Annotated in this window: 52 protein-coding genes and 2 pseudogenes (1 of these 54 only partly in view); 29 read left to right on the top strand and 25 right to left on the bottom strand. The window is 73.0% G+C overall.

Features of this window, described 5'->3' with window-relative positions:
- Both C3486_RS01315 and C3486_RS01310 read left to right on the top strand, forming a co-directional pair.
- Window positions 1-674: the 3' portion of a lactonase family protein gene (locus C3486_RS01315; protein WP_103830636.1), read on the top strand. 385 nt of this gene lie to the left of the window's left edge; only the last 674 of its 1059 coding nucleotides appear in the window; its start codon lies beyond the left edge, outside the window; it ends in the stop codon at window positions 672-674.
- A gap of 364 nt (window positions 675-1038) precedes the next feature.
- Complete coding sequence (locus C3486_RS01310) at window positions 1039-1839, top strand: class I SAM-dependent methyltransferase (RefSeq protein WP_103830635.1); 801 nt, start codon at window positions 1039-1041, stop codon at window positions 1837-1839.
- A gap of 167 nt (window positions 1840-2006) precedes the next feature.
- Here C3486_RS01310 and C3486_RS01305 read toward each other — a convergent pair whose 3' ends face one another.
- The 10 genes and pseudogenes from C3486_RS01305 to C3486_RS01265 all read right to left on the bottom strand — a co-directional run bounded on the left by C3486_RS01305 (window position 2007) and on the right by C3486_RS01265 (window position 12029).
- Window positions 2007-2915 (bottom strand): sirohydrochlorin chelatase, encoded by a 909-nt coding sequence (locus C3486_RS01305; protein WP_103830634.1) that lies wholly within the window; start codon window positions 2913-2915, stop codon window positions 2007-2009.
- Window positions 2916-3353: 438 nt separating this feature from the next.
- The gene (locus C3486_RS01300) at window positions 3354-4541 is read right to left on the bottom strand and encodes an N-acetylglucosamine kinase (protein WP_103830633.1); all 1188 of its coding nucleotides are present in this window, start codon (window positions 4539-4541) and stop codon (window positions 3354-3356) included.
- Window positions 4534-5358, bottom strand: a complete 825-nt coding sequence (locus tag C3486_RS01295; protein WP_258052531.1) for an LURP-one-related/scramblase family protein — start codon at window positions 5356-5358, stop codon at window positions 4534-4536. The genes C3486_RS01300 and C3486_RS01295 overlap by 8 nt, the downstream gene beginning before the upstream one ends.
- A gap of 240 nt (window positions 5359-5598) precedes the next feature.
- A pseudogene (locus C3486_RS37795) lies at window positions 5599-5709 on the bottom strand (DUF2510 domain-containing protein); the annotation flags it as partial.
- 71 nt (window positions 5710-5780) lie between these two features.
- Window positions 5781-6458 carry a uracil-DNA glycosylase gene (locus tag C3486_RS01290; protein WP_103830631.1) on the bottom strand — a complete coding sequence of 226 codons (678 nt, stop codon included), beginning with the start codon at window positions 6456-6458 and terminating at the stop codon, window positions 5781-5783.
- A gap of 171 nt (window positions 6459-6629) precedes the next feature.
- Window positions 6630-7727, bottom strand: a complete 1098-nt coding sequence (locus C3486_RS01285; RefSeq protein ID WP_181138400.1) for an exo-alpha-sialidase — start codon at window positions 7725-7727, stop codon at window positions 6630-6632.
- 104 nt (window positions 7728-7831) lie between these two features.
- On the bottom strand, window positions 7832-9031 hold the full coding sequence (gene argJ, locus C3486_RS01280) for a bifunctional glutamate N-acetyltransferase/amino-acid acetyltransferase ArgJ (protein WP_103830629.1): 1200 nt from the start codon (window positions 9029-9031) through the stop codon (window positions 7832-7834).
- A 78-nt stretch (window positions 9032-9109) separates the two neighbouring features.
- Window positions 9110-10372 carry an ornithine--oxo-acid transaminase gene (gene rocD / locus C3486_RS01275; RefSeq protein ID WP_103830628.1) on the bottom strand — a complete coding sequence of 421 codons (1263 nt, stop codon included), beginning with the start codon at window positions 10370-10372 and terminating at the stop codon, window positions 9110-9112.
- Window positions 10369-11217, bottom strand: coding sequence for a dimethylargininase (gene ddaH / locus C3486_RS01270; RefSeq protein WP_103830736.1), 849 nt, complete (start codon window positions 11215-11217; stop codon window positions 10369-10371). The genes rocD and ddaH overlap by 4 nt, the downstream gene beginning before the upstream one ends.
- A gap of 311 nt (window positions 11218-11528) precedes the next feature.
- Window positions 11529-12029, bottom strand: a complete 501-nt coding sequence (locus C3486_RS01265) for an Lrp/AsnC family transcriptional regulator (RefSeq protein WP_103830627.1) — start codon at window positions 12027-12029, stop codon at window positions 11529-11531.
- Window positions 12030-12276: 247 nt separating this feature from the next.
- On the opposite strand from C3486_RS01265, the gene C3486_RS01260 reads away from it, so the two are divergent.
- Genes C3486_RS01260 through C3486_RS01250 form a run of 3 tightly spaced genes read left to right on the top strand, consistent with a single transcriptional unit; the run spans window position 12277 to window position 14336 of the window.
- A complete protein-coding gene (locus tag C3486_RS01260) occupies window positions 12277-12714 on the top strand; it encodes a hypothetical protein (protein WP_103830626.1) in 438 nt (145 codons plus the stop codon).
- Window positions 12711-13937, top strand: coding sequence for a glycosyltransferase family 4 protein (locus C3486_RS01255; RefSeq protein WP_103830625.1), 1227 nt, complete (start codon window positions 12711-12713; stop codon window positions 13935-13937). Before C3486_RS01260 ends, C3486_RS01255 begins: the two co-directional genes overlap by 4 nt.
- Before the next feature lie 9 nt (window positions 13938-13946).
- On the top strand, window positions 13947-14336 hold the full coding sequence (locus C3486_RS01250) for a BlaI/MecI/CopY family transcriptional regulator (RefSeq protein WP_103830624.1): 390 nt from the start codon (window positions 13947-13949) through the stop codon (window positions 14334-14336).
- Between the two features lie 29 nt (window positions 14337-14365).
- On the opposite strand, the gene C3486_RS01245 is transcribed toward C3486_RS01250, so the two are convergent.
- The gene (locus tag C3486_RS01245; RefSeq protein ID WP_258052521.1) at window positions 14366-15469 is read right to left on the bottom strand and encodes a DUF418 domain-containing protein; all 1104 of its coding nucleotides are present in this window, start codon (window positions 15467-15469) and stop codon (window positions 14366-14368) included.
- A gap of 497 nt (window positions 15470-15966) precedes the next feature.
- On the opposite strand from C3486_RS01245, the gene C3486_RS01240 reads away from it, so the two are divergent.
- The gene (locus tag C3486_RS01240; protein WP_103830622.1) at window positions 15967-17166 is read left to right on the top strand and encodes a glycosyltransferase; all 1200 of its coding nucleotides are present in this window, start codon (window positions 15967-15969) and stop codon (window positions 17164-17166) included.
- 35 nt (window positions 17167-17201) lie between these two features.
- On the top strand, window positions 17202-18404 hold the full coding sequence (locus C3486_RS01235) for an MFS transporter (protein ID WP_103830621.1): 1203 nt from the start codon (window positions 17202-17204) through the stop codon (window positions 18402-18404).
- A gap of 80 nt (window positions 18405-18484) precedes the next feature.
- Here C3486_RS01235 and C3486_RS01230 read toward each other — a convergent pair whose 3' ends face one another.
- Together C3486_RS01230 and C3486_RS01225 are read right to left on the bottom strand one after the other, a co-directional pair.
- Window positions 18485-19045, bottom strand: a complete 561-nt coding sequence (locus tag C3486_RS01230) for a TetR/AcrR family transcriptional regulator (RefSeq protein ID WP_103830620.1) — start codon at window positions 19043-19045, stop codon at window positions 18485-18487.
- A complete protein-coding gene (locus tag C3486_RS01225) occupies window positions 19042-20550 on the bottom strand; it encodes an MFS transporter (RefSeq protein WP_258052520.1) in 1509 nt (502 codons plus the stop codon). The genes C3486_RS01230 and C3486_RS01225 overlap by 4 nt, the downstream gene beginning before the upstream one ends.
- A gap of 153 nt (window positions 20551-20703) precedes the next feature.
- Here C3486_RS01225 and C3486_RS01220 point away from each other — a divergent pair, with 153 nt between their 5' ends.
- Window positions 20704-21603, top strand: a complete 900-nt coding sequence (locus tag C3486_RS01220) for a helix-turn-helix domain-containing GNAT family N-acetyltransferase (RefSeq protein WP_103830618.1) — start codon at window positions 20704-20706, stop codon at window positions 21601-21603.
- A gap of 220 nt (window positions 21604-21823) precedes the next feature.
- On the opposite strand, the gene C3486_RS01210 is transcribed toward C3486_RS01220, so the two are convergent.
- On the bottom strand, window positions 21824-22534 hold the full coding sequence (locus tag C3486_RS01210; RefSeq protein ID WP_103830617.1) for a MerR family transcriptional regulator: 711 nt from the start codon (window positions 22532-22534) through the stop codon (window positions 21824-21826).
- A 99-nt stretch (window positions 22535-22633) separates the two neighbouring features.
- On the opposite strand from C3486_RS01210, the gene C3486_RS01205 reads away from it, so the two are divergent.
- Complete coding sequence (locus C3486_RS01205) at window positions 22634-23248, top strand: putative immunity protein (RefSeq protein ID WP_181138399.1); 615 nt, start codon at window positions 22634-22636, stop codon at window positions 23246-23248.
- Window positions 23245-23793, top strand: coding sequence for a putative immunity protein (locus tag C3486_RS01200; RefSeq protein WP_103830616.1), 549 nt, complete (start codon window positions 23245-23247; stop codon window positions 23791-23793). The genes C3486_RS01205 and C3486_RS01200 overlap by 4 nt, the downstream gene beginning before the upstream one ends.
- 7 nt (window positions 23794-23800) lie before the next feature.
- On the opposite strand, the gene C3486_RS01195 is transcribed toward C3486_RS01200, so the two are convergent.
- Window positions 23801-25225, bottom strand: coding sequence for a glutamate decarboxylase (locus tag C3486_RS01195; RefSeq protein ID WP_103830615.1), 1425 nt, complete (start codon window positions 25223-25225; stop codon window positions 23801-23803).
- A 368-nt stretch (window positions 25226-25593) separates the two neighbouring features.
- Between C3486_RS01195 and C3486_RS01185 the strand changes: the two genes are divergently transcribed.
- Complete coding sequence (locus C3486_RS01185) at window positions 25594-26322, top strand: dienelactone hydrolase family protein (RefSeq protein WP_103830614.1); 729 nt, start codon at window positions 25594-25596, stop codon at window positions 26320-26322.
- 83 nt (window positions 26323-26405) lie between these two features.
- On the opposite strand, the gene C3486_RS01180 is transcribed toward C3486_RS01185, so the two are convergent.
- Entirely contained in the window at window positions 26406-26795 is a 390-nt protein-coding gene (locus C3486_RS01180) for a hypothetical protein (RefSeq protein WP_103830613.1), read from the bottom strand.
- A 221-nt stretch (window positions 26796-27016) separates the two neighbouring features.
- On the opposite strand from C3486_RS01180, the gene C3486_RS37785 reads away from it, so the two are divergent.
- Window positions 27017-27145: a hypothetical protein gene (locus tag C3486_RS37785; protein WP_258052519.1), complete on the top strand. Its 129-nt coding sequence runs from the start codon at window positions 27017-27019 to the stop codon at window positions 27143-27145.
- A gap of 615 nt (window positions 27146-27760) precedes the next feature.
- Here the strand turns inward: C3486_RS37785 and C3486_RS01175 are convergent.
- Entirely contained in the window at window positions 27761-28498 is a 738-nt protein-coding gene (locus tag C3486_RS01175) for an acetoacetate decarboxylase (protein ID WP_103830612.1), read from the bottom strand.
- 222 nt (window positions 28499-28720) lie between these two features.
- On the opposite strand from C3486_RS01175, the gene C3486_RS01170 reads away from it, so the two are divergent.
- The 9 genes from C3486_RS01170 to C3486_RS01130 all read left to right on the top strand — a co-directional run bounded on the left by C3486_RS01170 (window position 28721) and on the right by C3486_RS01130 (window position 38750).
- Window positions 28721-29590 (top strand): 3-hydroxyacyl-CoA dehydrogenase family protein, encoded by an 870-nt coding sequence (locus C3486_RS01170; RefSeq protein WP_103830611.1) that lies wholly within the window; start codon window positions 28721-28723, stop codon window positions 29588-29590.
- A 95-nt stretch (window positions 29591-29685) separates the two neighbouring features.
- Window positions 29686-30291: a TetR/AcrR family transcriptional regulator gene (locus tag C3486_RS01165; RefSeq protein ID WP_103830610.1), complete on the top strand. Its 606-nt coding sequence runs from the start codon at window positions 29686-29688 to the stop codon at window positions 30289-30291.
- Window positions 30292-30540: 249 nt separating this feature from the next.
- Window positions 30541-31644, top strand: coding sequence for an NADH:flavin oxidoreductase/NADH oxidase (locus C3486_RS01160; protein ID WP_103830609.1), 1104 nt, complete (start codon window positions 30541-30543; stop codon window positions 31642-31644).
- Between the two features lie 235 nt (window positions 31645-31879).
- Complete coding sequence (locus C3486_RS01155; RefSeq protein WP_103830608.1) at window positions 31880-32755, top strand: MEDS domain-containing protein; 876 nt, start codon at window positions 31880-31882, stop codon at window positions 32753-32755.
- A complete protein-coding gene (locus C3486_RS01150) occupies window positions 32752-33240 on the top strand; it encodes an ATP-binding protein (protein WP_146074930.1) in 489 nt (162 codons plus the stop codon). The genes C3486_RS01155 and C3486_RS01150 overlap by 4 nt, the downstream gene beginning before the upstream one ends.
- A gap of 602 nt (window positions 33241-33842) precedes the next feature.
- Complete coding sequence (locus C3486_RS01145) at window positions 33843-35240, top strand: MFS transporter (protein ID WP_103830606.1); 1398 nt, start codon at window positions 33843-33845, stop codon at window positions 35238-35240.
- Between the two features lie 504 nt (window positions 35241-35744).
- A complete protein-coding gene (locus C3486_RS01140) occupies window positions 35745-36068 on the top strand; it encodes a bifunctional 3-phenylpropionate/cinnamic acid dioxygenase ferredoxin subunit (protein WP_103830605.1) in 324 nt (107 codons plus the stop codon).
- Window positions 36065-37246, top strand: coding sequence for an NAD(P)/FAD-dependent oxidoreductase (locus C3486_RS01135; protein WP_103830604.1), 1182 nt, complete (start codon window positions 36065-36067; stop codon window positions 37244-37246). The genes C3486_RS01140 and C3486_RS01135 overlap by 4 nt, the downstream gene beginning before the upstream one ends.
- A gap of 106 nt (window positions 37247-37352) precedes the next feature.
- The gene (locus C3486_RS01130; RefSeq protein WP_103830603.1) at window positions 37353-38750 is read left to right on the top strand and encodes an L-serine ammonia-lyase; all 1398 of its coding nucleotides are present in this window, start codon (window positions 37353-37355) and stop codon (window positions 38748-38750) included.
- On the opposite strand, the gene C3486_RS01125 is transcribed toward C3486_RS01130, so the two are convergent.
- Both C3486_RS01125 and C3486_RS01120 read right to left on the bottom strand, forming a co-directional pair.
- Window positions 38737-40593 (bottom strand): MFS transporter, encoded by a 1857-nt coding sequence (locus C3486_RS01125; protein ID WP_103830602.1) that lies wholly within the window; start codon window positions 40591-40593, stop codon window positions 38737-38739. The genes C3486_RS01130 and C3486_RS01125 overlap by 14 nt on opposite strands.
- Before the next feature lie 210 nt (window positions 40594-40803).
- A complete protein-coding gene (locus C3486_RS01120; protein ID WP_103830601.1) occupies window positions 40804-42231 on the bottom strand; it encodes a carboxypeptidase regulatory-like domain-containing protein in 1428 nt (475 codons plus the stop codon).
- Window positions 42232-42389: 158 nt separating this feature from the next.
- On the opposite strand from C3486_RS01120, the gene C3486_RS01115 reads away from it, so the two are divergent.
- A complete protein-coding gene (locus C3486_RS01115) occupies window positions 42390-43706 on the top strand; it encodes a sensor histidine kinase (RefSeq protein ID WP_103830600.1) in 1317 nt (438 codons plus the stop codon).
- A 74-nt stretch (window positions 43707-43780) separates the two neighbouring features.
- On the opposite strand, the gene yicI is transcribed toward C3486_RS01115, so the two are convergent.
- From yicI to C3486_RS01090, 5 genes are all read right to left on the bottom strand, one after another.
- Complete coding sequence (gene yicI / locus C3486_RS01110) at window positions 43781-46135, bottom strand: alpha-xylosidase (RefSeq protein WP_103830599.1); 2355 nt, start codon at window positions 46133-46135, stop codon at window positions 43781-43783.
- A 30-nt stretch (window positions 46136-46165) separates the two neighbouring features.
- Window positions 46166-46987, bottom strand: a complete 822-nt coding sequence (locus C3486_RS01105) for a carbohydrate ABC transporter permease (RefSeq protein WP_374936829.1) — start codon at window positions 46985-46987, stop codon at window positions 46166-46168.
- A 4-nt stretch (window positions 46988-46991) separates the two neighbouring features.
- Window positions 46992-47891 (bottom strand): carbohydrate ABC transporter permease, encoded by a 900-nt coding sequence (locus tag C3486_RS01100; RefSeq protein WP_103830598.1) that lies wholly within the window; start codon window positions 47889-47891, stop codon window positions 46992-46994.
- Between the two features lie 10 nt (window positions 47892-47901).
- Window positions 47902-49140, bottom strand: coding sequence for an ABC transporter substrate-binding protein (locus tag C3486_RS01095; protein WP_374936828.1), 1239 nt, complete (start codon window positions 49138-49140; stop codon window positions 47902-47904).
- Between the two features lie 96 nt (window positions 49141-49236).
- Window positions 49237-50250, bottom strand: a complete 1014-nt coding sequence (locus C3486_RS01090) for a LacI family DNA-binding transcriptional regulator (protein WP_103830597.1) — start codon at window positions 50248-50250, stop codon at window positions 49237-49239.
- A 525-nt stretch (window positions 50251-50775) separates the two neighbouring features.
- Here C3486_RS01090 and C3486_RS01085 point away from each other — a divergent pair.
- From C3486_RS01085 to C3486_RS01055, 7 genes are all read left to right on the top strand, one after another.
- Entirely contained in the window at window positions 50776-51108 is a 333-nt protein-coding gene (locus C3486_RS01085) for an SRPBCC domain-containing protein (protein WP_374936827.1), read from the top strand.
- A 134-nt stretch (window positions 51109-51242) separates the two neighbouring features.
- Window positions 51243-51713: a cation:proton antiporter regulatory subunit gene (locus C3486_RS01080; protein WP_103830596.1), complete on the top strand. Its 471-nt coding sequence runs from the start codon at window positions 51243-51245 to the stop codon at window positions 51711-51713.
- 2 nt (window positions 51714-51715) lie between these two features.
- Window positions 51716-53041, top strand: coding sequence for a cation:proton antiporter (locus tag C3486_RS01075; protein WP_103830595.1), 1326 nt, complete (start codon window positions 51716-51718; stop codon window positions 53039-53041).
- Between the two features lie 45 nt (window positions 53042-53086).
- Window positions 53087-53668 carry a VanZ family protein gene (locus C3486_RS01070; protein WP_181138398.1) on the top strand — a complete coding sequence of 194 codons (582 nt, stop codon included), beginning with the start codon at window positions 53087-53089 and terminating at the stop codon, window positions 53666-53668.
- A gap of 96 nt (window positions 53669-53764) precedes the next feature.
- Window positions 53765-54175, top strand: coding sequence for a helix-turn-helix transcriptional regulator (locus C3486_RS01065; protein ID WP_103830594.1), 411 nt, complete (start codon window positions 53765-53767; stop codon window positions 54173-54175).
- Between the two features lie 375 nt (window positions 54176-54550).
- A complete protein-coding gene (locus C3486_RS01060; protein ID WP_103830593.1) occupies window positions 54551-55213 on the top strand; it encodes a response regulator transcription factor in 663 nt (220 codons plus the stop codon).
- A gap of 172 nt (window positions 55214-55385) precedes the next feature.
- Window positions 55386-55955 (top strand): DinB family protein, encoded by a 570-nt coding sequence (locus C3486_RS01055; protein ID WP_103830592.1) that lies wholly within the window; start codon window positions 55386-55388, stop codon window positions 55953-55955.
- 184 nt (window positions 55956-56139) lie between these two features.
- Here C3486_RS01055 and C3486_RS01050 read toward each other — a convergent pair.
- A pseudogene (locus tag C3486_RS01050) lies at window positions 56140-56412 on the bottom strand (NADP oxidoreductase); the annotation flags it as partial.

Raw genomic sequence — 56412 nt, 5'->3', positions numbered from 1 at the left:
CGCGCGCCGGCGGCGTCCTCCAGCACCACGGCAGCGGACCGCACCCCGAGCGGCAGACCGGCCCGCACGCGCACGCCGTGGTGGCCGACCCCTCGGGGCGCTGGGTCCTGAGCGTGGACCTCGGCACCGACTCCGTCCGCGTCTGCGACATCGATCCGGGCAGCGGGGAGCTGGTCATGCGGCGCGAGGTCGCCATGCGCGCCGGCACCGGCCCGCGCCACCTGCGCTTCCACCCGGACGGCCGGCTCGCTTACGTCATCAACGAGCTGGAGCCCACGGTGACCACCTGCCGCTGGGACGCCGTGCGCGGACTGCTGACGCCGGTGGGGGAGACGCCCGCACTGCCCGAGGGCGGCGCGACGCCGACCCTGCCCTCCGAGTTCGTGGTCTCCGCCGACGGCCGGTTCGGCTGGGCCGCCAACCGCGGGGACGACAGCATCGCCGTACTGGAGCTGGCGGACGGCGGCCTGGCGCCGCGGCTGGTGACGACCGTGCCGTGCGGCGGCAACTGGCCGCGCGACCTGGCGCTGCACCCCGACGGCCGGCACCTCTACGCCGCCAACGAGCGCTCCGGTGACGTCACGTGGTTCACGGTCGACCCCGCCACCGGCATCCCCGAGCGCGGCGGCTCGCTCCCCGTCCCGTCGGCTTCGTGCGTGGTGTTCGCGCGCTGAGCACGGGCCGCGAAGGGCGGGCTGTGAAGCACGGTCCGTGACGCGCGGGCCGTGAGGCACGGATCGTGATGCGTGGTCCGGAATGGCTCGTTCTCGGCGCGGTGGCGCGTTGCGGGTCGGCCGCCCGGCCCGAGCCTGCCGCCCGGTCCGGCCCCGGGCCCGCAGGCAGCCAGAACTCGCCCTTCCGGGCGGCTCGTTCAGGGCCACGGGCGGCGCGTGCGCCGCGGTCGGGAACGAGCCATCCGGCCGAGACGGGTCCCCTTGCGTTCAGCCCGCTGAGCGGGTGCGGCCGATAGCGGACGTTCGGCGGTGAGATCGTCCGAATGCCGGGCGCCGCGGCCCGGATCCGGGCAGTCTGAACCGTATGACCGTCGGATTCAGTGGTGAAGTCGCCGAGTACTACGCCCGCTTCCGGCGCGGTTACCGGCCGGAGCTCCTGGACGCGCTGCAGGAGGCCTTCGGCCTGACCGCCGGCGACACCGCACTCGACCTCGGCTGCGGCACGGGCGCGCTGGCCGTGCCGCTCGCCGCGCGGGTCGGCTCGGTCCTCGGCATGGACCCCGAGCCGGACATGCTGCGACTGGCCCGCCGCGCCGCCGACGAGGCGGGCGTGCACAACGCCACCTGGGTGCTCGGCGCCGACACCGACGTCGCGGCGCTCGGCGGGCTGCTCGGCCGAGGCTCCCTGGCCATGACCGTCATTGGCCAGGCGCTGCACGGGATGGACCACGACCGGCTCTTCCACGACCTGCGCCCGCTGCTGCGGCCCGGCGGCGGCATCGCCGTGGTCACCAACGGCGTACCGCTGTGGCAGCAGGAGAGCTACTGGTCGGACGCGCTGCGCGGCCACCTGGAACGGTACTTCGGCAGCACGCTGGACGCGCTGACCGGCCCCTGCGGGACGGCCGACGACGACCGGGCCTGCTACGCACGGGCGCTGCACGCCGCCGGCTACGACGGGGTGCGGGAGATCGACCACAGCTACCGTGTCGAACTGTCATTCGAGGAGCTGGTCGGCGGCGTCTTCTCCGCCGTACCGGCGCACCGGCTGCCCCGCCCGGACGACCGCCCGCACTTCGCCGCCGGGCTGCGCGACGCGCTCCCGGAGGGGCCGTACGCGGAAGAGGTACGGGTGCGGGTGCTGGTGGGACGGACGAGCGGCTGAGCGTGGCGGGGGCAGCGGCTGAGGGTGGCGCGGGAGCGGGCCGGCGGCTGAGCGTGGCGCGCGTCCCCGGGAACGGCGACGGGCCGCCACCGCGTGTGCGGGGCGGCCCGTCGGAGCCTCGGCCACCGGACTGTTGGCGCCGGCCGGACGATGCGGCCGGCGGCGGATCAGCGGATGCCGGCGCCCTGCGCCGACTGCAGCGTGATGCCCAGCGAGGCCGCGTAGTTCGACAGGACCAGGCGGCCCACCGCCATGTACGCACCCAGCGCCTCGGCGGCGGCACAGCCCGCCTCGGCAGCGGCCGCCTCCAGCAGGCCGTCGGCGATCTCCGGGCCGATCAGGTACGGAGCCAGCGCCAGCTGCTGCGAACCGGACGTCCGCAGCTGCTCGGCCGTGCGCGAGATCGCACCCTCCTCGTCCAGCGCGGCGGCCAGCACCGGCACCGCCAGGCGCGCGGAGAGCAGCATGCCGGTGATGCCGGCGGCCTGCACGGCCTCCTCGCCACCGACGGTGGCCAGGATGATGCCGTCAGCGGCCGTTGCGACCGTGAACAGCCGGGCCCGGTCGGCGCGCGCCAGGCCGGCCTCGGACAGCCGTACGTGCAGCGCCTCGGCCAGCAGCGGGTGCGGGCCGAGGACGTCCGTCAGCTCGGCGCCGGAGCCGCTGTTCATGATCGCCTGGCGTATGCGGCGCAGCAGGGCGTTGTCGGGCCCCGCGAGCAGCGGCACGACCACGGCGGCCGGGCTGTCCTTGAGGTCCTGCGCACCGGCCTCGATGCGGGCCTTGCGCTCGGCGCCGGCACGCGTGAGCACGGCCTCCAGCGACGGGAACTCCTCGTCACCGCCGTCGACGTACCCGATCCGCGCGTCGAGCCCCGGCAGCTCGGAGCGGGCGATGCTGGACACCTCCTCCGCCAGGCTGTGCGACGCGGCCGTGGGGGCGCCGGGGACGGCCAGGACGAGCGCGGGCGCGCCCTCGGGCGCGACGACCGGCTCGGGGCGGCGGTGGCGTCCGGACTGGCGCGGACGCGGCATTCGTACAGGCAGGCCGGGTGCGGGCCCAGTGGGGGAACTCATGGCGCCGCATGCTAACGCCTCTGCGGCACCCTGTGCCGAGGGAGGGCACAGTCGGGTGGTTTGTGTACCGATTCGTCCCGCGCGTCTCCACGTGAACATGCCACGACACGCCGTGTGATCTGCACCGATTTCTCTTTCGAGTGGTCAGCGGGGGAGGGGCGGTGCGGATTCCGCTTGGCGAGTGGAGGGGGGGCGGGGGAGAAGGGGCTGGTGGGTATGTGGGGCCGGGTGGCGAGGAGGGAGACCGGCGGGAGAGCGGCGGGAGAGATCGGTACGAGACGGTTGGGGCGGCCGGCAGGAGACCGGTGGAGCGGCGGCGGGGGCCGGCCGGAGCCGGGAGCTTGCGTGTGCTCCTGCGAAGCTGTCGCCTTACGGCCGTGCCCGTCGTGCCTGTCGTGCCCGTCGTGGTCCTGTGCCGATGCCGTCGGCCAGGCTGCCTCACTCGACGACGTGGAGGAGGCGGTCGTCCGTGGGCAGCCGCAGCGCGTTCCGCGCCAGGGCCGACGCGATGAGCAGCGCGCCGTCCAGCGGGTCACCGGCCGCCGCGGTGAGCCGTACGCCGGGCAGCCGTACCGCGAGCGCGGCCCGCAGTGGCTCCAGCAGCGGTTCACCCATCTTGAACAGACCGCCCGTACAGGCGACCGCAGGGTCGGCGACCGCGCCGGCCGCCGGGCAGACCGCTGCCGCCGCGTCGGCGATGTGATGGGCCGCCTCGTCCAGGATCGCGGCGGCGAACTTGTCCTCGGCAGCACAGCGCGCCACCTCCGGCGCGAAGGAGGCCAGCACCGCGGGCCGGTCGGCACGCGGGTAGAGCTTGCCGGGCAGGCCCGTGACCGGCCCGAACACCGCCTCGGCGCGGGCCAGCAGCGCCGCCGAACCACCGGGCCTGCCGTCGTGCGCGCGCATCGCCGCCTCCAGCCCGGCGCGGCCGATCCAGGCCCCGCTGCCGCAGTCGCCGAGCAGGTGGCCCCAGCCGTCGGCGCGCCGCCAGCCGGTCGCCGCGGTGAGGTCGGTACCCATCGCGATCATGCCGGTGCCGGCCGCGACCACGGCGCCCGGACGCTGGCCGAGCGCGCCCGCGTACGCGGTGACCGCGTCGGCCGCGAGCGCGAGCCGGGGCGTGCCGAGCGCGCGGGACAGCGCGGCCGGCAGCGTTGCGCGCAGGTCGTCGCCGAGCGTGGCCATGCCGGCCGCGCCCACGCACACCGCGACGCAACGCCCGGCGCCGTCGGCCCCATGCGTCCCGGATGCGTCGGCTGCCTCGCGGGTCCCTCGTCCCTCGGCGGGCGTACTCGCCGCTCCGGCCTCGCGCAGCAGCGCTTCGGCGGCCGGGAGGACGCGGGCGAGGAGATCCCCGGCGTCGATGCCGCCGGGGCCCGTACGGACCGGCTCCGGGAGGACCACTGTCCCGAGGCGGCGTACCGGCGGCGGCCCCGCCCGGTGTGCCGAGGGCCCCGCGTCACGTGCCGAGAGCCCCGAGTCACGTCCCGCGGCCTGCGTTTCACGTACCGAGGACCCCGATCCGCGTACCGGGGGCTCCTCCGTCGCCGGGGCGACCGCGATCCGCAGGCCCGAGCCGCCGGAATCGACCCCGAGCACCAGTCCCGGCGCGCTGGGCTCACCCAAAGCCGCGGGCGTCCTGCTTGAGGGCGGTGTCGACGGTCAGCGCCGTCGCGACCACCAGGCTCAGCAGCGGGTCGGGCAGCTGCTGGTGGATCTGCAGGACGTAGTTGTCCGCGGTGGTGAACATCGTCTTGGCCAGGCCCTCCCAGGTCTTGGTGATCCGGGCGATCTCCTGGTCGGCGTGGTCGACGATGGCGAAGTTCCAGGCCCGCCAGTTCTCCGCCTTGATCGCGCCGACCTGCTGGCCGTTGACCACCAGGGCGAAGTTGATCTTGCCGATGGCGTTCTGCTGCACGATCTCGCCGACCGGCTGCCCGTCCGGGCGCTCCACCAGCACCTTGGACTTGATGAACTTCGCCGGCCGGGTCAGCACCAGCTGCGGCTGCCCGTACGCGTCGCGGATCTCCAGCTTGTGCGTCATGTACTGGTCGAGGCTGGAGACCAGGCGCAGCACCTTCTTGGCCGTGCTCTGGCCGACCTGGACGACCGAGCCGATGGTGTTGCCGTGCTGGTCGAAGACGCTGTACTCGTTCGTCATCTCGATCAGCTTGGCCTTCTGGTTCACCACCAGCACCGGCTCGGTGAACAGCGAACCGCCGCCCGGACCGGCCGGCGCGACGCCCGCCTGCTGCTGCACCTGGCGCTGCACGCGCGCCGGGTCGCCGCCGGGGCCCTGCTGCGGATAGCCGTACCCCTGCGGCATGGGCTGACCGCCCGGCTGCTGCTGCCCCATCTGCGGCTGCGGCTGCTGGGGGTACGGCTGCTGCTGCGCGTACGGCTGCTGGGGAGCGCCCTGCGCGTACGGCTGCGCCTGCGGCATCGGTTGCGGGCCGGGCTGACCACCGGGGTGCGGGCCACCGGGGTGAGCACCTGGCTGCGGTCCCGGCTGGGCGCCCGGCTGAGCACCGGGCCGCGGGCCCGCCGCCTGCGGCTGCCCCTGGCCGCCCTGACCGGCCTGCCCCTGCTGGCCCGGGGCCTGCCCCTGCTGGCTCGCGGCCCGGCCCTGCTGTCCCTGCTGGTGCTGTGCCTGGCCCTGGCGGGACTGGCCCTGGCCCTGGCTGCCCGCGTGGGTGTGTTCGGTCCACCGGGCGCCGTCCCACCAGCGCAGTTGGTCAGGCGTGCCCTGCGGGTCGGCGTACCAGCCCGCGGGGACGTTCGTGTTCGTGGTCATGCGGGCACACTATCCCTCCAGGTCAGGGCGGCCGCCAGGCCACCTGGTCAGGGCGGCCGCCGGCTTCCGGATCAGGGCAGCTGCCAGGCGACCGGCTCAGCGCCCTGCCGGACCAGCAGGTCGTTGACCCGGCTGAACGGCCGCGAGCCGAAGAACCCCCGGTCCGCCGACATGGGCGAGGGATGCGCCGACTCCACCGACGGCACCTGTCCCAGGAGCGGGCGCAGATTGCGCGCGTCCCGCCCCCACAGGACGGCCACCAGCGGCCGTCCGCGCGCGGCCAGCGCGCGGATCGCCTGCTCCGTGACCTCTTCCCAGCCCTTGCCGCGGTGGGCCGCGGGCTTGCGCGGCGCGGTCGTCAGGGCGCGGTTCAGCAGGAGCACGCCCTGCCGGGTCCACGGTGTGAGGTCGCCGTTGGACGGCCGCGGGTGCCCGAGGTCGGAGTGCATCTCGCGGAAGATGTTCTCCAGGCTGCCCGGGAGCGGCCGTACCTCCGGCGCCACCGAGAAGCTCAGCCCGACGGCGTGTCCCGGAGTGGGGTAGGGGTCCTGCCCGACGATGAGCACCCGCACGTCGTCGAAGGGCTGTTGGAAGGCGCGCAGCACGTTGCTGCCGGCCGGAAGGTACGTACGTCCCGCGGCGATCTCGGCCCGCAGGAAGTCGCCCATCGCGGCGATCCGTCCGGCGACGGGCTCAAGTGCCTTGGCCCAGCCCGGTTCGACGATTTCATGGAGAGGTCGTGCAGCCACGGCGTCACCCTACTGGCCGCCCCGTGGTCCGTATCAACCTGTGCCCCCTTCCCCCGGTCACTTCCGTAGCCGCCTCGCCCGAAACACGCCATCCCCGGTCACGCGATGATCGGGCCCGCCCCGGCCCCCGCCCCGCCCACTGCGAAGCGGGTCCCTCCTCACGCCTGCTCCCTAGGCCACCACCGCCGCCCGTACGCACAGCACGTCCGGCAGGTGGGCGGCGAGCTGCTGCCAGCTGTCGCCGTCGTCCGCGCTGGCGTACACCTCGCCGTTGCGGTTGCCGAAGTACACCCCCGCCGGGTCCGCGTCGTCCACGCACAGCCCGTCGCGCAGCACCGTGCCGTAGTGGTCCTCCTGCGGCAGTCCGTCGCTCAGCGCCTCCCAGCTGCCGCCCGCGTCGGACGTGCGGAAGACCCGGCAGCGATGGTCGGCCGGCACCCGGTCCATGTCGGCGGTGATGGGGAAGACGTACGCCACGTCGCCGCGCCGCGGGTGGGCCGCGACCGCGAAGCCGAAGTCCGAGGGCAGCCCGGACCCGATGTCCGTCCACGTGCCGCCCGCGTCGTCGCTGCGGTACACACCCCAGTGGTTCTGCAGGTAGAGGCGGTCCCGGTCGACGGCGTCCGGTGCGATCTTGTGGACGCACTGGCCGAATTCCGGGTCCGGGTCCGGCAGGAAGACCGCCTTCACGCCCTTGTTGGCCGGGGACCAGCTCGCGCCGCCGTCCCGGGTGCGGAACACCCCGGCCGTCGACACGGCCACCGTCACGGCATCGGCGGTGCGCGGGTCGGTGATCACCGTGTGCACCGCGAGCCCGCCGCCGCCCGGCACCCACTTGTCGTGCGAGGGGTGCTCCCACAGGGACCGCACCAGCTCGAACGACTCGCCGCCGTCCTCGGACCGGAACAGCGCGCCCGGCTCCGTGCCGGCGTAGACCACGTCGGGCGCGGCCGGGCCCGCCGGCTGGAGCTGCCACACCCGCTCCAGCGAACTGTTGGTGTACTCCGGATACTTCACGGCCGGGCGCTTCGGCTCCACCCAGGTCCCGCCGAGGTCGTCGGAGTGGAACACCGACGGGCCCCAGTGCGCGCTGTCCGCGCCGGCCAGCAGCCGCGGCGTGGCCCGGCGGGTGTCGATTCCGATCGAGTAGACCGCCTGGGCGGGGAAATGGGGCCCGCTCAGCTCCCACGTGCCCCGCCGTCGCCGGCCGATGAACAGTCCTTTGCGCGTCCCCACCGCGAGAAGGACATCCTGCGTGCCACCGGTCATGTCACTGCACCTCCGAACGCCGTTGTTCCAGGTACGGCTCAGTCTGCACCCGACCACTGACAACGGCCCTCGGTAGCACGTCCGCCCAGCTCAGACCGGGTGTCTCAGGTCGTGTAGTCGGCGTTGACGCGGATGTACCCCTCGGTCAGGTCGCAGCCGTATACCGTGGCGGCGGCGTCACCGATGCCGAGCCCGACCGTGATGTCGACCTCGTCCTGCCGCATCGTCTCCGCGAGCTTCGCCAGAGTCTCGGCCGCGGGCTCCGCCGGGTACACCTCGGTCCCGCCGAACCGGACGGTCACCTTCGCCGGATCGATGTCGGTGTCCTCGGTGTTCTTGCCGATGGCCATGACGACCCGGCCCCAGTTCGGGTCGGCGCCGTGCACCGCCGTCTTGACCAGCGGTGAGTTCACCACGCTCTTGGCGACCCGCTTGGCCTGCGCGTAGTCCGCGGCCTGTCCGACCGTGACGCGCAGCAGCTTGGTCGCGCCCTCGCCGTCGCTCGCCAGCTGCTCGGTGAGGTCCAGGCACACCTCGGCGAGCGCCGCCGAGAACGCCCCGAGGTCCACCGGTCCGGCCGCCCCGTTGGCGAGCGCGGCCACGGTGTCGGAGGTGGAGGTGTCGGTGTCCACGCTCAGGCAGTTGAAGGTCCGCTCCACCGCGCCCCGGAGCGCACCGTCCAGCTCGGCCGCGGACAGCTCCGCGTCGGTGAAGAGGTAGGCCAGCATCGTCGCCATGTTCGGCTCCAGCATGCCGACGCCCTTGGCGACGCCGACGACACGGGCGTTGCCCACGGTCCTGGCGCTGGTCTTGGGCCGGGTGTCGGTGGTCATCATCGCGCGTGCCACGTCGACGGGGCCCGCGGCGAAGGCCGCCGTGCCGCGCTCCGCCGTCGCCTCCAGGTGCGCGCGGATCGCGGCCATCGGGAGCGGCCGTCCGATCACCCCCGTGGAGCCGATGAGGACGGCCTCGGCCGGGACGCCCAGGATCGCGGCGACCCGGCCGACGACCTCGGCCGCGTTCTCCTCCCCCTGCCGGCCGGTGGCCACGTTGGCGTTCTGCGCCAGGGTGGTGACGGCGCGCAGGCGCCCACCGGCGGCGTGCGCCCGGCTCAGTACCACCGCGGGGCCCGCGAAACGGCTGCGGGTGAACATCGCGGCGCTGACGGACGGCCGCTCCGAGACCACGATCGAGATGTCGTCCCCGTGCGCCCGCAGGCCGCCGTTCCCGGTGTACGCGCGGAAGCCTGCGGGCCAGCCGAGCTCGTCCGTACCCCTGTCTGTCGCTGCATCAATATGTGACATGCAGAATAGAGTTGCGGACGAGTCGGCCCGCTGTCCATCTATTTTGTTGTCAGAGGGTGAATGGGTATGCGGTACGGGTTACTTGCTGAGGACGCGACCCAGTGCCTCCACCGCCGACGTCAGTTCCTCCGCCGTGATCGTGAGCGGCGGCGCGAGCCGGATCGTGGAGCCGTGCGTGTCCTTGACCAGGACGCCTTCGTGCAGGAGGCGCTCGCTGATCTCGCGGCCCGTGCCGAGCGCGGGGTCGATGTCCACGCCCGCCCACAGGCCGCGCGCCCGGTAGCCGGTGACCCCCTTGCCGGCCAGGCCGTCGAGCCCGGTACGCAGCACCTCGCCCAGCTCGGCCGCCCGGCGCTGGTACTCGCCGGTGGCCAGCAGGCCGATGACGGCCGAACCGACCGCGGCGGCCAGCGGGTTCCCGCCGAACGTGGAGCCGTGCTCGCCCGGGTGCAGCACCTCCAGCACCTCGCGCCGCGCGACCACGGCGGAGACCGGGACGATGCCGCCGCCGAGCGCCTTGCCGAGCAGCAGGACGTCGGGGACGACGCCCTCGTGCTCGACGGCCAGCGTGCGGCCCGTACGGCCCAGCCCGGACTGGATCTCGTCGGCGATGAACAGGCAGCCGGCCCGCCGGGTCAGCTCCCGGACGCCGGTCAGGTAGCCGTCGTCCGGGATGATCACGCCGGCCTCGCCCTGGATGGGCTCGATCAGCACGGCCGCCGTGGTCTCGTCCACGGCCGCTTCGAGGGCCGCGAGGTCGTTGTACGGGACGATCCGGAAGCCCGGCGTGTAGGGGCCGTAACCGGCGCGTGCGGTGGGGTCGGTGGAGAAGCTGACGAGCGTGGTGGTGCGGCCGTGGAAGTTGTCGGCGGCGACCACGATCGTGGCCCGGTCGGGGGCGACGCCCTTGACGTCGTACGCCCACTTGCGGGCGACCTTGATGCCGCTCTCCACGGCCTCGGCGCCGGTGTTCATCGGCAGGACCATGTCCAGGCCGGTCAGCGCCGCCAGCTCCTCCGCGAAGCCGGCCAGCCGGTCGCTGTGGAAGGCGCGCGAGGTGAGCGTGACCTGGTCGAGCTGGCGGTGCGCGGCCTCGATGAGCGCCGGGTGCCGGTGGCCGAAGTTCAGTGCCGAGTACCCGGCCAGCATGTCGAGGTACCGGCGGCCCTCGACGTCCTCGACCCAGACGCCCTCGGCGCGCGCCACGACCACCGGCAGCGGGTGGTAGTTGTGCGCGAGGACGGGGGCCTCCGCACGGATCAGCTCCGCCGACGAGCGGGGCGCCTGCGAAGCGGCCTCCGGCGCGGCGGACGCGGAGGGGAGACGGGTGGGCGCGGTCATGGACGGACCTCCTGGGTGCAGCACTTGATGCCGCCGCCGGCCTTGTGGAACTCCGACAGGTCGACGGGGACGGGGACGTAACCGTGGCGGGAGAGCTGTGCGACGAGCCCCTCGGCCTGCGGGGCGACGAAGACGTGGCAGCCGTCGGAGACGGAGTTCAGGCCGAACGCCATGGCGTCGTCCCGGGTGGCGGTCACCGCCTCCGGGAACAGCCGCCGCAGCACCTCCTGGCTGCCGGGCGAGAAGGCCTCCGGGTAGTACGCGATGTTGGTGTCGTCGAGCGCGAAGAGGGCGGTGTCGAGGTGGTAGAAGTACGGGTCCACCAACTGCAGGCCGATGGTCGGCACACCCAGGAACTCCTGCACCTCCCGGTGCGTTTCCCGTGTCGTACGGAAGCCCGTCCCGGCCAGGACGTAGCCCCCGACCGGTACGAGGTCGCCCTCACCCTCGCACACCGACTCCGGCGCCCGCACGTCGAAGCCGTTCGCCCGGAACCACGCCTCGTACGCGGCCGACTCCGGACGCCGCTCCGGGGCCAGGAAGCGGGAGCCGAAGACGCGTCCGCCCACGACCAGCGCCGCGTTCGCCGCGAACACCATGTCCGGCAGGCCGGGAACCGGCTCCACGGTCTCGACCGTGTGGCCGTGGTCGCGGTACGCCTGCACCAGCGCCGCCCACTGGCGCCGGGCCAGGGCGGTGTCGACCGGTACGTCCTCGCGCATCCAGGGATTGATGGCGTACCGGACGTCGAAGTACCGGGGCTCGCAGACCAGGTAGCGCCGGGGGCGCGGCACGCGGGGCGGGCGGACGACGACGGTCTCGTCGGCCGCGGTCTCGACGGCCATGGCCCCGGCGGCCAGTGGCTCGGCGGGCACGGTCTCGCGCACGAGTGCGGACGCGGGTTCGGGCACGGCGGGGTCCTCCGTTTCCGGCAGCGGGCAGTGGGCGTCCCGCCGGTGACGGGCGGTCACCGGCACGTGACGCTGGGGATGCCTCAACGGTAGGAAGCCCCCGTCGTGCCGGACAAGGCCGGAACGCTGCGTACCGGCGCAGCGAACGTGCGCAGAAACGCCCTTCCGCGCAGGGTTGCTGCGCCGCTGCTCCGGACGTGCCACGAGGTGCGGATGGGGAAGTCCGGGCGGACGGAAGGGCCGGGTTACGAGGGGTCGTAGCCCTGTACGGCGGAGGAGCCGGCGCCGGCCTCCGGACTGTCCGGGATGAGGTGCGAGAGGACCATGTAACTGATCGTCTTGCGGATGAAGGACTCCGTGCGGATGCGTTCCAGCACCTCCTCGAAGTGGCCCACGTCGGTCGCCCGGACGTGCAGCAGCGCGTCGGCGCCGCCGGAGACCGTCATGGCGGCGGTGATCTCCGGGTGCTTGCGTACCACCTCGGCGATCCGGCGGGGCGGGGCCGCGCCGTCGCAGTAGACCTCGATGTACGCCTCGGTGCGCCAGCCGAGCGCGGAGGGCCGGACCGTGGCGGTGAACCCGGTGATCACGCCGGTCTCGCGCATCCGGTCCACCCGGCGTTTGACGGCGGTGGCCGACAGGCCGATGGCCGTGCCGATCTCGGCGAAGCTGGTCCTGGCGTTCGCGGTCAGGGCCGCGATGATCTTGCGGTCCAACTCGTCGATCGGGCCGGGTGCGTGGGCCATGGCGGGCGGTTCCTCCGTCGCAGGGGTCGGGCCGTACGGATCCTATGGACCGCGCGTACCGCGGGCGCCGCAGGCGCGGCCCGGCGGCGGGTGTCGCACGGATCACCGCGCACCGCAGGCGTCGTACGGCCGGGAGGGGGCACCCGGAGGGCCCGAGCCGCGCCTCCCGCCCACGCGGCCCTACACGTTGTAGGGTCACCGCCCGTGGCCCTGCAGGTTGCCGGATCAGCTGCGGAAGGAGCGCGTCATGCACGACCAGCGGGAGCGGACCGGCCCCGCGCACGCCGAAGTGGCCGAGGTCTGGCCCCGCGACGGCCGCATCCGGGTCATCGGCCACGCCGTGGGCGCGCCCTCGGGGACCGGCACCCTGGTCGTCCGGCTGCGCGGCGCCGAGGACACGGAACTGCGGCTGCCGGCCGAGGGCCGGGACACCCGCTTCGAGGCCGCCGTCCCGCTGGCCGAACTGGCCGCCGCCACACCGGACGGCGAGCGGGTCTGGGACCTGTACCTCGCCCCCGACGGCCACGACGGCACCCTCCGGCTGGGCCGGCACCTGGACGACGTCCGCGGCAAGAAGAAGATCTTCACCTACCCCGCCCAGCGCGCCGCCGGCCGGGAGTTCGAGCCGTACTACACCGTCCAGGACAACCTCTCGATCGCCTGCGACCGGGGAGGCGGCCGATGACCATCCGCTTCCTGCTCCTCAACGCCTACGCGGTCGGCGGCACCGTCCGCACCGTCGTCAACCAGGCCAACGCGCTCGCCGCCGCCAGCCACGACGTCGAGGTCGTGAGCGTCCGCCGGCACCGCGCCGAACCCCGCTTCCCGCTGCACCCCGGCGTCCGGCTGCGCCCGCTGGTCGACGGCACGGCCCCGCCGTCCCGCTGGACGCACCCGCTGGCGTACTGGCGGCAGGACCGCCCCAGCCGGCTCGTCCCCGAGGCCGAGGTCCGGTACGACCGCTTCGACCGCCTCACCGACCGACGCCTCGTGCGGTACCTGCGCTCCCTGCGCGACGGCGTACTGATCACCACCCGGCCCGCGCTCAACCTCCTCTCCGCGCGCTTCACGCCGCCGTCCGTCGTCCGCGTCGGCCAGGAACACCTGCACTACTCCCACCACAAGCCGGAACTGGCCCGCGAGATCGACCGCTGGTACCGGCGGCTGGACGCGGTGACCGTACTGACCGCGGCCGACGAGGACGCCTACCGGCAGCGGCTCGGCAACGGCGGGGTCCGCGTCGTCTGCGTCCCCAACCCGCTCTCCGAACAGGGCACCCCGCGGCTCTCCACCCTCGACCGGCCCCTGATCGTCTCCGCCGGCCGGCTGGTCAAGGGCAAGCAGTTCGGCAAGCTCATCAAGGCCTTCGAACCCGTGGCGCAGGCACACCCCGAATGGCAGCTGCGCATCTACGGCGCGGGCCCCGAACACGACCGGCTGCGCAAGCTCATCCACGACCGCCACCTCTACAACCACGTCTATCTGATGGGCGCCACGCAGGAGTTCGACCGGGAACTGGCCAAGGCCGCCGTCTTCGCGCTCGCCTCCCGGCGCGAAGGGTTCGGCATGGTGCTCGCCGAGGCGATGAGCCACGGCGTCCCGCCCGTGAGCTTCGACTGCCCGCACGGCCCGCGCGAGATCATCACCGACGGACACGACGGCCTGCTCGTGCCGCCCGGCGACGTCGAGGGCATGACCGCGGCGCTCACCCGCCTCGTCCAGGACGAAGCGCTGCGCAGGAAGCTCGGCGGGCACGCGGCGGAGTCGGCCCGGCGCTACGCCCCCGACCGCATCCGCGCCCGGTGGGAGCAGCTGCTGGCGGAGCTGCTCGCGGCCAAGGACAAGCGGCTGACGGCCGCGGGGAACGGGAGCCGGCCGTCCGGTGCGGCTGCGCCCCACGGACAGTAGGGTGCCCCCATGGCAGCGAGCAGCCCGCGTGGCAGAGGGGAACGACGCGGCGCCGGGACGCTGGAGAGCGAGGTCCTCGCCGTCCTCTGGGCGACCGGGGAGCCGCTGACCCCCTCGGAGGTGCAGGCCGGGATCGGCGGCGGCCTCGCGTACAACACCGTCCACACGATCCTGAAGCGGCTGCACGACAAGGCCCTGGTCGTACGGGACGCCGGCGGCCGGCGCGGCGCCTACCGGCCGGCCAAGGACGCCGCCGAGCTGACCGCCGAGATGATGCACCAGGCCCTGGACAAGGGGCCCGACCCGATCGCGGCACTGGAACGCTTCGCCACCGGCCTCAGCGCGGAACAGGCGGCCGCGCTGCGCGGATTCCTGACGGCGGACGGCGGGGGCCGCTGAGCCCGCGGGCACGCCCCGGCCGCCGCGGCTCACCGTACGAAGCGCGCCGCCCGGCTGGTCACCCGGTGCAGCACCTGCTCCAGCGGCCCGCGCCGGAACAGCCGCAGCCAGCCGACGGCCAGCAGCATCACGCCCGCGGCGAAGCACAGCAGCACCAGCGGCTCGCTCGCGTCGGACATGTCGTCGGTGTCCAGCGCCCAGATGGCCACGATGTGCAGCACGTACGCCGACAGGGACATCGAGCCGACCGCGACGACCGGCGCGGCCACCCGCCGCAGCACCGGCAGCCGGTCCAGCGCGATGAGGCACCCGGCCACCACCAGGAGGGCCACCCCGGTGTTGCCCACGATCGACGGCGTCGTCTCGCTGTGCGGCGCGGCCACCAGCAGCCAGGACCGGAAGAGGTGCGTGGGGTCGCCGACCGTGTCGGACCACCAGGCCGAGCCGGGGGAGTCGCCGTCCGAGCCGGCGGCGACGGCGGCGTACGCGTTCGGGACCAGGTGCAGGGCCAGCCAGGAGCCGCCGTACCCGGCCACCGCCAGTGCCGCGCCCGTGTACGCGAGCCGCACCCGCACCACGGCGCGTGAGAGGTCCAGCCGGGCCACCGCCATGCCGGCGAGCAGGAACGGTATCCACGTCAGCACCGGATAGGAGCCGGTGAACAGCAGGTCCATCACCCCGTCGGAGCCGTTGACCGCGCGCAGCGGGTCGTGCGCGTTCACGGCGCCGGCCCAGCCGCTCCCGGCGATCCAGACCTTGAGCAGGAACAGGTCCTGGGGGAAGACCAGCGCGGTGGCGGTGGCGATCGTCGCGAGGGCGCCGGCGCGGAGCCGGTACAGGGGGAGCGCCACGACGAACGCCACCGCGTAGTAGGCGAGGATCACGTCGATCGAGGTGTCCAGCGCGGTCAGCGCCGTCCCGAGGGGCAGCAGGACCGCGGCCCGGACCAGGACCCGCACCATGGCCTGCCGGCCCGCGCGTCCCGTGCGGGGCACGGGCCGGCCCGTGATGAGCACGATCGAGAAGCCGGCGAGCACCGCGAAGAGGGCGGAGGAGCGGCCGCGCGTGAGCTCCATGAGGAAGCCCACCGGGCCGCCGTCCGAGGGGTCGGGACCCACGTGGGCCGCGAACATGCCCAGTACCGCGAGGCCACGGGCGAGGTCGACGCCGATCAGCCGGGCGGTTGCCGGGCCGGCGGCGGTTGCCGGGCCGGCGGTGGTTCCCGGCCCGGCGGCCGGTGGTGACGGGCGGTCGGGTGCGGCGGTTGCGGGCAGGCCGCCCGGGGGAGCGCCCCGCGTTGCGGTCGAAGTGTGCGGTGGCCGGGATAAGTTCCGTATCTTGGGCAAGTTCCGCGACATGGGACCAAGATGCCCGTCTCCGGCGCCACGGGGCAGGGTTCACAGGAATTGAGTGACGCATCCGTCACCGCGCGGTACGGTGCGCGATTCGCCCTGAGGGGCCGGCGTGCGCGGTGTGCGCCCCGTTCCGAGGGCCCGCGCGTGCGGCGCGCGACCCGCCGGGAGCGGCCGGCGAGTGGCCGGTTAGGCTGTTCAACAGCTGTTGATTTTCCCGAGTTCCAGCCGCGTACGCCCTGGTGGGCGCCGCGCGGCGCCAGAGGGAGCCGAGCGCCATGCGCATCCTTTTCACCGCCCAGGCCAGCTACTCGCACCTCGCGCCGCTGGTGCTGCCGGCCGCCGAGAGTGCCCGGCGGGCCGGTCACGAGGTGGCCGTCGCCACCGGTGCCGCCGTCGCGGACCACGTCGAGAAGCGCGGGCTGACCGCGCTGCGGCTGCCGAACGTGCGCGGGCTGGGCGAGGCGCTGCAGAACGGCGACCTGCGGCCGCCCGTCGACCTGAGCCGGTTCGGGAAGGTCACCATCGAGCTGGACCCGGAGTTCTTCGCGCGCGCCTTCGTGGGCCGGCTGGCCGGCCCGTCGGCGCGCGACCTGCTCGACGCGGCCCGCGACTGGCGCCCCGACCTGATCCTCCACGAGTCCACCGAGTTCGGCGGCTACCTCGCCGGCGAGCGCCTCGGCATCCCGCACGGCGCGCTGGACATCGCCCCGATGGCGCCCTACGCGCACCCGGCCGTGACCGCCGAACTCAACGCGCAGCGCGCGGAGTTGGGCCTCGACCCGGTCGCCGACCCCTGGCACGTCTTCCGCACCTTCCGGGCCGGCGTGGTACCGGAGGACTTCTACCCCGAGGCGAACCGGCTGCCCAGCGCGCACTACTACCGGGTGCCCGCGCCCGCCACCGACGAGGTCCTCGACCCGGAGATCGCCCGGCTGCCCGCCGACCGCCCGCTCGTCCTCGCCACGCTCGGCTCGAACGCCACCCACTTCCCCGGCGGCGGCGCCCTGCCCGTCCTCGACACCATCATCGAGACCCTCGGGGAGCTGCCGGTCACCGGCGTCGTCGCGCTCGGCGCCGGCACCGACCCGCGCGAGTGGCAGGGCGCCCGCGCCGGCAACGTCCACCTCACCTCGTTCGTCCAGCAGGAACTGCTGCTCCGGTCCAGCGACGCGTTCATCACGCACGCCGGGTTCAACGGGACCCGCGAGGCGCTGGCGGCCGGCGTCCCCATGGTGGCCCTGCCGCTCTTCGCCGAGCAGTCGGGCAACGCGGCCCGGCTCCAGGAGATCGGCGTCGGCCATCGGATCGACGTCCAGGACCTCACGCGCGCGTCGCTGGCCACGGCCGTCCGGTCCGTACTGGAGGACCGGGTCTGCCGCGCCCGCGCCCGCTCCCTGCAGCGCTGCTCGCATGCGCTGCCGGGCCTGGACCGCCTGGTCGCGGACGCGGCGGCCGCCACGGCAGAGGGGAACTGACGCACGGACGCGGGTCCGGCTCGTACCGTGGGGGCATGATCGTTCGTCATGATGCGGGCCGGCGCCCGGGATACCCGGCAGCGGCGGCCGTGTTCGCCGTGGGCATGGCGGGCACCACGCTGCCCACGCCGCTCTACGGCCTGTACCGCCAGGAGCTCGGCTTCTCGGAGCTGATGGTGACGGTGGTGTTCGCCGTCTACGCGGTCGGCGTCATCACCGTCCTGCTGCTCGCGGGGAACTACTCCGACCGCGTCGGCCGCCGCCCCGTCCTCCTCACGGGGCTGGCCTTCTCGGCGGTCAGCGCCGTGTGCTTCCTGGCCGAGGGCGGCCTGCCGCTGCTCTTCGCCGGGCGGCTGCTCTCCGGCTTCTCGGCCGGGCTGTTCAGCGGCGCGGCCACGGCCGCGGTCCTCGAACTGGCGCCCGCGGAACGGAAGACGCGCGCCGGATTCGCCGCAGCGGCCGCCAACATGGGCGGTCTCGGCTGCGGCCCGCTGCTCGCCGGCATCCTCGCCCAGTACGCTCCCCGGCCGCTCAGCCTGCCGTTCCTGGTCCATCTCGCGCTGCTCGTGGTGGCCTGCGTGCTGGTCCTGCTGCTGCCGGAGACCGTCGAGGACCCCGAGCGGTGGCCGCGGCTGTCGCCGCAGGGCGTGGTCGTACCGTCCGAGGCTCGCGCCGTGTTCGTGCCCTCGGCCCTCGCCGCCTTCGCCGGGTTCTCGCTGCTGGGCCTGTTCACGGCGGTGGCCCCGGCCTTCGTGTCCGGGCCGCTGGGCGTGACCAACCTCGCGGTGTCGGGCGCTGCCGTCTTCTCCGTCTTCCTCGGCTCGACCGCGGGCCAGTCGCTGACGGAGCGGCTGGGCGCGCGCCGGGCGCTGCCGTGCGGCTGCTTCGTCCTCGTGGCCGGCCTCGCGATGGTGGGGGCTTCCCTCGCCGTCGAGCTCCTGCCGCTGCTGGTCGCCGGCGCGGTGTGCGGCGGCCTCGGCCAGGGGCTCGCCTTCCGCGCTGCCCTCACGTCCGTCGCGGCCGCGGCGCCGGCCGAGCACCGCGGCGGCACGATCTCCACCTTCTTCGTCGTCGCCTACACCGGCATCTCGCTCCCGGTCGTCGGCGTCGGCGCCCTCACCGTCGCCCTCGGCCTCCGCGGCGCGGGCCTCACCTTCACGGCCTGCGTGGCAGTGGTGGCGGCCTGCACGGGCACGTACCTGCTGAGGAGGCCGCTGCCGGAGCGGAACCGGGAGTGACGGGCTGTCAGGTGTGTCCAGATTCGGCGCGCGCGACTCGAAGCTGCCCGTACGGGCCGTCGGGCCGGCTTCGTCGTGCGTCAGTGCTCGGCGGCCAGTGTGCCGAGGAGCAGGGCGCCCAGCTCGTCCGCCGGTACGCCGCCCAGTTCGTCGAAGGCGCCGGACTGCCGGCCCAGGGCGATGCCGATGACCGCGGCGACCGTCATCTCGGCCCGCAGCCGGGGCCGGTCCCGGCCCTCCGCCACGAAGCGCCGGTGCAGCGGCTCCACCAGCCGGTCGTGGAGCGCGGCGCGCGCCATCCCCTCCGCGGCCGGCTCGGCCAGGCGCTGGACCGCGACCTGGAAGACGGGGACCAGCCCCCGGCTGTCGGCCCGCTCCAGGACGTACCGCAGCCGTTCCGGATCGAGCAGGTCACCCGGGTCAGCGTCGCCGTGCTCCGCCTCGACCGTCGCCAGGTACAGCTGCGTCTTGCCGCCGAAGTAGCGGGCGATGAGCGCGGGGTCCACGCCCGCGTGCCGGCCGATGTCCCGGATGGTGGTGCGGTCGAAGCCGCGCTCGGCGAACAGCTCGCCCGCCGCGCGCAGCAGCGCCTCACGGCTGCGCGCCGAGTCCCTGCGGCGTGCCTCCCGCGTCTCGCTCACCGCTCCGCCTCCGTGTCCGCAGGCGCTCCGGTCCCGCGCCTCGTCACCAGCACCTTACGTGTCCCGGCGGGCGACGCCGTGCCGGGCGCCGCTGACGCCCGCTGCGCTGCCGTTCCGGACCTCCGGGCGCGGACCAGCAGGTATCCCACCAGCGCCGTGAGGACCCAGACCCCGCAGCCGGCGAGCCCGGCCACCCGGTAACCGGACTCGGCGGGCAGGCCCCGGACGCCGGGGTGCGCCGCGAGCACGGCCGCGCTGAACGCGCTGCCGCCGGAGTACCCGATGTACTTCACCACCTGGTTGAAGCTCATCGCGCTGCCCGTCTCGTGCGCCGGGACGGCGCCCACGATCAGCGCGGGCATCACCGACATGGTGACGCCGGCGCCCAGCCCGATCAGCCCCATGGCGACGAACGCCTCCCACAGCCCGCTCCGTGCGAACGTGAAGAGCGCCGTGCCGCACAGGCAGATCAGGCAGCCCACGGGCAGCAGCCGGCCGGGCGCGACGGTACGGGAGGCCAGCCGTACCAGACGCCCCGACACCATGCTGGCCACCGAGAACGGCGTGAGGATCAGACCGGCGACCACGACCGAGGCACCGAACCCGTAACCGGCCGACTCCGGCGTCTGGATGTACTGCGGGACCAGCGACAGCATCACGTACATGCCCACCCCGGAGAGCAGCGCCGTGAGGTCGGAGGCGAGCACCGACCGGTCCCGCACCAGCCGCACGTCGACCAGCGGGTGCGCGGTACGCAGCTCGTGCACCACCCACCAGGCCAGCAGCAGCACGGAGACGGCGACCAGTCCGAGCAGCCGCGCCGAGCCCCAGCCCCAGCGGCCGCCCACCGTGGTCGCGTAGAGCAGCCCGGCCAGGCCCGCGGCCAGCAGCAGCGCGCCGAGGACGTCCAGCGGATGCTTGGGCCGCCGCGGCGCCGGGGGCAGCACGACGGCGAGGGCGACGAGCGCCAGCGCCGCCGCGAGCGCCGCGAACCAGAAGCCCGCGTGCAGCCCCAGGAGGTCGGCGAGCACCCCGGTCAGCGGATAGCCCAGGCCCACACCGGCGGCGGAGGTGAGGGAGAGGGTGGCCACCGCGTGCCGGGCGCGCTCGGGCGGCAGGGCGTCCCGCGCGGTGGCCATGGCCAGCGGGGTGAGCCCGATGCCGATGCCCTGCAGCGCCCGGCCGGCGACCAGGCCGGCGAAGCCCGTCGGCAGGGCGGCCAGCAGGCTGCCCACGAGGGTCAGCACCAGCCCGCCGAGGATGACCCGCCGGCGCTGCGGCCCGTCCCCCAGCCGTCCCATCAGCGGGGTGACCACCGCGCCCACCAGCATCGTCACGGTCAGCGACCACTGGGCCACGTCCAGGGACACATGGTCCACCCGCGCGATCGTCGGGATCAGCGGCGCGCCCAGACTGCTGATGATCGCCACCAGCATTCCCACCGAGAGCAGCACCGGCACCAGTGCCCGCTCCCTCCGCGACGGGTTCGTACCTGCGTCCTGCACGAGTGGAGTCCTCCTGAGAAGCCGTGGCCCGCATGGGACAGACATGTCATCAAGCGATGTCATCATACGATGACAAAATCGCGGCCCGATGCGGATGGCCGTGGCGCCGACCTTCCCTTTACGCGTCCGTCATTGCCTGACTAAGGTCAGAGAATGAGCGCGGAGCAGGTGGAACAGGTACGGCGCTTCAACCGGGCGGTCGCCGAGCGGGTGGGCGTCCTGCACGACTCCTACCTGGGCGGCACGCGCCCCTACGGGCAGGCCCGGCTGCTCTGGGAGATCGGTGACGAGGGCACGCACGACGTCCGCAGTCTGCGGGACCGGCTCGGCCTGGACTCCGGGTACGTGAGCCGGCTGCTGCGGGCACTGGAACGCGACGGCCTCGTCGCCGTCGAGCCGCACCCCCGCGACCGGCGGGTGCGCACCGTACGGCTGACCGAAGCCGGGCGCACGGAGCGCGCGCTCCTCGACGACCGCAGCGACGCGCTCGCCGCTTCGCTCCTCGGCCCGCTCGACGCCCGCCAGCGGGACCGGCTCACCTCGGCGATGGCGGAGGTCGAGCGGCTGCTGACCGCCTCACTGGTTTCCGTGGAAGTACTCGACCCCGACCACCCGGACGCCGCGCACTGTCTGCGGTCCTACGCCGCCGAGCTGCAGGAACTCTTCGAGGGCGGCTTCGATCCCGCACACAGCCTGCTGCCCGACCCGGGCGAACTGCGCGCGCCCCGCGGCCTGTTCCTCGTCGCCCGGTTGCACGGCGAGCCGGTGGGCTGCGCCGGGCTCAAGCTGCCCGCCGGGGCGCCCGCCGAGATCAAACGGCTGTGGGTCTCGCCCCGCACCCGGGGCCTCGGCCTGGCCCGGCGCCTCCTGGCCGAACTGGAGGAACGCGCCGCGGGCCACGGCAGCGACCTGGTGCGGCTCGACACCAACAAGGCCCTGGCCGCCGCCACTTCGCTCTACCGCAACAGCGGATACACCGAGGTCCCCGCCTTCAACGACGAGCCCTACGCCGACCACTGGTTCGAGAAGCGGCTCACCCCTCGTACGCGGTAGGGGAGCGCGGGAGAGGGGCGGTCCGTCAACGGCCCCGGTCCGCGCGTACATCGAGGAGCTGATGCCCGGCATCCTCGACGGCGCCATCGAGCCGGGGAGGGTCTTCGACGCCACCACCGGCCTGGACGGCGTCCCGGCCGGCTACCAGGACATGGCCGACCGCAAGAGCCTCAAGGCCCTCATCCAGCGTGACCGGGGCCCGCGGGTGTGCGGCGTCGGCTCAGCCCGGCTCCGCCGGCCGGTCCAGCGCGTCGAGGTACGCGGCGAGCCGGCCGGCGGCGTGCAGCTGGGCCGTCCCGCGGGTCCTGAGGTCGCGCCGCCACCGCTCCAGCGTCCTGGCCAGCGCTTCCAGGCTGCCGGCCGCGCGGAGTTCGCCGAGGACGGTGGCGATGGTGCCCAGCGGCCGGCCTCCCCGGCGCAGCAGATGCGCCAGCTCGGCGTCGCGCACGTCGGACGCGAGGTACCGGCGGTGCCCGGTGCGCGGGTCACGCCGCGGGGTGAGGACGCCGGCGCGTTCCCAGGCACGCAGGGTGGCCGGGCCGAGCCCGAGGCGGCGCGCGAGTTCCCCGATGCTGTACGCCGTCCGCGTGCCGGTCGCCGTCTCCGGGGCGGCGCCCACGGCGGAGAGCGAGGCTTCGACGGCTCGCAGTGTGCTGCGGTCGCGGGCCAGGAGCGCGTGCCCGTCGTCGACGTACTCCAGTGCCTCGTCGATCCGGCCACCGGTGGCGGCCTGCATGATGCGGCGGCTCGCCGCGTGGCCGAAGGCGGGGACGAGCGCCAGGTAGGCCGCGAGGCCGGCGGCATGCACGGCGGTGTAGTCCCGGTACCCCGCCCGGCTGCGGCGGGCCGGCGGAACGATGCCGCCGTCCTCGTAGTTGCGGACCGCCTGCGTGGACAGCCCGTGCCGACGCGCCAGGTCCACCGGCCGCATGTGACCTCCGGTTGAGGGTTTCCGGGACGTTCTGCAGTAGACGAAGGGCAGTTCTGCCGCCGAGTCTCCACCGAGCGTTCAAGGATACGATTCAGGGGCATGGCAGACAGCACGCACACCGTGGCCGGGGACTTCACGCTGACGACGGACGAGCTGCGCGTCGTGGCGCGTTACGTGGTGCGGCACGCGGAGGACGTCCTGCCGGTCTTCGAGCAGGCCGTTCCGGACGATCCGCGTCCCCGCGCGGCGATCGACGCGGCCCGGGCGTTCATCGACGGCGCCAGGAGGACGAAACTGCAGCGCGTCACCTCTCTCGACGCCCACCGGGCCGCCCGGTCCGCGCCCACCGAAGCCGCACGACTGGCCGCGCGCTCCGCCGGTGACGCCGCATCGGCCGCCTATCTGCACCCCCTCGCCCGGGCGAGCCAGGTCGGCCACATCCTGCGGGCCGCGGCGAGTGCCGCGTACGTCGGGGAGCTGGCAGCGGGCGGTGACCCCGCTGTCGGGGACGCCCTGCTGGAACGGGCGCGGCAGCGCGCGACGCCGGTACTCGTCGACGTGCTCCGCCGCTACCCGCCCGCGACGGGCGGCAGCAGTCGTGTCGCCCGGCTGATGCGCACGCTGGACCAGGCCCTGCGCCAGTCGGCCGACCGGCCGCCGCAACACACCGCGAGGCGCAGCACCGAAGCGCGCGGAAGGGAGTACCCCGCATGATCCTCCCGAAGGTGCGGGACCCGCGCTTCGTGACGATCCGCCGTGGCGGGACCCTCACCGACGCGGACCACCGGCTGCTCGCGCTGTGGGCCGCCTCGTGTGCGGAGCACGTCCTCGGCCTCTTCGAATCGGTACGGCCGGCGGACCCGCGGCCGCGCCGGGCGATCGAGCACGCCAGGGCCTGGACGCGTGGCGAGGTGACGATGATGCAGGCCCGCGCGGCGGGCGGCCATGCGATGGGGGCGGCCCGGGATCTGCGCGGGGCGGCCCGCCATGCCGCGTACGCCGCGGGGCAGGCCGGGGCCGTCGCCCATGTCGCCGCGCACGAGCTCGGCGCGGCCGCCTACGCGATCAAGGCCGCACGTGCGGCGGCACCGGAGGGACGGGGCGAGGCCGCGGGACGGCTGGAGTGCCAGTGGCAGCGCGAGCAGCTCCCGGAGGCGATCCGGGAGCTGGTCCTCGACGACCAGCGGCTGCGCAACGACCTCTGCTGGTCGGTGTTCGACGCGGTGCCCGACGTGCCCGACGTGTCCGCCGAGCGGTAGCCGGCGGTCAGTGGCGTCCGGGACTGCGCGGGTTCTTGGTCTCGGCGCCGTGCGCGAAGCCGCCCGCGTCGTCCGCGTCGCGGTGCGGTTCGCCCTGCTTGTCCAGTCGGGGCAGCACCCGGCGCAGGTCCTCCAGGAGCAGGTCGGCCAGGTCGTGGCTGAAGCCGTTGCGTACCACGATGCGCAGGACGGCGAGGTCGGTCCGGTTCTTCGGGAAGGTGTAGGCGGGCACGAGCCAGCCGCGTTCGCGCAGCGCCGCCGACACGTCGAAGACGCTGAAGTGGTCGATGTTCTCGTGCATCCGGAAGGCGAAGACGGGGATCCGGCTGCCGTCGGTGAGCAGCTCGAACGGCCCGAGCTTCGCGATCTCCCGGGCCAGCCGGGTGGCGACGTCACGGCAGGACTGCTGGACGCGCCGGTAGCCCTCGAAGCCCAGCCGCAGGAAGTTGTAGTACTGGGCGACGACCTGGGCGCCGGGCCGGGAGAAGTTCAGCGCGAAGGTCGGCATGTCGCCGCCGAGGTAGTTCACATGGAAGACCAGGTCCTCGGGCAGCGCCTCCTTGTCGCGCCACAGTGCCCAGCCGACACCGGGCATGACCAGGCCGTACTTGTGCCCTGAGGTGTTGATCGAGGCGACCCGCGGCAGCCGGAAGTCCCACCGCAGCTCCGGGTCGAGGAAGGGGGCGATCATCGCCCCGGACGCGCCGTCGACATGCACAGGGATGTCCAGGCCGGTACGGGACTGCAGGTCGTCCAGGGCCGCCGCGATCTCCTCGACGGGCTCGTAGCTGCCGTCGAAGGTGGAGCCGAGCACGGCGACCACACCGATGGTGTTCTCGTCGCACAGCTCGACCGCCTTGTCGGCCGTGAGGTGGTAGCGGTCCCCCTCCATGGGCACGTACCGCGGCTCGACCTCGAAGTAGTCGGCGAACTTCTTCCAGCAGATCTGGACGTTGATGCCCATGACCAGGTTGGGCCGGTCGGCCGGCTTGTTCTCGGCACGACGGCGCCGCTGCCACCGCCGTTTGAGCGCCAGCCCGCCGAGCATGGCCGCCTCGCTCGACCCGGTGGTCGAGCAGCCCACCGCCTGCCGGGGCTGGGGCGCGTGCCAGAGCCGGGCGAGCATGTGCACGCACCGGCTTTCGAGCTCCGCTGTCTGCGGATACTCATCCTTGTCGATCATGTTCTTCTCGGCGCACTCGTCCATCAGCCGCCGGGCCTGGGGTTCCGCCCAGGTGGAGACGAACGTCGCGAGGTTCTGCCGGGCGTTGCCGTCGAGCATCAGCTCGTCGTGCACCACCTGGTAGGCGGTGTCGGGCTCCATCTCGCCGCGCGGCATCGCATACCGCGGCACCTTGACGGGTTCGCGGCTGAAGACCGGGTTGATCGGCAGGTCACGGCTCTCACCACGGTCGTCGTGCTGCACCACCATGCGCTCGATCCCCTCTATACGAGTTGTCATGTTTTGGGCGGCAATGCCCCTGGCGGGAATGCCCTCCGGTCCAGCTCTTGAATCCCATGGATCTCGCCGTACGGGGCAGGACCCGCCGCCAGGAGGTCATCGGCACCCGAACGGGTTCCCCCTCCCGGCCGTCACGGACACCCGGCCGTGCGGAAGCCTCCGCGAAAACCCGTTGGCGGACCGCGGCGACCACTGCTACGTTTCCGGCGGCCGTGCGAGAGAACGAGGAGGTGGTACCCGTGAACGCAGTATCGACATGGGTGCTCCCCTCAGGGGTCACGGTCGGGCGATAGGTCGTCCGGGAGCGCCGTTCACGAGCCCTCCCGAAAGGCACGACCATGCACTTCACTTCCGAACAACGCCTCGACGACGGCGTCCTCGCGCGCGAATTCACCCTCGGCGAGATCCCCGGCACCCTCTGGACGCCCGCATCTGCACCGTCCGCACCGGTCCCGCTGATCCTGATGGCCCACAACAACGGCCTGCCCCGGCGGGAGCCGCGGCTGGTGGCCCGCGCCCGGCACACCGCCGCGTCCGGCTACGCGGTGGCCACCATCGACGCCGCCGGGTGCGGTGACCGGCCCCGCTCCGCGGCCGACGAGCAGGCCCGCGCCGACCTCCGCCGCGCCATGCGGGCCGGCGAGCCGGTCGACGAGATCTTCGAGTCCTTCATCGGCCCGCTGGTCGACGAGGCGGTCCCGGAATGGCGGACCACCCTGGACGCCCTCCTCGGGCTGCCCGGAATCGGCGGCCCGGTCGGGTACTCGGGGTGGACCGCCCTCGGCATCCGCCTCGCGGTGGCCGAGCCGCGCATCCAGGCCGCCGGTTTCTTCGCCGGTGGCTATGTGCCCCGCGCCCAGCGCGAGGAGGCCCGGCAGGTCACCATTCCGCTGCTGTTCCTGCTGCAGTGGGACGACGAGGGGAACCCCAGGCAACGGGCCCTCGACCTGTTCGACGCCTTCGGTACCAAGGAGAAGACGCTGCACGCCAACCTCGGCGGCCACACCGGCACCCCGTGGTTCGAGGTCGAGGACGGGGTCCGGTTCTTCGACCGCCATCTGAGGTGAGGCCGGGCCCTCGGTACGGGGCTGTCTCCGGTGGCGCGGGCTCGACCACACCGCCGGAGACAGCCCCCGGGGCACCGGTCGGGTCACGTGGTCAGCCCGCGCCACAAGCCGCGCAGGTGTTGCGCCCGGGGCCGGGCCAGCCGCCGTACCGGGGCCAGCAGTGCCGCGGCCGGTGCCACCAGGCCCCGACGCTCCCACGACACCTGAAGGCGGCCGGCGCCCCGGGGTTCGGTGGCGAGCGTGACCCGGTGGGTGCCCGTACGGCGGTTCCGTACCCGCATGCCCAGGGGAGGGGAGCCGAGAGGCGCCAGCAGCCAGCCGCCGCAGCGTTGGCCGCGGTGGCCGACGCACAGCCGTGCGTGCCGGACCCCGTCGGGGCCGAGGAACGGGAGCCGGGCCGCCGACAGGTCGAGGCGGACCGTGCCCTCGTACAGCCCGGGACGGACCAGTTCCAGCCGGAAACTCGCCGACAAACCCTTGCCGGCGCCCAGTTGGACGGTGGCGGCGACGGGCCCGATGGGCAGCTGCCGGCCCGGGTCCCAGGTCCGTAGAGAGCTGAAGCATCTGCCCGTCGCTCCGCCGGACCAGATAAACGGGCTCGGTGTACCCGGAATTCTGATACTGGCCGTGTAATTCAAGGCCGGGCGCGCGGCGCGGCACCGAAGCGGCGGCGGGCCGGGGAGGGAAATACGGGATGGAATTTTCCGCGTCCACCGCCGACGCCTTTCTCCTGGCACTTCCGAAGCATTTCCAGAACCGATCCTGCGATAAAGAAAGCGAACGCAAGGAAAAGCGTGAGGCGATTCTGCTGTTTCACCACTGACGGCAAGCAACCCGTGGGGTTCTGGGGCTCCGTCGGCCGGCGCGGCAAGGGGTGACCGCGCCGGCCGGATCAGTGGGCCGTCACCGGATCAGCGCTGGTGCACCGGCGGCCGCTGCGGGTGGTGCGCCGGTGCGTGGTGATGCACGGGCGGGTGGCACAGGGACGCGTGGTGCCGTACCGGAGTCGGGCAATGGAAGCTGAGAATTCCCAGCGCCTCCCGGTTGGGCAGCAGCTGCACAACCTGGGCGTCGAGTTCCGCATTGTTGAGCACGTGTGCTCACTTTCGTTCGATGGTGCGGCAGACCGCCCGAAGGCCCTCCGGACGGCGCGCCGTTGCGATGTGATGAACCGTAGAGCCGCCGACGGAAAAGCAACAACCAGCACCAGGAATTCCATCTGTCAAAAGAATGCAAAACACCCCGAATGGGCGTCCGAATAAGAAAAGGGTAAGAAAAGCGTTACGGAATTCGCGGGTCGAATTCCGACGCCTCATCGCCGCCGGCTCGACTCCGGCGCCTGCCGCATCCGCGCGGCGCGGGCCGCAACCGGCCGCTTCCGGGGCCGGGGGAGCCCCGGGCCGGCGGATGCGGGGGAGCCGTGACGCGGGGGAGCCCGCTACTGGCTGAGGTAGTCGTGCACGGGCTGTGCCGGTGCGAGTGTGAGGTCGGTGAGGATGTGGCTGGCTGAGACGATCTCCAGTACGGGCAGGTCCGCCAGGGGTGCCATGACGTGGGCGAACAACTGCAGGCGGGCGGGGCCCGTCCAGGCCGCCTTGACGGTCACGTCGCTGATCTCGGTGCGGATCAGGTCGCACACCCGCTGGTCGCCGTTGTAGCCCGGGATGATTTTGACCGCATAGGTGGGCACGGTGATCTGGGCGCGGGCCTCGTCCTCGGCCAGGGGCTGCCACTTGTACGCCATGGTGGCCGTGGCGACGCGTTGGGTGGCGTAGTCCAAGGTGCCGACCAGGGCGCCGCTCTCGACGTGGAGGGCGGGCTCGCCGACGGTCTTGGGGTAGGCGCTCAGCTCGCGGCCCGCGGCGGTGGCGCCGAAGTGGTTGAGGTGCATCGCGTGCAGGTACTCGCCGCGCTCACTGCCGTAGCGGACGGGTATGACCTGGCCGCATTCCAGGTAGGGGCCGAACCCTTCGACGTCGCCCATCTTCATGACTTCGAAGCGCACCAGCGGCTCGTCGATCTCCAGCGGTTCGGGGACCGCGTCGCGGAGGGCGGCCGGGTCGGTGCGGTAGACGACGTTCAGGTACTCCCGGTCGGTGAAGCGCGTCGGCCGTAGCGGGTAGACGGGCGTCCTCAGCGGTGTGCCGGCGTGGTGGCGGAGTTCTTCGGCGCGCATCGTGGCTTCCTTCCTCGGCGGTGGCCACCGGCTCGGTGGCAGGCCACCGTTTGCATACACGGCGTATCCGATACACACTGTATCCGTTGGATGGTGGTCTGCAAGCCGGGGTCCGCCCGCGGCGCACCGGCACCGCAAACACCTGAGCGGTGGTCTGTGAACCGGGGCTCACCCGCGGCGGGTCGGCGCCACAAACCGCCACGAAATTGGAAGAAGACGGTCATGCCTTTCACTCTCCCCCTTGACGTCCGCACCCGCCCGGTGGCGGTCATCGGCGCCGGCACGCTCGGGCGGCGCATCGCGCTGATGTTTGCCACGTCCGGGCATGTACGGATCTACGACCCCGCCCGGAAGGCCGGTGAGGAGGCGGTCGCCTACGTCGCGCAGCACGTGAGCGAGGTCGCGGCCCGGGTCGGCAGTGACGTGCCGGGCGAGGCGACGGCCACGACGGATCTCGAGGAAGCCGTCGCCGGTGCGTGGCTGGTGGTGGAGGCGGTGCCGGAGCGTCTGGAGCTGAAGCGGCAGATCTTCGGCGACCTCGACCGGGTCGCGGCGGCCGACACGATCCTGACCAGCAACTCCTCGTCGTACCCCACCAGCCGGTTCATCGACGCCGTCGCCCGGCCCGAGCGGGTGCTGAACATGCACTTCTACATGCCGCCGCAGCAGGTGGCGGTCGACCTGATGTCCAGCGGTCACACCGACCGGGCCGTGCTCGACTTCCTGCTGCGGGAGCTGCCCCGCTACGGCGTCCACCCGTTCGAAGCGCGCCGGGAGAGCACCGGATTCATCTTCAACCGCATCTGGGCGGCCATCAAGCGCGAGTCGCTGGCCGTGGTCGCCGATGGGGTCTCCACCCCGCAGGAGATCGACCGGATGTGGGAGATCAACACCGGGCTCAAGGGCGGTCCGTTCCGCGCCATGGACAAGGTCGGTCTGGACGTCGTACTGGACATCGAGAACCACTACGCCGAGGAGAACCCCGCCCTGCCGGCCGGCCCGCGTGAACTGCTCCACCGCTATGTCGACGCCGGTCACCTGGGGGTGAAGAGCGGACGCGGCTTCTACGACGACTACCGCGCACGGGTGTGACCAGCGGCGATCAGGGGCGGCCGGTCGCATAACCTGTCTGTGGCCCTGCCCACGTGCGGCCCCGCCCACCCGCTCGGAACGAAAGGCCCCCGCCGTTGCCGAAGTCACCGACCAAGCGCCGCCCCATCACTCGCGCGGCCCTGACCGACAGCGCCCTGGCACTGTTCACCGAGAGGGGCTTCCACGCCACCTCGATCAGCGACATCGTCGAGCGCGCCGGTCTGACCCGGGGAGCCTTCTACTCCAACTACCGTGACAAGGAAGAGCTCTTCCTCGCCCTGTACGACGCGCACACCGACCGCCTGCTGAGCGAGCTGCGCGACGCGGCCACGAGCCCGGACCCCGGCGCGCACCCCATCGTTCGGCTGCAGGAGCGCATCACGGGCCGCACGCCGCAGGAACGTCAGTGGTTCATGGTCTCCATGGAGTTCACCCTGCACGCCGCCCGTCACCCGGAGATCGCCGAGGCCCTCGCCGGTCACGAGAACCGGCTGATCGAAGGGCTGGCCGAGGTCGTCGCCACCGCGCTAGCCCAGGCCGGGGCCCGGCCCACCATCGACGTGGAAGACCTGGCGCGCCTGCTCGTCGCCACGTTCGAGGGCCTCACCGCCCAGCAGCTCATCCACGGCACCACCGAATCGTCCCGGCGCATGGTGCCCCACCTCATCCACGCCCTCTCCGCCCCTGCCGTCACTCGGTAGCGCAGGCGCTCAGGGCGCCCGGCCCGGGGTGGTGTGTGACGGCGGTCTCGGTGTGCCGGGGGAGGAATGAACCCCGGCACGCGCCCGTTGTACGAGAAGCGTCGTAGTTCGGTATCGAGTCGAGGCGGGCGGTCGTCGGACGGCTGCTTAGTTCGATGGGTGCCGTACTACGATGTGTGTCGTATCAAGGCTTCGGGCGCGCTGTGCCCGGAGCCGAATCCGCCCTCGTTCACGCACAGGGAGCCCGTTGTGAGCGCACTGTTCGAGCCGATCACTCTCCGGCAGCTGACCATTCCGAACCGTCTCTGGATGGCTCCGATGTGCCAGTACTCGGCGGCGCCGGAGGGGCCCGAGCAGGGGGCGCCCAACGACTGGCACTTCCAGCATCTGGCCGCCCGTGCCGTCGGCGGCACCGGTCTGATCATCACCGAGGCCACCGCCGTCAGCCCCGAGGGCCGGATCAGCCCGTACGACCTGGGGCTGTGGAACGACACCCAGGTCGCGGCCTTCCGTCGCATCACCGACTTCATCAAGGCCCAGGGCTCCGTCGCCGGCATCCAGATAGCGCACGCCGGGCGCAAGGCGTCCACCGAGCGGACCTGGGTGGACAGGGGTGCACCGATTGCCCCTGGTCAGGGGTACGGCTGGCAGCCCGTGGCGCCCAGCGCTGTGGCGTTCGACGAGAAGTCGACCGAGCCGGACGAGCTGTCCGTGGCGCAGATCAAGGAGATCGTGGAGCAGTTCGCGGCGACCGCGCGGCGCGCGCTGGAGGCGGGCTTCCAGGTCGCCGAGATCCACGGTGCGCACGGCTACCTGATCAATGAGTTCCTGTCGCCGTTCACCAACCGGCGCACCGACGAGTACGGCGGCTCCTACGAGAACCGGGTGCGGTTCGCGCTGGAGGTCGTGGACGCGGTGCGGGCGGTGTGGCCCGAGGATCTGCCGGTGTTCTTCCGGATCTCGGCGACCGACTGGCTGAGCGAGAACGCCGAGGACGAGCGGACCGGCTGGACCGCCGAGGAGACCGTGCGGTTCGCCGCCGAGCTCAAGGCGCACGGCGTGGACCTGCTGGACACCTCCACGGGCGGCAACGCGCCGGACGCGAAGATCGAGGCGGTGCCGAACTACCAGGTGCCGTTCGCCGCGCAGGTGAAGAAGGAGACCGGGCTGCCGGTGGGCGCCGTGGGCCTGATCACCGAGGCGCAGCAGGCGGAGAAGATCGTCGCGGACGGGGAGGCGGACGCGGTGCTGCTCGGCCGCGAGCTGCTGCGTACGCCGTACTTCGCCCAGCAGGCCGCCCGCGAGCTGGGCGCCACCCCGCACGTGGCGCAGCCGTACCACCGCGCGGTCTGACACTCAGCCGCCAGCCCTGGACGGAGCGTTCGCAGGGGGGCCGACACCATGTACGGTGTCGGCCCCCTCGGTGTGTCCGGGGGCGAAGGGGCCCGGCTGGTGGAGAGGCGTCGTGCGGGGCCGTCGGTCAGAGATGAGGGGGCGCGTGGGCTGATGCGGGCCAGGATGGCACCGGTCCGGGCAAGTGCGGTCAGCGTCCCTCGGTGACCGCGCGCACGCCCTACGGTGTGGCTGCATGGACGCCAGCTCCGTGGCCAGGGCGGTATCGGTCACCTCCATGACCAGCGGCGATCACGCGTGTCTGGAGTACGACGACGATGCCTCCCGCTGGGAGATCCGGGCCGCGTACACCGCCATCGGACTCTGCCAGGGAGAGCAGGTCATGCTCTTCACCGATCCGGCGACCCGGCCCGGCGCCGCGGTCGAACAACTTCGGGCACACGGACTCCAGGACGAGGACGCGCTGGTGGACGGCCGGCTGATCGTGCTCGACGAAGTACCGGGGTTCGACGCGGCCGCCGGCTTCACGCCCGGGGCGCGGGTCCGGCTGTGGATGGAGCTGACCATGCGCGCCCGGCTGCAGGGCTACTCCGGCGTCCGGATCATGGGGGACATGGGCTGGGCGGCCGCCCCCGGCTTCGATCACGACCTGCTCGTGGAGTACGAGTGCGGGCTCTCGGCCCTCTTCGCTGACATCGGGTTCACCGCCGTCTGCGAGTACGACCGGCGGATGTTCGGCGACGGTCTGCTGCGCCGCATTCACGGTGCCCACCCCAAGAAGGTGCTTCCCCGGCTGGACGCGCTGGACGTCGCACGGCGCGGCCCGGAGCTGCGGATCGCCGGGGAGGCCGACCTCAACACGCGCGAGGAGTTCGCGGCGGCCCTCGTCGACGCGCTCCACGCCACCGACCGGCCGGCGGTGCTCGACCTCACCGAACTGTGCTTCATGGACGCACACAGCGCGACCACGGTGGTCCGGCTCGCGAGCCACCTCCCCGGCGACCGGTCCCTCGAAGTGCGCTGCCGTCCCGCGCAGGGCAGGCTGATCCGGTTGTGCGGCGCGTCGGAGGTTCCTCAACTCGTCGTGAAAGCGGGGTGTTTCGCTCAGTGAACCCTTCTCGTGACGCCGAAGGCCAGGACGGCGACGGCCGGCCGGCGCCCGTGGGGGAGCATCTCGGCGGCACCGCCGTGTCCCCGGCGGAGGGGCCCCTGCTGGACCGCGTCTTCGAGTCGGCGGACCTGGCACGCGTACGGCACCAGGTGGCCGACCGTGCGGCGCGTGCCGGGCTGCGCGATCCCCGGCTCGGTGACTTCGTCCTCGCGGTGAACGAGGTCGTGACCCATGTCGTCCTGCGCGGCGGCGGCAAGGGGCGCATCCGGCTGCACCACGGGGGGATCGCGCTGCGCTGTGTCATCACCCACGACGAGGTGGGGCAGGCGTATGCGACGCCTGACACCGACCTGTCGGACGGCCACGGCGGGGGCCACGCCGACCACGGTCTCGGACTGCGGGTGGCGCGGGCGGCAGTGGACTGGTTCGCCATGGTGACCTGCGGCGCGGTGACGACGGTGACGCTGGTGGCGGGGCTGGACTAGCCCGGCGGCGGCCGAAGGCGTACGGCCCCCTCTGCCGCTCGGAGCGGCAGGAAGCCGGACCGGCCCGGCCCGTACCGGCGGCGGCCGTTGCGTGCATACCCGTCCGCCTGCCGAAGGGGTCGGACGGCAGGCGGACGGGTGGCCTTGGCGGTGAGGTCAGCGGTCGGGAGGGCGCGCTCTTTCGCGTTCCGTCATGGGCAACCTCCCTCGTAATGCGCAACAGAATGAGGCGGCGGGATCAGGCTGTCAAGAGGCTGCCGGGACGCTTACGGCGCCGAGTCGGCGGGGGGACGGGCAAGTTGCGCGTGCTTCGACGGAGCGTCTTGACGACGGCGCGCCTTCAGGGTTTTGTTGCGTAGGCAGAAACAGCCCTCTCACAGCGCAACACCAGCGCACGACCCTTTTGAGCGTGAGTCCGCCCCGGTGGCGCCACCACCACGGCCCCCGGCCGGCTTCCCCGGCCCGGTGCCGCCGTGCCGTGGTGCTCTGCCGCGCCCCGGCGACGGCGGCCCCCCGCGGCGGCGCAGACGTGCGCCCGCCGCCGGTGGCGCGCCCCGTCGCAGGACCCACGCGGCCCGCAGTCCCTCAGCCAGGGAGGTCAGATGTCGATCCGTGCCATCGACGAGGCGCCACTGAACAAGTTCCACCGAAAACTCACCTGGGCCTGCGCCGGCGGCCCTTTCCTGGACGGCTACTTGCTCAGCATCATCGGCGTCGCGCTGATCGGCATGAGCGACGAGCTGCAGCTGACCACGGCGGACGAGAGCCTCATCGGCGCTGCCGCCCTGGTCGGCATCTTCGTCGGCGGGCTGTTCTTCGGAGCCGTCACCGACAGGCTCGGCCGTGAGGCGATGTACACCATCGACCTGGCGGTCCTGGTCGGCGCCTCCGTGCTGTCCGTGTTCGCCACCGAGACCTGGCAGTTCGTCGCGCTGCGCTTCATCCTCGGCGTGGCCATCGGAGCGGACTATCCGATCGCGACGTCCCTGCTGGCCGAGTGGGTGCCCAACAAACACCGCGGCCGGCTGCTCGGCATCCTCATCCTCGCCTGGTACATCGGTGCGGCGGCGGCCTACGTGGTCGGTTACGTGCTGGCCGAGATCGGCGGCGCGGGCACCTGGCGGTGGATGCTCGCCTCCGGCGCCGTGCTCAGCGCGCTCATCCTGCTGCTGCGCGTCGGCACGCCCGAGTCGCCACTGTGGCTGGTGAACAAGGGCCGCGCCGACGACGCGCAGAAAGCCATCGAACGGGCCCTCGGCCGCACCGTGCCGACGGACGAACTGCTCGCGGCGTCGGCGGTCGAGCAGTCCGTGGTGCACCGGCGGGTCCGCGACCTCTTTCAGGGCGCCTACCTGCGGCGCACGCTCTTCTGCGGGCTGTTCTACATGTGTCAGATCACGCCGATGTTCGCGCTGTACACCTTCGGCCCGACCATCCTGCGCTCCTTCGGCCTCGGCGAGGGCAACGCGGGCAACCTGGGCTCGGCGCTGATCAGCGTCGTCTTCACGCTGGGCTGCATCCCCGCGCTGCGCCTGGTGGACCAGGTCGGCCGCCGGCCCGTCATCGTCTGGTCGTTCGCCCTGATGGCGGTTCCGCTGGCGGTGCTGGGCGGCGGCACCGCGCTGCCCGTCGCGGTGGTCATCCTCTGCTTCTGCGCGTACGCGCTCTTCTCGGGCGGCCCCACCGTGCTGGAGTGGACGTACCCCAACGAGCTGTTCCCGACCAGCATCCGGGCGACCGCCGGCGGCGTGGCCACGTCCATCAGCCGCCTCGGCGCCGCCGCCGGCACCTACCTGCTGCCCATCTCGCTGAGCCGGCTGGGCATCGGCGCGACCATGCTGATCGGCGCCGGGATCACCATGGTGGGCTGGCTGGTGTCCGTGCTCTGGGCCGAGGAGACGCGGGGCCGCACACTGGCCGAGACCAGTGCCCTGCCCGGCGCGTCCTCCCGGCGCACTCCGCGGTCCGGCGTGCGGGAGGGGGACCTCGAACGCTCCTGACGAGGTAAGAGACGCCGCTTCGCGGCGAGGTGACACCGGCCGGCCCCTCCGGGGGCCGGCCGGTCGGCGTTCCCGGGCACTGCCGGGATGCCTGGCCGGGGCCGTGCGGGTCATCGTCAACGCTCCGCCGGGATGTCTGTCCGTATCGGGCTTCTGTTGCGCATGGAGATGTGCATTGCTCTATACGCAACAGGGAAGCGCGGTCGCCCGCCCGTGTCAAGGTCCGTTTTCCGGGGCGTGAGTCCGGCGTTCCGGGGCGCCGGATTCCGGTTGCGGGAACGGCGAACTCCCGCTTCCCGAACGGCATCTCACCTCTCCGGATCGCATGCCGGGTCGCTCCTTGACAACCCCTCGCCGCGAGAGGAACGATGTTGCGTAATGCGAGTCAGGTTGCGCACAGCGCGAACAACTCCATCTCGCTCGTTCGGCCGTGCCGACCCGAGGAAACCCCCTCCACGTCGACGGCCTTTCCCAGTCGGGCGCACTCACCCCGGAGGTATCCCCATGATCACGGTGTGCCGTATCGAAGACCTGCCCCCCGGCGAGTCCTTCCGCGTGACCGAGGGCGTGCCCGCTCCCGTCGCGGTGTTCCACACCGAGGACGGCGAGTTCTACGCCATCGACGACACGTGCACGCACCAGGACGCCTCGCTGGCCGACGGCTGGCTGGAGGGCTGCTACGTCGAATGCCCGCTGCACACGGCCCTCTTCGACCTGCGGACCGGGTTCCCGACCTGCCTGCCGGCGAAGACGCCGGTCCGCACCCACCAGGTCTCCGTGCAGAACGGCCAGGTCCTGCTGCACGTCTCGGTGGCGGAGCCGGCATGAGGCACCTCACCGTGGTCGGCGCCTCGCTGGCCGGGCTGAGCACCGTACGCGCCCTGCGCGCTGAAGGCTACGACGGCGGGATCACCGTCGTCGGGGAGGAACGCCACCTGCCCTACGACCGGCCGCCGCTGTCCAAGGAACTGCTCAAGGGCGACCTGGAAGCGGACGCGATCGCGCTCGGCGACACGGCGGAGTACGAGGAGCTGGCGGTGCGGTGGGCGCTGGGCCGGCGGGCCGTACGGCTCGACCCCGCGACCCGCACCGTCACCCTGGACGACGGCCGGGAGCTGCGTACCGACGGCGTGGTCATCGCCACCGGGACCAGTGCCAGGACCTTCCCCGGAACGGCCGGAATGGCCGGCATCCACACCCTGCGCACCCTCGACGACGCCCTGGCCCTGCGTGCCGAACTGCGCGGCGGCCTGCCCCGGGTCGTCGTCATCGGGGCCGGCTTCATCGGCGCCGAGGTGGCCTCCACGGCCCACCGGCTCGGCCTGCACGTCACCGTCGTGGAGGCACTCGACGTACCGCTGGAGCGCGTGCTCGGGCGCGAGATGGGCCTGGTCTGCTCCGCGCTCCACACCGACCACGGGGTCCGGCTGCTGACCGGCACCGGCGTGGCGGGCTTCACCGGCGACGACCGGGTCACCGGGGTGCGGCTGACGGACGGGCGCCAGATACCCGCCGACGTGGTGGTCGTCGGGGTGGGCGTCCGGCCCGCCACCGACTGGCTCGACGGCTCCGGCGTCGAGGTGGCCGACGGCGTGGTGTGCGACGAGGGCTGCGCGACGAACGTCCCGCAGGTGGTCGCCGTCGGCGACGTGGCCCGCTGCCCGCACCCCTTCACCGGCCGGCACGCCCGCATCGAACACTGGACCAGCGCCACCGAGCAGGCCAGGACCGCCGCCGCCACGCTGCTCTCCGGCACGTCGGCCCCCGGACCGGCCCGGGCCCCCTCTTTCTGGTCCGACCAGTACCAGGTACGCATTCAGCTCGCGGGCCACGTCGTCCCCGGCGCCCGGCCCGAGGTGGTCGACGGGGACCCGGACGACCGCTCCTTCGCGGCCGTCTACCGGTACGACGACCACCCCGTCGCGGTGCTCGCCATGAACCGGCCGAAGCCGTTCAACCGGCTCCGGCGCACGCTCGCCCCCGCCGCGGTGGCAGCGGCCCGGTAACGGAACCCGGCGCACGCCAGGACCGCGGCCCCCGCCCGGCCCCCGCACTCGCACCCGCCCCACCACCCGACCCGCCCGCACCGCACGCGCCGACAAGGGAGCCTTCGTGGCCATCTCCGTGTTCGACCTGTTCTCCATCGGCATCGGCCCGTCCTCGTCCCATACGGTCGGCCCGATGCGCGCGGCGCACCTCTTCGTCGGCCGCCTCAAGAACGACGGCCTGCTCGCCCACACCGCCGCGGTACGCGCCGAACTGTTCGGCTCGCTGGGCGCCACCGGGCACGGCCACGGCACTCCGAAGGCCGTCCTGCTCGGGCTGGAGGGCAACGAACCGCACACGGTCGACGTCGCCGAGGCCGAGGCCGACGTGGAGCGGATCATGTCGACCGGGCGGCTGCGACTGCTGGGCCGCGACCTCGGCGACGCGCACGAGATCGGCTTCGACACGGACCGGCAACTGGTCCTGCACCGGCGGCGCTCCCTGCCGTACCACGCCAACGGCATGACCCTCTTCGCGTACGACAGCGCGGGGGAGCCGCTTCTGGAGCGGACGTACTACTCGGTCGGCGGCGGCTTCGTGGTCGACGAGGACGCGATCGGCGCGGACCGGATCAAGCTGGACGACACGGTGCTGACGTACCCCTTCCGCACCGGCGACGAGCTGCTGCGGCTCGCCCGGGAGACCGGTCTGTCGATCTCGGCGCTGATGCTGGAGAACGAGAAGGCCTGGCGCACGGAAGCGGAGATCCGGGCCGGGCTGCTGGAGATCTGGCGGGTCATGGAGGAGTGCGTCGCAAGCGGTCTGGGCCGTGAGGGCATCCTGCCGGGAGGGCTGAAGGTGCGGCGGCGCGCCGCCGCCTCCGCCCGGCAACTGCGCGCCCGCGGCGACGCACCGGCGCACGCCATGGAGTGGGTGACGCTCTATGCGATGGCCGTCAATGAGGAGAACGCGGCCGGCGGCCGGGTGGTGACCGCGCCGACCAACGGCGCGGCCGGCATCATCCCCGCCGTCCTGCACTACTACATGAACTTCGCGGCCGGCGGTGCCTCCGAAGAAGAAAAGCAAGAGGGCGTGATCCGCTTCCTGCTGGCGGCCGGCGCCATCGGGATGCTGTTCAAGGAGAACGCCTCGATCTCCGGCGCCGAGGTGGGCTGCCAGGGCGAGGTGGGCTCGGCCTGCTCGATGGCCGCGGGCGGCCTGGCGGAGGTGCTGGGCGGCTCCCCGGAGCAGGTGGAGAACGCGGCCGAGATCGGCATGGAGCACAACCTCGGCCTGACCTGCGACCCGGTGGGCGGCCTGGTGCAGATCCCGTGCATCGAGCGCAACGGCATGGCCTCGGTCAAGGCCGTCACCGCCGCGCGCATGGCGCTGCGCGGCGACGGCCGCCACCACGTCTCCCTCGACAAGGTCATCAAGACCATGAAGGAGACGGGTGCGGACATGAAGGTCAAGTACAAGGAGACCGCGCGGGGCGGACTCGCGGTCAACGTCATCGAGTGCTGACGGGAGCGGCCGCCGGGCTGCCCTCCGGCGCGGCGGTGACGACCAGGTCGACGTCGACCGGGCGGCCCTCGCCGGGGTGCACGGCCGCCGAGGCGCGCGGGGCATGACCGGCGACCATGGCGGCCAGTACGTAGGCACCGCCGTCCGGGACGGCGACCGCGTACCGGCCTTCGTGGTCGGTGAGCGCGGTGCCGGCCCGGCGTCCGTACCGGTCGATCAGCGCCACCCTGGCGCGGGGCACCGGCTCCCCGGCCCGGTCCAGGACCCGCCCGCGGAACCCGGCGCCCGGCGCTCCGGCCTGCCGTACCGGACGGGCCGCCTGCCGCGGCACGCCCTCATGCGCCGGACGGTCCTCCCGCACCGGGCCGGCCTCCTGCGTCGCGCGGATCGCCAGGGCGGCCCGCTGGAGGTTGGCCTCCTCCTCGCTCGTGGTGACCAGCTGCGGCGCGGACGCCCGCCGGCCGCGCGGCAGGAACGCCGCGAGCAGCAGGCCGACGGCGACCGCCGCCGTGGCGATGAGGAACGAGACGCGGAAGCCGTGCAGGGTGGGCACCGCCACCGAACCCACCTGGTGAGCCGTGTTGGCGAGCACCATGCCGATCACGGCGCTCGACACCGACGTACCGATCGAACGCATCAGTGTGTTCAGCCCGTTGGCCGCGCCCGTCTCGGACGGGTCGACGGCACCGTTGATCAGCGCGGGCAGCGAGGAGTAGGCGAGGCCGATGCCCGCACCGACGATGACCGAGATGACGATGGTCTGCCAGGCGGCGCTCATCAGGCCGAGCCCCGCGCCGTAGCCGATCGCGATGATCAGCATGCCGAGCATGAGGGTGAGCTTCGGGCCGTACCGCGCCGACAGGCGGGCATAGACGGGCGCGGTGAACATCATCGTCAGGCCCAGCGGCGCCACGCACAGACCCGCGACCACCATCGACTGGCCCAGCCCGTAGCCGGTGGCGGCCGGCAGCTGGAGCAGCTGCGGGAGGACGAGCGAGATGGCGTAGAACGCGACACCGACCATGATCGAGGCGAGGTTGGTCAGCAGCACCTCGCGGCGCGCGGTGGTACGCAGGTCCACCAGCGGGGCGGTCATGCGCAGCTCCATCACGCCCCACAGGACGAGCACGACCAGCGCCGCGGCGAAGAGGCCGAGGGTGGTGGCCGAACCCCAGCCCCAGTCACTGCCCTTGGTGATCGGCAGCAGGAACAGCACGAGACCGAGGGAGAGGCCGAGCGCGCCCGCGAGGTCGAAGCGGCCCTCGGCCCGGACCCGGCTCTCCGGCACGACCGCCAGTGTGAGCAGGATCGAGACGACGCCGAGTCCGGCGGAGCCGAAGAACAGCGCGTGCCAGTCGGCGTGCTGGGCGACCAGGGCGGCGAGCGGCAGGGCCAGTCCGCCGCCCACGCCTATGGAGGAGCTCATCAGGGCCAGGGCCGAACCGAGCCGTTCGACGGGCAGTTCGTCCCGCATCAGGCCGATGCCGAGCGGGATGGCGCCCATGGCGAAGCCCTGGAGCGCGCGGCCGACGATCATCACGAGGAGGTCGCTGGTGGACGCGCAGACGAGCGAGCCGGCCACCATGACCGCGAGGCTGGTGACCAGCATGCGGCGCTTGCCGAAGAGGTCGCCGAGCCGGCCCATGATCGGCGTGGCGACGGCGCCGGCGAGCAGGGTGGCCGTCATGACCCAGGTGGCGTTCGACGGTGCGGTGTCCAGCAGGACCGGCAGATCCTTGATGACCGGCACCAGCAGTGTCTGCATCACGGCGACGACGATGCCGGCGAAGGCGAGGACGAGGACGACTGCGCGCGACCGTTGAGGGGCCGTCGTCTGGGGCATTGCCTGGGACCTCCGGAAGAAGCGGACGGGACGCACCGGGCGGGCGTCGCGAGCGGATGCCGTACGTGCAGCCTGAACTCACGCACGCACGGTGGGTATTCCGAAGAGCATCGTACGAAGAGAAGTCTTGACCTTTCCATTACGCCTTCGCGTGCGGCGGGACGCTCAAGGGGCGCCCGGGAAAGGGGAAATGCGCCGAGACGGGTGTTTTCAGGAGGTGGCGGAGGCGCCGCCCGGCGACGGGTCCTGCGGGCGCGGCCGCAGCACGAAGTCCTGGTGCGCCACCGGCCCGTCCTTGATGTACACCCGCTTGATGGACGGGACGCGGCGCGGCCCGCCGGCGATGACGTTGACGAAGCCCACCGGCAGCCCGGTCAGCCGGTACTCGCCGTGCTCGTCGGTCCGCGTACGCGTCAGCTGCCGCCCGTCGGTGGTGGTGACGGTGATCAGCACGCCGTGCAGCGGCTGCGAACCGGTGTCCAGGACCCGCCCGGCCAGCATCGGTTCGGAGGCCCCGATGTAGTGGGTGGACGCGCGCACCGGCATCGGCTGGGGCATTTCGAACGTCGGGTCCTGCACCGCTTCCTCCAGGTCGGACGGGGTCAGCTCCTCGTCCCCGCCGGAGCGCGCCACCTTCACCCGGTGCCGCTCCCAGAAGAACCCGGCACAGATCAGCACGATGCCGACGGCGATCCACACGCTCAGCGCCAGCAGCGGGCGGAACAGCTCGACGCCGTCGAAGTACATCTCGTTCCGCAGCGCGTCGACCAGGTTGCCCAGCGGCATGTACGGATGCAGATGGCGGAAGAAGGACGGCACCATCTCGACGGGGATCGCCCCGCCGCTGGCCGGCATGGAGAGCAGGACGAACACCACGATGGCCACGCCGGGGAAGAACTGCCGCACGAAGGGCACCAGCCCGTAGCACGTCAGCGAGACCGCCAGGCTCAGCATGAACATGTACAGCAGACAGATCGGCCGGTCCACGATGCAGTCCATCGCGAGGGAGATGTAGAAGGCGGCCACGGCCATCACCGCGCCGGAGACGACGAAGGTGGTGACCTTCTTCCAGCGGCCGAGCCCCGTGGCCCGCAGCATCATCATCACCATGATGTACGACGGGATGGTCAGCCCCAGGCACAGGTAGAACAGGCTCGTGCCCATGCCGTCCTTGGGCGCGGTCGGCGCCAGTTCGACCTGCTTCAGCGTGGCGCCGCCCCGCTCGGCGAGCGGCGTGAACACCTGCTGCAGTACCGCCTCGATCTCGAAGCCGCCGGCCTTCGCGGTGTACAGGACAGGATGGGCGGCGTCCGGCAGATAGCCGCCGGCGGCCCGCCGCTCCAGCACCGCGCGCCGCAGGGCCGCGTCACCGCCGGGCACCGGCCGTACCTCGAACCCGCCCGGCACGGCCTTGTCGAGGGCCCCCTGCACCTGCGAAGCGGCCGGTGCCGGAACGGCCACCCGGATGTCCTTCGGGGTGGGGTTGTGGAAGGCCAGCAGGTAGCAGAAGAGGAAGCCGAAGAAGAACAGCGCAGGGAACCACAGGCTGCTGACGAGCACCTTCGCCGTGTGCGTCCACCCCGGGCGCGGTTCGCCGTCGGCCGTCGCCGCGTCCTCGTCGTGCTGTGTTCCGGACATGCCGCGCCTTCCCTCAGCGGAATCCTGCCTCTCCGCTGCTGGGGCATCTCCGCCGGAACGCCCCGGCACACCCGTCTTGCTGCACTCGGCCCAGCAGGTTGGCCCGCCGGTGGTAGGGCGGCGCCGGGCGCGGGCAGCGCGTCTCCTATCCTCGCCGGGTGAGTACCAGCAGTCCCAGCCGGCACTTCCGGCACGTTGTACGTTCCTGGTGCGTGGTGCCGGTGAACCACCGGGCGGTGGTGCCGGGCCGGTCAGGACGGACGCCGCTGCGGTCGCCGGTCGTCGCCGACGTGCTCGTCACGGCCATCGTCCTCGGGCTGTCGGTGTGGAACAGCGTCAAGAACCCGTACCTCGGGCCGGCCGCGCCGTGGGCCAACCTGCTGCTCGCCGCCCTGGTCCCGCTGCCCCTGCTGGCGCGGCGCCGGGTGCCCGAGGCCGTGCTCGCGGTCGCGCTCGTCGCCAAGGTCCTCCAGATCTCGTACTTCGCGCTGCCCTTCGCGTTCTACGCCGAGGGCGCCTACCGCGGGCCGCACAGCCGCCGCACGGTGTGGGTGACGGCAGCGGCGGGCCTGCTGGCGGTGGTGCCGTGGACCGCCGGGCCCTGGACGCACCCGCGGATGCTGCTCGGCTCGATCCTCGTCAACTTCGTCCTCGCCATCCTCGTCCCCCTGCTCCTCGGCCTGTACCAGGGCGAGCGGCGCGCCGTCCTCGCCGGGCTGATGGAACGGGCCGAGCGCGCCGAACGCGAACAGCGGCTGCGGGCGGAGGCCGCGCGCGCCGAGGAGCGCCAGCGCATCGCGAGCGAGATGCACGACGTCGTCTCGCACCAGGTGAGCCTGATCGTGGTGCACGCGGGCGCGCTGGCCACCGTGGCCCACGACCCGAAGGTGACGGCCGAGGCCGCGCAGATCATCCAGACGGCGGGCCGGCAGGCGCTCACGGAGCTGCGCGAGATGCTGGGCCTGCTCAAGAGCGGCCCCGACACTGCGGCCGGAGCGGCGGACGGGGACGGGACGGCGGACGGGGACGGCGCCGCGCAGCCCGCCGCCGACGGTGCCGCCGTGGGCCGGATCGCCGCACTGGCCGACAGCTCGCGCGCCGCCGGACTGCCCGTCACGCTGCACAGCGAGGGCGAGCCGCGGGCACTCGCCGAGCAGGTCGAGCGGGCCGCGTACCGGGTCGTGCAGGAGGCCCTGACCAACGTGCACAAGCACGCGCCGGGCGCGGCCACGGACATCCGCGTCACCTACCGCCCCGACGCACTGTCCGTGAACGTGACCAACGGCCCGGCGGGCCGTCCCGCCGACCGGTCCCCGGACGGTGAGGGGCCGCTGCTGCCCAGCGGCGGTCACGGCCTGATCGGGCTGGCCGAGCGGGTGCGTCTGGCCGGCGGCGACCTGGACGCGGGGCCCCGGGACGACGGCGGATTCCACGTCAGCGCCACGCTGCCCGCACCGCCGCGTACTGCCGACTGACGGTACGGGCGGCCCGCCCGCGCGCCGACTCCGGGCCGCCGGCTCAGCGCACCGGCCCCGCACCGGCCTTCGGCTCAGCCCTCCAGCCCGTCGGCTCGGTCCTCCAGCCCGTCGAGGGTTCCGGACAGCTCCGCTGCGCCCGGTGCGGCGGTCAGCCGTGCGTCGGCGCCCGGCAGGAGCACGTGCCAGGGCCCCGGCGCGCCGGCCGCCTCGACGACGATGTGCCGGCCGTCCCTGCGGGTGCGGAACACCGCGTCGGGCGCGCCGTCCGGCGCGGGCACCCGTGTGGTCACCTCGTCGCCGTCGCCGAGCCGGTGCACCCGCAGCGTCACGTCGTGCCGCCAGTCGTACACGGCCCGGCCGGGCACACTGCCGAACGGGATGACAGAACCGGGGCGGGCCAGCAGCGGCAGGCTGTCGAAGCCGTACCGCTCGCGCCGCCAGCCCGGCCCCCGTACGCGCGCGCCGGAGAGCAGATGGGTCCACTCGCCGTCCGGCACGTAGTACTCCACCGTGTCGTCGGCGCTGAGGACCGGCGCCACCAGCAGGTCGTCGCCGAGCATGTACTGCCGGTCCAGGGTGTGGCAGGCCGGATCGCCGGGAAACTCCAGGAGCATCGCGCGCATGACGGGCGTGCCGTGCTCCGCTGCCTGGCGCGCGGCCCGGTACAGGTACGGCATCAGCCGGTGCTTGAGCCGGGCGAAGTCGCGGGTGACGGCGACGGCCTCGTCGTCGAAGTCCCACGGCACGCGGTACGACGTACTGCCGTGCAGGCGGCTGTGCGAGGACAGCAGCCCGAACTGCACCCAGCGCTTGAAGACCGCCGGGCTCGGCGTGCCCTCGAAACCGCCGATGTCATGGCTCCAGAAGCCGAACCCGGACAGCCCGAGGGAGAGCCCGCCGCGCAGCGACTCGGCCATCGCACCGAAGGTGGACTCGCAGTCCCCGCCCCAGTGGACGGGGAACTGCTGGCCGCCCGCGGTCGCGGAGCGCGCGAAGAGCACCGCCTCGTCCGCGCCGCGCGCGGCGGTGAGCGTCTCGAAGACCGTGCGGTTGTAGAGGTGCGTGTAGTAGTTGTGCATCCGCGCCGGATCGGAGCCGTCGTGCCAGACCACGTCGGTGGGGATGCGCTCGCCGAAGTCGGTCTTGAAGCAGTCGACGCCCTGGCCGAGCAGCCCGCGCAGCTTCTCCGCGTACCACTCGCGGGCCCCGGGATGGGTGAAGTCGACCAGGCCCATGCCGGCCTGCCACATGTCCCACTGCCACACACTGCCGTCCGGCCGGCGGACCAGGTACCCCAGGCGCGCGGCCTCCTCGAAGAGGGGAGACTTCTGCGCGATGTAGGGATTGATCCAGACACAGACCTTCAGCCCGTCCCCGTCCCCGTTGCCGTCCTCGCTCCCGCTGCCGTGCTCGCTCTTGAGGCGGCGCAGCATGCCCTCCGGGTCAGGGAAGACGTCCGGGTCCCAGGTGAAGTCGCACCACTGATAGGCGCGCATCCAGAAGCAGTCGAAGTGGAACACGCCGAGGGGGATGTCCCGCTCGGCCATGCCGCGTACGAAGCGGGTGACGGTCTCCTCGTCGTAGGAGGTGGTGAAGGACGTGGACAGCCACAGCCCGAAGGACCAGGCGGGCGGCAGCGCCGGGCGGCCGGTCAGCGCGGTGTAGCGGTCCAGCACCTCCTTCGGCGTCGGGCCGTGCACGACGTAGTACTCCAGGCTCTGGTCCTCGACGCTGAACTGGACCCGGCCGACCGCCTCGGACCCCACCTCGTAGGAGACCAGGCCCGGGTGGTTGACGAAGACGCCGTAGCCGCGGTTGGTGAGGTGGAACGGCACGTTCTTGTAAGCCTGTTCGCTGGCGGTGCCGCCGTCCGCCTGCCAGATGTCGACGCGCTGCCCGTTGCGGGTGAACGGGGTGAAGCGCTCGCCCAGCCCGTACACCAGCTCGCCGACGCCGAGCGAGAGCTGGGCGAGGGAGTGGTGCGCGCCGTCGGGCGTGGTGGCGAAGCCGGTACCGCGTGCCGCAACCGACGTCAGCGTGCGGCCGTCCGCGGCGAAGTCCAGCCGGTACGGCGCCGCGGTGTCGACCCGCAACGACAGCCCTCCGGCGGTGAGTTGGATGACCGTGCCGTCGCGGTGGACCGTCCCCGCGGAGGTGCCGTCCGGGCCGGTGTGCAGCGCGAAGTGCGGACCGCGGTCGACCGAGCCCGCGTGGTGGGTGGTGCGTACGCCGATCACGCCCTCGGCGGGCGAGAAGCACTCCACGGCCAGCAGGGGAGCGTTGAGGGTGTCGCCGCGGTGCCGGACGTGGCGTGTTGCGGCGTGGAGGGTGAACCGGCCGTCACCGACCCGGGTGTCGACGATCTCGGTGGCGTACGACGCCTGGACGCCGTCCCGCATCAGCCAGTAGCCGTCGGTGAACTTCATCGGACGATCCGCCTTCCCGTCGTGCGGTGGCTACTTGACGGAACCGCCGGTGATGCCGGCGGCGATGTACTTCTGGGCGACGACCAGCAGGACCGCGGCGGGCACCGCCGACAGCACGGCTGTCGCCATGACCGCGCCCCAGTCGCTGACGTGGGCGCCGACGAACTGGTAGATGCCGAGGGTGACCGGCCTGACGTCGTCGGTGGTGTTGAGCGTCAGCGCGAACATGAAGTCCGACCAGGCGAAGAGGAAGGTGAACAGCCCGGCCGTGATGAGCGCGTTGCGGCTCATCGGGAGCACGACGCGGACGAAGGCCGTGAAGCGGTTCGCGCCGTCCACCAGCGCCGCCTCGACCACCTCACCGGGGAGCGACACCATGAAGGCACGCAGCAGCACGATGGAGAACGGCAGCCCGAGCGAGGCGTCGGCCAGGATCAGCCCCAGATAGGAGTTGATCAGGCCCAGCTCCGCGTACGCGCTGTAGAGCGCGTTGGCGATGACGATGCCCGGCACCATCTGCGTGAGGAGCGTGGTGAAGACGACGCCGCGGCCGCCGCGCAGCGCGAACTGCGCCAGCCCGTACGCGGCGGGCGCCGCCAGCGCGAGACACACGGCGACGGCACCGAGCGCGACCACCAGGCTGGTGAGCATCGAGCGGCCCTGGCTCGCCAGCGCCAGACGGAAACTCCCCAGGCCCGGGTCGCCGGGGAACCAGTCCACCGCGATGCCCGAGGCGGGCTGGAGGGCGGTGTTCAGCATCCAGTAGACCGGGAAGAGCAGCACGGCGAGGATCAGCAGTGCGGCGGCGGTGTTCCGGGCGCCGCGCAGCCGACGGGCGGTTCTCGGGACCACGTGATCACTTCCCCTTGCCGAAGTCGGCGCGGTTCGCGCGCAGGTACAGCACGGCGAAGACCGCGCTGACCAGGATGAGGACGGTGCCGACGACGGCGCCCCGGCCGAAGTCGAGCCGCAGGAACGACATCTGGTAGGTGACGGTGCCCAGGGTCTGGGTCGCATCGGCGGGGCCGCCGGCGGTGAGCGCCAGGATCAGGTCCAGGATCTTGACCGTGGACATGAAGCCCAGCACGAGCACCACGGTGATCACCGGCCGCAGCAGCGGCAGGGTGACGCTGCGGAAGGCCCGCCAGGGACGCGCGCCGTCCAGCGCCGCCGCCTCGTACAGCTCCCGCGGTATCTCCTGGAGCCCGCCGTAGAGGATGACCATGTTGAACGGGATGCCGATCCAGATGTTGACCAGGACGGCCGAGAGCAGCGCGACGCTCGGGCTGCTCAGCCACGGCACCCCGCCGTCGGCCAGGCCGACCGCCCGCAGGAAGGTGTTGAGCACCCCGTGCTCCTGGTCGAGGATGCGCCGCCACACGACGGCGGACACCACCATGGGCACCAGCCAGGGCAGCAGCAGGACGGCCCGCACGAACCCGGCGAGCCGGAAGCGCCGCGAGAAGAAGACGGCCAGCGCCAGCCCGATGGTGAACTGGCCGAGCAGCGAACCGGCCGTGAACAGCGCCGTGTGCCACAGCGCATCGGTGAACAGCGGGTCGGTCAGCACGGCCCGCCAGTTGTCGAACCCGTTGAAGGGCGCCTCGCCGGTGAAGTACGTCGTCGGCGTGTAGTGCTGAAAACTCATCAGCAGATTGCGGACCAGCGGAGCGCCGAAGAAGAGGCCCATGTAGAGCAGCGCGGGAGCGACGAAAAGCCAGCGGAACAGCGCGGAGCGCCGGGTACGGGTGGTCATGACCGGTGCCTCACTTCTCCGCCGTCGCCTGCTGCTGCGCCCGTCTCAGCGCCTGCGCGGGGCTGCTCCGGCCGGTCAGTACGGACTGGAAAGCGCCCGCGAGCGCGTCGCCGACGGCGGGCCAGCGGGTGCCGACCCTGGCGGTGCGGGACCGGGCGGTGGTGACCAGGTCGGCGAACGGCGCGAGCTTCGGATTGCGCTGCGCGTAACGCCGCGCCGCCGCGGTGCGCGTGGGCACGTTGTTGGACGCCTGACCCCAAGCCAGCTGGTTGGCAGGGGAGTTGAGGCAGTCGAGGATCTTCGCGGCGTTCCGCTCCCGGTCCGGTGCGTCGCTCTTGGGTACGGTCATGACGGTGCCGCCGATGGGCGGCACCGCCGTGCCGCCCGCCTCCGGGACGGGAATCGTGGCGACCGCCCAGCGGGTCTTGCGCTGGGCGTCGAGCACCGGCACCTGCCACGGCCCGTTGATCATCATGGCGGCGCGGCCCGCGAGGAACTGGTCGTTGACGTCCTGCTGGTTCCAGTTGACGACGGCCTTGGACACGGACCCGTCCGCCACCAGCTGCCGCCACAGCTCCAGCGCCGCCTCCCCGCGGCCGTCGTCGAGCCGCGCCTCGTCGCCGCCCGCCGACCAGAAGAAGGGCAGGAACTGGTAGACCCCGTCGGCGTCCGGACTGGCGCTGAAGGCCAGCCCGTAGGTGCCGCCCCCGGTCAGCTTCCGCGCCGCCGTACGCAGCTCCGCCCAGGTGCGGGGCGGCTCGACGCCGGCCTTCGCCAACAGCTCGGGGTTGTAGTACAGGGCGAGGGAGTTGGCGGACCGCGCCACCCCGTACCGGGTGCCCTTGTACGAGCCGAGGGAGACGGCGCTGCGCGAGAACCCCGACGCGTCCACGCCGAGTTCGGCCAGCGGCCGCAGCCCGCCGGTCAGCGCGAACTGCGGCAGCTCCGAGCCGTCCAGCTCCAGGATGTCGGGCAGCGAGCGGGACGACGCCATCCGCAGCGCCTTGGAGGACACCTGGTCGGCGGGGACGCTGAGCTGTTCCACGCGCAGCCCCAGCGGCCGTGCGCAGCGGTCGAAGAACTTCTGGTTCTTGGTGTGTTCGGCGGTGTCGGTGGCCGAGTTCAGCACGGTGACCGTGCCGGGGTCCGGCGCCGCCGCGCACCCGGTGAGGCCGGGCGCGACCGCGGCGCACGCCGTGACCACGGCGAGCACGGCGGTACGTCGTCGGGACAGTCCTTGGGGCTTCACGGGACTCCTTCGAGTCGAAGCGCTTCGATGGACGGTGCGTGGTGCCCGTGCGCTGCCGGACCGGCGGCCGGCCGCGGCCAGGTGGTACGTGCGCGGTCAGGTCGTGCGTGCGCGCGGTGCGGTGCTCGCCCGTTCGGTCAGCCGCGGCGGCAGCAGCGTCGCGTCGGGTACGGTCCGGCCGTCCAGCTTCGCCATCAGCAGCTCGACGGAGCGTGCCCCCACCTCGGCGGCGGGGATGGTGACGGAGGTGAGCGGCACGGCGGCCGCCTCCGCCTGCTCGTCCGGGCACACCGCGACCACCGACAGATCCGCCGGCACCCGCAGCCCAGCGCCGCGGAACGCCTCCAGCAGCGGCCCGAGCGCCGGCTCGTTGTGCACCACGACCGCGGTCAGGTCCGGGTGGTCGCGCAGCAGCCGGTCGACCGTCTCGCGTGCGGCCTGCGTACCGGGCGCGACCGGCAGCACGGCCGAGGTCATGCCGTACCGGTGTGCCGCTGCCGTGAAGCCGGCCGCCGTCCGCCGCGCGAAGCCGGTACCGCGTACGTACACCTCCGGCGGCGAGCCCAGCAGCGCCACGGTGCGGTGGCCGAGCCGCGCCAGGTGCGCCACACACTCCTCGCCGGTCGCCGTGAAGTCCAGGTCGATGCAGGTCAGCCCGTCGGCCTCGGCGGGGAAGCCGATGAGGACCGAGGGCAGCCGGAGAGCGCGGAGCAGCGGTACCCGGGCGTCGTGCAGCTGGACGTCCATCACGACCAGCGCGTCCACCAGCGCGGTGTCCGCCACCCTGCGCAGCCCGTCCTCGCCCTCCTCCTGGGTGAGCAGCAGGACGTCGTGGTCGTGCGTCCGGGCGGTGGTGACCACTGACGCGGCGAACTGCATCTGCACCGGCACGTGGACACCGCTGCGCAGCGGCATCACGAGTGCCACCACGTTGGACCGGCTGCTGGCCAGCGCCCGGGCCCCGGCGTGTGGCCGGTACCCGAGCTGCCGGATGCTCGCCTCGACCCGGCACCGGGTGGCGGCCGAGATGGAGCGCTTGCCGCTGAGCACGTACGACACCGTGCTCGGCGACACACCGGCGTGCCGCGCCACATCCGTGATCTTGACCATCAGGCTCTCCTCGGACCGTCCCGGACCGCCTCGGCCGGCGTCCGCCGGACCGGTGAATCGAATCGTTTCGACAACGGGCGTCGAAGCGATTCGCCGGAACAGTAGGGAGGGGGGTGAGGGGTGTCAATGGAGTGAACAGCGAGTCCTTGGAGCCCACTTCGCCCCGCCGTGGTGCCGACCCGCGGCGGGCGGCCCGTAGGGTCGGCCGGTCGGCCGGTGCGCTGAGCGGCCCATGCGGCGGGCGGCCCGTGCGGTCAGCCGGCCGGCCGCTGTCGCCCGTTCGGCGCTGTGCCGGCCCGCTCCGATTGACGGCCGGTCATCCGCCTGCACACCGTCGGGGTGCGCGCGTCCGCGTCCGCGGGCGCGCGCCGCCGTTGCACCGACGAGCCGAGGACGCCATGACCGACAGACCGGCCTTTGTCTACGTCACCTACATCGAGGGGAGCGCGGAGCGCGTCTGGCACGCGCTGACCGACCCCGAGCTGACGGCCGCGTACTGGGGCCACGAGCAACGTCTCCGACTGGGTGACCGGCTCCCCGTGGGAGCACCGGCGCACCGACGGCTCGGGCATCGCCGACGTCGTCGGGCTGGTCGTCGAGAGCGACCCGCCGCGCCGGCTGGTCACCACCTGGGCCGAGCCGGGGGAGGAGCCGGCCGGCGGCCCGTCGAAGGTCACCTTCTCCATCGAGCCGTACGGCGGGATCGTCCGGCTCACCGTGACCCACGAGAACCTGGCGGACGAGGCCGAGCGCGCCGCGGCGGCCGGCGGCTGGGCCGCCGTGCTCTCCAACCTCAAGTCCCTTGTGGAGACCGGGAGTCCGCTCCCGGAGGAGCCCTGGCGCATGCCCGCCGGCTGATCCGCCGCCCCGGCCCGGCCATATGTAACCACCAAGCGTCTGTAATGATGGGGTAAAACGTAATGGCCAGGTAAAGGAGATCGCGTCCGGTCCGCGCCCCCGGCGCCCCCGGCGCGGCATCCAGGGAGGACATGATGGGGACGCGACGCACTTCGCTGCCGGGCGTCGGTACGCGCTACGACTTCACCACGCACGCCGGACAGCACCTCTCCGTGGTGGTGCACCACGACGGACGCCGCTTCATCGGCTTCTACTCGGCCGATGACCCCGATACCTGCCAGTCCTCGGTCCCCCTGGAACGGGAGGAGGCGACGGCGCTCGCGCACCTGATAGACCCGGCGCCGCTGGACGCCGTCCGCACCGACGGCATCGACCTGGTCACCGAGCACATCCAGATCGGCAGCCGCTCCCCGTACGGCGGCCGGCTGCTCGGTGACACCCAGGCGCGTACTCGTACCGGCGCGTCCATCGTCGCGGTGCTGCGCCGCACCAGCGCCCATCCGTCCCCCGGTCCCGACTTCCGGTTCGCCATCGGCGACACCCTCGTCGCGGTCGGCACCCGTGAGGGCGTCGACGCCCTCGCCGCGATCATCGCCGGAGGCTGAGCATGCACGAGACCACCGCACTGCTCGTCGAGTTCGGCGCCGTCATCCTCGCGCTCGGCCTCCTCGGCCGGTTCGCCGGCCGGATCGGGCTCTCGCCCATACCCCTCTACCTCCTCGCCGGCCTCGCCTTCGGGCACGGCGGACTGCTCCCGCTCAACGCCAGCGAGGAGTTCGTGGGCGTCGGCGCCGAGATCGGCGTCATCCTGCTGCTGCTCCTGCTCGGCCTCGAATACAGCGCCTCCGAACTGGTCACGAGCCTGAAGACGCAGTACCCGTCAGGGGCCGTCGACTGCCTGCTGAACGCCGTGCCGGGCGCCGTCGCCGCGCTGCTGCTGGGCTGGGGCCCGGTCGCCGCCGTCGCACTGGCCGGCGTCACCTGGATCTCCTCCTCCGGTGTCATCGCCAAGGTCCTCACCGACCTCGGCCGGCTCGGCAACCGCGAGACCCCGGTCATCCTCGGCGTCCTGGTCCTCGAAGACCTCTCCATGGCGGTCTACCTGCCGCTGCTCACCGCCCTGCTGGCCGGCGTCGGCCTCGCCGGCGGCAGCGTCACGCTGCTCATCGCCCTCGGCGCCGTCGGCCTCGTGCTCTACCTCGCGCTCCGGCACGGCCGCCTGATCAGCCGCTGGGTGTCCTCCGACAACCCCGAGATGCTGCTCCTCGTCGTCCTCGGCCTGACCGTGCTCGTCGCGGGCATCGCCCAGGAACTCCAGGTCTCCGCCGCGGTCGGCGCGTTCCTCGTCGGCATCGCGCTGTCCGGCGAGGTGGCGGAGGGCGCGCGCAAGCTCCTCACGCCGCTGCGCGACCTCTTCGCCGCGATCTTCTTCGTCTTCTTCGGCCTGTCCACCGACCCCACGGCCATTCCGCCGGTGCTGCTCCCGGCGCTGCTGCTCGCCGTCGTCACCACCGTGACCAAGGTCCTGACCGGCTGGTACGCGGCCCGCCGCGCCGGCATCGGCCCCAACGGCCGGCTGCGGGCCGGCGGCGCGCTGGTGGCACGCGGTGAGTTCTCCATCGTGATCGCCGGGCTCACCACGGCCGTCGAGCCGCGCATCGGCCCGATCGCCACCGCGTACGTCCTGATCATGGTCATCCTCGGGCCGCTGACCGCGCGCTGGGCGGCGCCCGTGGTCAACCGCGCCAGGTCCGGACTGCTGCCGCTCTTCGGGATCACCTCCCGCAAGCCGGCGGCCGGCCCGGCGACCGCTCCTGAGGCCGCCCCTGAGACCACTCGGGCAGAGAAGCCCGGTGCGGCCGAGGCGTCCGGTGCCCCGGAGGAGGAACCCGCGGCCCGCGAGGACGCGCATGCCCTGCCGCCCCAGGGGTAACCGCACCACCGGACAGGCCAACTCCACGTGACGTGAGGGGTCTTCATGGCGCGGTCACCCTGGCGCAGCGGCGCCACCAAGCGGTCACTCCGGCGCTCCGGCGCCGCCAGGAGGAAGCGCCACGGCCCGGCCACGGGCGGCGGGCCACCGCTCCCGCCGCCCGTACGGGTGCTGGTGATGGTGGTCGCGTTCGCCGTCATGGTGGCCTTCGGCGCGGTGCTCGCCCGGCTGACCCTCCAGCCGTCGGCCGCCTCCGAAGCGCTCACCCACAGCAACCTGCGGCCCGGCGACTCGATCCGCAACTACCTCGCACAGCCCGCGTTCGTCGACACCGTCAAGCAGCTCGGCGGAAACATCGTGCTCGGTGTGCCCTTCGGGCTGCTGCTGCCGGTGGTGGCACCCAGGGCCCGCGGGCCGCTGCGGGTGGTCGCGGTGACCGCCGTGGTGATGCTCCTGGTCGAGCTGGTGCAGGGCGCCCTGGTCACCGGGCGCGCCTTCGACATCGACGACGTCATCCTGAACACCACCGGCGCGCTGCTCGGCTACCTCCTCCTCGGCCGCCGGCTCGGCCGCGCCGTCCACCCCCGCCGCCGCCACTGGTGGCAGCGGCGCACCACTGCCGCCTAGCGCGGTCTTTCCTGGCGGTCCGGACGGCGCCGAACTACGATGGTTCTCGTACATCGGGCATTCACCCACCGGGAGCCCCGACCGACAGGAGCCGTCATGCAGGCCGCCGCGCTCACCACGCCCTCCGGGGGCGGTCCGCGCGTGCTCGCGCACCCGAGCCGGGACGAGATCCGGCTGGAGGACGTGCTGCACGCGCTCGCCGACCCGGTACGGCTCGGCATCGTGCGGGTGCTGGCCGACGCCGAGGGGGAGTGCTCCTGCTCGGTCTTCGACGCGCCGGTCAGCAAGTCCACGCTCACCCACCACTTCCGGGTGCTGCGCGAGCACGGCGTGATCACCCAGACCTACCGCGGCACGGCCAAGATGAACGCACTGCGCCGGGAGGACCTGGCGGACCGCTTCCCCGGCCTGCTCGACACGGTGCTGGCCGCCGCCCGCCGCCAGGCCGCGGCCGGCCCCGACGCCGGAGCGGGTACGGCCGCGGCGGCTGCGACCAGCGCGTCCTGAGGCGCCGGTAAGCCTCCCGCGGGTACTCCGTACGTCTTCCGCGCGTACTTCGCACGCCTTCGTGCTTACTCCGTACACCTCCGCGACTACTCGCACACCTCGCGAGAGCACTCCGCGCGCCCGCGCCCGCGTCCTCGGAGCGGCGGAGTGACGGAGCGGCGGGCCGTCCTGTCGTGTCCGCCACCCTTGCCGCCCGTGGTGCGCCGGTGGAACCCCCGCCGGGCTCCGGTGCGCCCCGCCGACCGGCGGGGGGTGCACGCCGCCGATCTCCTCTTCAAGTGCCGCGGCACCGCCCCTTACCTGCCGTAACCTCGATCACGGAGAGCGCCGCCAGGCCCGGCGGCGGGCAGCGCGCAGCCGGAACGAGGAGCTCGGGTGATCCGTGTCGTGGTCGTGGACGACGAGGAGCTGGTCCGCTCCGGGCTGCGGCTGATCCTCGGGTCGGCGCCGGACATCGAGGTGGTCGCGGACTGCGGCGGCGGCGAGGCACGCGCCACCCTGCTGGCCCACCGCCCGGACGTGCTGCTGCTGGACATCCGCATGCCCGACGTGGACGGCCTGACCGTCCTGCGCGGACTGCGCGAACTGCCCGAGCCGCCGCGCACCGCCATGCTCACCACCTTCGACGGCGAGGAGTACCTCGGCGCCGCCCTGCAGGAGGGCGCCGCCGGCTTCCTCCTGAAGGACACGGCGCCGGAACAACTCGTGCACTCCGTACGGGTACTGGCCGCCGGCGGCCATGTGCTCGCGCCCGGCGTCACCCCGGCCGTGATCGGCGGCTACCTCGGCGGCAAGCCGGACGCGGCCGCGGCGCGCAGCGTCAGCGGCCTCACCGACCGCGAACGCCAGGTGCTCGCGCTGGTCGGCGAGGGGCTCTCGAACGGCGAGATCGCGCTGCGCCTGCACCTGGCGCACGGCACGATAAAGGACCACGTCAGCGCGCTGCTCGCGAAACTGGGCGGACTCAACCGGGTACAGGCGGCGGTGATCGCCGACCGGGCCGGACTGGTCCGGCAGTTGATCGACGACGGAAACTGACCTCAACGGCCGCCGAATGAGGACGGGCGGAAGAGGACGGGCGGAGGAGGACGGGCGGAAGAGGACGGACGGAACCCCCCCTCAACGATCGCCGATTGAGGACGGAAGCTGACCGCAAGCGTTCGTAGCGTGGTCCTGACCGAGGGAACGCAAACCCCGAAGGGCGGAGACCATGACCAGCAACGAGCCGACGAATCCCGACCCGGCCGATGCCCCGGCCGAGACCCCGGCCGTCACCGGTGAGCGCGCCGAATGGCTGGAGGCGCTGGCCAAGCACCGGCACTTCCTGCGCTTCACCACGCGCGGTCTCACCGACGAGCAGGCCGGGCTGCGGACCACCGCCAGCGGCTTGTGCCTGGGCGGTCTGATCAAGCATGTCACCGAGGTCGAGCAGAGCTGGGTGGACTTCCTTCTGAAGGGCCCGTCGGCCATGCCGGACTTCACGACGATGACCGAGGCCGACGTGGCCCGCCGCGCTGACGGGTTCCGGCTGCTGCCCGGTGAGACGCTGGCCGGTGTACTGGCCGACTACGCGGACGTGGCCCGCCGGACCGACGACCTGGTGGCCACCCTGCCCGACCTGGACGCCGCATGGCCGCTGCCGAAGGCCCCGTGGTTCGAGCCCGGCGCACAGTGGTCGGCCCGCCGGGTGCTGATGCACATCATCGCCGAGACCGCCCAGCACGCCGGCCACGCCGACATCATCCGCGAGTCGCTGGACGGGGCGAAGAGCATGGGATAGCGGCGCCGGTCCGGGCAGCGCCCGCCCGGACCGGCGGCCGTACGGGGCCGTACGGGGCCGTACGGGGCCGTGCGGGGCCGTGCGGGGTCACGGGCCCGTGCCGCTGACCGGCCGGGGGCGGGGGCCCGGCCCGTGCCCGCTCACCGGCCGTTCCCTCCCCGCCGGCCCCTGGCCCGGCGCCCGTTCACCGTCCCGCTCGCGCCGCCGCCTCCAGCAGCCCGTCCCAGTCCGGGATCTTGACGGTCGTACGCCCCCAGCTCCTGGCCCAGCGCCGCCTCCGCCGCCTCGATGCCCAGCCAGCCCGGCCACGACACCGGCCGCTGACCGGCCCGCCGCAGCGCGGCCACCGGGTCCTCGGGCAGCTCCCGTCCGGCCAGCCCCGGTGCGTCGGCGAGCAGCGAGCCGGCGGTCTCCTTCGCACACGGCCGGTTCGTGCCGATCACGCCGGTCGGCCCGC

The sequence above is a fragment of the Streptomyces sp. Ru73 genome, assembly GCF_002920575.1.
GTDB lineage: Bacteria > Actinomycetota > Actinomycetes > Streptomycetales > Streptomycetaceae > Streptomyces.
The sequence above is the reverse complement of the archived record's forward strand: the minus strand, read 5'-3'. Positions and strand labels throughout refer to the sequence as shown.

Coding starts and splice junctions, on each gene's coding strand:
- C3486_RS01310 (WP_103830635.1), top strand. CDS start 1,039: ATGACCGTCGGATTCAGTGGTGAAGTCGCCGAGTACTACGCCCGCTTC.
- yicI (WP_103830599.1), bottom strand. CDS start 46,135: ATGAAGTTCACCGACGGCTACTGGCTGATGCGGGACGGCGTCCAGGCG.
- rocD (WP_103830628.1), bottom strand. CDS start 10,372: ATGACCGCGCCCACCCGTCTCCCCTCCGCGTCCGCCGCGCCGGAGGCC.
- C3486_RS01260 (WP_103830626.1), top strand. CDS start 12,277: ATGCACGACCAGCGGGAGCGGACCGGCCCCGCGCACGCCGAAGTGGCC.
- C3486_RS01145 (WP_103830606.1), top strand. CDS start 33,843: ATGTCGATCCGTGCCATCGACGAGGCGCCACTGAACAAGTTCCACCGA.
- C3486_RS01140 (WP_103830605.1), top strand. CDS start 35,745: ATGATCACGGTGTGCCGTATCGAAGACCTGCCCCCCGGCGAGTCCTTC.
- C3486_RS01285 (WP_181138400.1), bottom strand. CDS start 7,727: ATGACCGGTGGCACGCAGGATGTCCTTCTCGCGGTGGGGACGCGCAAA.
- C3486_RS01265 (WP_103830627.1), bottom strand. CDS start 12,029: ATGGCCCACGCACCCGGCCCGATCGACGAGTTGGACCGCAAGATCATC.
- C3486_RS01305 (WP_103830634.1), bottom strand. CDS start 2,915: ATGAGTTCCCCCACTGGGCCCGCACCCGGCCTGCCTGTACGAATGCCG.
- C3486_RS01155 (WP_103830608.1), top strand. CDS start 31,880: ATGGACGCCAGCTCCGTGGCCAGGGCGGTATCGGTCACCTCCATGACC.
- C3486_RS01250 (WP_103830624.1), top strand. CDS start 13,947: ATGGCAGCGAGCAGCCCGCGTGGCAGAGGGGAACGACGCGGCGCCGGG.
- C3486_RS01080 (WP_103830596.1), top strand. CDS start 51,243: ATGGGGACGCGACGCACTTCGCTGCCGGGCGTCGGTACGCGCTACGAC.
- C3486_RS01120 (WP_103830601.1), bottom strand. CDS start 42,231: ATGTCCGGAACACAGCACGACGAGGACGCGGCGACGGCCGACGGCGAA.
- C3486_RS37785 (WP_258052519.1), top strand. CDS start 27,017: ATGGAATTTTCCGCGTCCACCGCCGACGCCTTTCTCCTGGCACTTCCG.
- C3486_RS01075 (WP_103830595.1), top strand. CDS start 51,716: ATGCACGAGACCACCGCACTGCTCGTCGAGTTCGGCGCCGTCATCCTC.
- C3486_RS01240 (WP_103830622.1), top strand. CDS start 15,967: ATGCGCATCCTTTTCACCGCCCAGGCCAGCTACTCGCACCTCGCGCCG.
- C3486_RS01135 (WP_103830604.1), top strand. CDS start 36,065: ATGAGGCACCTCACCGTGGTCGGCGCCTCGCTGGCCGGGCTGAGCACC.
- C3486_RS01295 (WP_258052531.1), bottom strand. CDS start 5,358: ATGCCGCAGGCGCAGCCGTACGCGCAGGGCGCTCCCCAGCAGCCGTAC.
- C3486_RS01170 (WP_103830611.1), top strand. CDS start 28,721: ATGCCTTTCACTCTCCCCCTTGACGTCCGCACCCGCCCGGTGGCGGTC.
- C3486_RS01245 (WP_258052521.1), bottom strand. CDS start 15,469: ATGTTCGCGGCCCACGTGGGTCCCGACCCCTCGGACGGCGGCCCGGTG.
- C3486_RS01185 (WP_103830614.1), top strand. CDS start 25,594: ATGCACTTCACTTCCGAACAACGCCTCGACGACGGCGTCCTCGCGCGC.
- C3486_RS01195 (WP_103830615.1), bottom strand. CDS start 25,225: ATGGTGGTGCAGCACGACGACCGTGGTGAGAGCCGTGACCTGCCGATC.
- C3486_RS01255 (WP_103830625.1), top strand. CDS start 12,711: ATGACCATCCGCTTCCTGCTCCTCAACGCCTACGCGGTCGGCGGCACC.
- C3486_RS01210 (WP_103830617.1), bottom strand. CDS start 22,534: ATGCGGCCGGTGGACCTGGCGCGTCGGCACGGGCTGTCCACGCAGGCG.
- C3486_RS01205 (WP_181138399.1), top strand. CDS start 22,634: ATGGCAGACAGCACGCACACCGTGGCCGGGGACTTCACGCTGACGACG.
- C3486_RS01070 (WP_181138398.1), top strand. CDS start 53,087: ATGGCGCGGTCACCCTGGCGCAGCGGCGCCACCAAGCGGTCACTCCGG.
- C3486_RS01175 (WP_103830612.1), bottom strand. CDS start 28,498: ATGCGCGCCGAAGAACTCCGCCACCACGCCGGCACACCGCTGAGGACG.
- C3486_RS01200 (WP_103830616.1), top strand. CDS start 23,245: ATGATCCTCCCGAAGGTGCGGGACCCGCGCTTCGTGACGATCCGCCGT.
- argJ (WP_103830629.1), bottom strand. CDS start 9,031: ATGTCACATATTGATGCAGCGACAGACAGGGGTACGGACGAGCTCGGC.
- C3486_RS01220 (WP_103830618.1), top strand. CDS start 20,704: ATGAGCGCGGAGCAGGTGGAACAGGTACGGCGCTTCAACCGGGCGGTC.
- C3486_RS01065 (WP_103830594.1), top strand. CDS start 53,765: ATGCAGGCCGCCGCGCTCACCACGCCCTCCGGGGGCGGTCCGCGCGTG.
- C3486_RS01100 (WP_103830598.1), bottom strand. CDS start 47,891: ATGACCACCCGTACCCGGCGCTCCGCGCTGTTCCGCTGGCTTTTCGTC.
- C3486_RS01090 (WP_103830597.1), bottom strand. CDS start 50,250: ATGGTCAAGATCACGGATGTGGCGCGGCACGCCGGTGTGTCGCCGAGC.
- ddaH (WP_103830736.1), bottom strand. CDS start 11,217: ATGGCCGTCGAGACCGCGGCCGACGAGACCGTCGTCGTCCGCCCGCCC.
- C3486_RS01055 (WP_103830592.1), top strand. CDS start 55,386: ATGACCAGCAACGAGCCGACGAATCCCGACCCGGCCGATGCCCCGGCC.
- C3486_RS01235 (WP_103830621.1), top strand. CDS start 17,202: ATGATCGTTCGTCATGATGCGGGCCGGCGCCCGGGATACCCGGCAGCG.
- C3486_RS01125 (WP_103830602.1), bottom strand. CDS start 40,593: ATGCCCCAGACGACGGCCCCTCAACGGTCGCGCGCAGTCGTCCTCGTC.